Source organism: Polaromonas sp., from assembly GCF_030682935.1.
GTDB lineage: Bacteria > Pseudomonadota > Gammaproteobacteria > Burkholderiales > Burkholderiaceae_C > Polaromonas.
In genome coordinates this window covers 1-53,623 of sequence record NZ_JAUXNA010000198.1, presented here as the reverse complement: position 1 = coordinate 53,623, position 53,623 = coordinate 1, and the positions used below count along the sequence as shown (strand labels likewise).

Genomic DNA, 53,623 nt, shown 5'->3' with positions numbered 1-53,623 from the left:
CTACAAGACCACCGTGATCGCCGAGCCCCGCAGCAACTCGCTGATCGTGCGCGCCGCCAATCCGTCGCGGCTGGCGCTGGTCCGCTCGCTCGCCGAAAAACTCGACCAGCCCGCCATGAACGGCCCGAACGGCGCCGCCGGCAACATCTATGTGGTCTACCTGAAAAACGCCGATGCCGCCAAGCTGGCCGTGGTGCTGCGGGCCGCGCTGACCGGCGGCGGCGCCGCCAGTTCCAGCACGGCGGGCGTCGGCGTCGGCGCGGGCGCTGCGGCAACGCCGGTCAGCCTGACGGGCGCGAGCACCGCCGCCACGTCGCCGGTCACGCCCAGCGGCGCGCCCTCCACCGGCGGCGGCATCCAGGCCGATCCGGCGACTAACTCGCTGATCATCACGGCCTCCGAGCCGCAGTACCGGCAGCTGCGCGCCGTCATCGACAAGCTCGATGCCCGGCGCGCCCAGGTTTATGTCGAAAGCCTGATTGCCGAAGTCAACATGGACAAGGCGGCCGAGTTCGGCATCCAGTGGCAGGGCCCGCTGGGCGGCAAGGGCGACAGCCTGATCGGGCTGCTGGGCACCAACTTTGGCAGCGGCGGCAAGAACATCATCACGCAGGCCATACAGGCCGGCTCGTTGGCGCCGAAGCAGACCGGCTGGGGGGCGCCGCAGAAGGCCCTGGTGGCGCCCGGCAGCGGCCTGAACCTGGGCGTGGCAGCGCGCAGCAACGGCGTTTATTTCCTCGGCTTTCTGGCCAACTTCCTGCAGTCGACCGGTGCTGGCAACATCCTGTCCACGCCCAACCTGCTGACGCTGGACAACGAAGAGGCCAAGATCGTCATCGGCCAGAACGTGCCCTTCGTGACCGGCCAGTTCACCAACACCGGCAGCGGCGGCGGCGGCAGCGTCAACCCGTTCCAGACCATAGAGCGCAAGGACGTCGGCCTGACCTTGCGGGTCAAGCCGCAAATCAGCGAAAACGGCACCGTCAAGATGGCGATCTTCCAGGAAGTCTCCAGCGTGCAGCCGGGCTCGGTCAACTCGGCCACCGGCCTGATCACCAACAAGCGCTCGATCGAGTCGAACGTGCTGGTCGAAGACGGTTCCATCATCGTGCTGGGCGGGCTGCTGCAGGACGAGTACTCCGGCAACGAGGACAAGGTGCCGGGTCTGGGCGATGTGCCCCTGTTTGGCAACCTGTTCAAGTCCGAGAGCCGCAGCCGCAAGAAAACCAACCTGATGGTGTTCTTGCGGCCGGTGGTGGTGCGCGATGCAGCGTCCACCGACGCGCTGTCGCTGGACCGCTATGACCTCATGCGCACCAGCCAGCAGCGGGCCCAGCCCTTGCCCAGCACGCTGGTGCCGATCAACGAAGCGCCGGTGCTGCCGCCTTCCGAAAGATAACCATGCAGCCGGTGCGCTACCCCCTGCCCTACGCGTTTGCACGCAGCCAGCAATTGCTGCTGGAAGACCATGGCGGCGAACTGACGCTGTGGCTGCACCGCCTGGGCGCGGGCGGCGTCAGCGAGGTGATGCGCAAGTTTGACGTGGCGCAGGTACAAAGCGAGGCGCCCGAGCTGCTGCAGCAGCGCATCAGCGCCGCCTACGCCCAGAGCGAGTCCAGCGCCGCCACCGTCATCAGCGAGGTTGAAAGCGACGTGGATTTGTCGCGCATGATGCAGGCGCTGCCCGCGATCGAGGACTTGCTTGAAAACTCGGACGACGCGCCCATCATCCGCATGCTCAACGCGCTGCTCACGCAAGCGGCGCGCGACGGCGCCAGCGACATCCACATCGAGCCCTATGAACGGCACTCCAGCGTACGCTTTCGGGTCGACGGCTCGCTGCGCGACGTGGTGCAGCCCAACCGCGCGCTGCACGCCGCGCTGATCTCGCGCCTGAAGATCATGGCCGAGCTCGACATTGCCGAAAAGCGCCTGCCGCAAGACGGCCGCATCAGCCTGCGCATCGGCACCCGGGCGGTGGACGTGCGCGTCAGCACCTTGCCCAGCGCCCATGGCGAGCGCGCCGTGCTGCGCCTGCTGGACAAGAGCGGCGAGCGCCTCAATTTGGAGGCCGTCGGCATGCAGGGCGAGGCGCTCAAGCGCTTTGAGCAGTTGGTGGCGCAGCCGCACGGCATCATTCTGGTGACCGGGCCCACCGGCTCAGGCAAGAGCACGACGCTGTACGCCGCGCTGGAGCGGCTCGACACCCGCCGCCAGAACATCATGACGGTGGAAGACCCGATCGAGTACGAACTGCCCGGCGTCGGCCAGACCCAGGTCAACGCCAAGATCGACCTGACCTTTGCCAAGGCCCTGCGTGCCATCCTGCGGCAGGACCCGGACGTGATCATGATCGGCGAGATCCGCGACTTCGAGACCGCGCAAATCGCGATTCAGGCCTCGCTCACCGGCCACCTGGTGCTGGCCACGCTGCACACCAACGACGCGGCCAGCGCCGTGACGCGCCTGACCGACATGGGCATAGAGCCGTTTTTGCTGAGCTCGTCGCTGCTGGGCGTGCTGGCGCAGCGGCTGGTGCGCAAAGTCTGCACCCGTTGCCACGGCGCGGGCTGTACGGCCTGCGGACAAACCGGCTACCAGGGCCGCACCGGCGTGTTTGAGCTGCTGGTCACCAACGACGCGATTCGCGCGCAGATCCACACCCAGGCCTCCGAGGCCGAGATTCGCGCCGCCGCCCTGCAAAGCGGCATGACGCTGATGCGCGAGGACGGCGAGCGCCTGGTGCAAGCCGGCATCACGACGCGTGAAGAGCTGGTGCGCGTCACCCGGGACTGAGATGGCCCCCACGCTTGTCACTTCGTGTACTGCGCTGCCCCCCGAGGGGGCTGAACTTCGCTTGGGGCGGCCCGGCGCTTCGTTCGCCTGCACGCTTGGCACAACAGACACCGCTCCGACTGAGCCGAACCGCTAAGCACGATGCCCGCCTATTCATTTGAAGCGCTCACCGCCGAGGGCACCACCCGCAAAGGGGTGATCGAGGCCGACACGGCCCGGGCCGCGCGCGGCCTGCTGCGGGCGCAGGCGCTGGTGCCGCTGGCGGTCGAGCCCGTGGGCGCTGCGGCCGGCGCAAAGCCCTCGGGCTGGTCCACCAATGTGTGGAACGCGCGCGTGTTCAACAGCACGGCGCTGGCGATCTGGACGCGCCAGATCGCCGGGCTGGTGTCGTCGGGCCTGCCGCTGGAGCGGGCGCTGACCGCGCTGGCCGACGAGGCCGACAAGGAAACCCAGCGCAACCTGGTGGCCGCGCTGCGCGCCGAAGTCAACGGCGGGGCGACCTTTGCCACCGCGCTGGCGCAGTACCCGCGCGAATTCCCCAGCACCTACTGCGCCGTGGTGGGCGCGGGCGAGCACAGCGGCAACCTGGGGCTGGTGCTCGAGCGCCTGGCCGACGACCTGGAGCAAAGCCAGGAGCTCAAGGCCCAGCTGGTGGGCGCCGCGCTCTACCCGGCCATCGTGACGCTGGTGGCGGTGGTGATCGTGATGTTTTTGCTCGGCTATGTGGTGCCGCAGGTGGCCGAGGTGTTTGCCGGCAGCAAACGCGCGCTGCCGATGCTGACCATCATCATGCTGGGGCTGGGCAACTTTGTTAAGACCCAGGGCTGGCTGATTCTGCTCATTCTAATTTTGATAGCTACTGGTGCCCGTATCGCTTGGGCCAGCGCCTCTTTTCGTGAAAAATTTGATGCGGCGTGGCTGACGCTTCCGATACTCGGCAAACTCGCGCGGGGCTACAACGCCGCACGTTTTGCCGGCACGCTGGCCATGCTGGCGGCGGCGGGCGTGCCGATTCTCAAGGCGCTGCAGGCCGCAGCCGACACGCTGTCCAACCGGTCCATGCGCACCGATGCGCTCGATGCGCTGGTCTTGGTGCGCGAAGGCGCGCCGCTGGCGTCGGCGCTGGCGCAAAAAAAGCGCTTTCCCGGCCTGCTCAGCATGTTTGCGCGCCTGGGCGAGCAAACCGGCCAGCTGCCCCTGATGCTGGACCGCGCCGCGCGCCAGCTCAGCACTGAGGTGCAGCGCCGCGCACTGCAGCTGGCTACGCTGCTGGAGCCGCTGCTGATCGTGGCGATGGGCGTGGTCGTGATGCTGATCGTGCTGGCCGTGCTGCTGCCCATCATCCAGCTCAACCAGCTCGCCAAATAAACCCCATGCGCCCCAGTTTTTGCCGCCATGACCTCACCCGTCGTTGACTTGCCCGACACCTCGCGCTGCCCGCGCTGCGGCGCCGGTTTGCGCTGCGGCATGCTGGCCGGCGATGCGCAATGCTGGTGCGTGCAGCTGCCCCATGTCATGCCGGTTCCTTCCGGCGCGCCCTCCACACCCGATAGCAGCACGACCTCGTGCTACTGCCCTGCCTGCCTGAAACAAATCACCAATGAACAACTCCGCGCTTCCAACCCCACGCATTCAGTTACCCCTGATTGAACCCACCACCGACCTCCTGCTGGAGGCCCGGCTGGGGCACAAGATTGACCACAAGACCAAGCCGCTGGGCGCGCTCGGCCTGCTGGAGGGCCTGGCACTGCAGCTGGGCCTGATCCAGCGCCAGGAGACGATTTCGCTGCGCGAGCCGCAGATGGTGGTGTTTGCCGCCGACCACGGCATTGCGGCTGAGGGCGTTTCGGCCTTCCCGCAGGCCGTGACGGTGCAGATGGTGGGCAACATGCTGGCGGGAGGGGCTGCCATCAATGTGTTCGCCCGCCAGCACGGCTTTGCGCTGCAGGTGGTGGATGCGGGTGTCGCCGCGGACCTGTTCGCGCACCCCCAACTGCTGCAGCGCAAGATCGCCATGGGCACGAAAAACCTGTGCAACGAGCCCGCCATGTCGCGGGCCGAGGCCGACGCGGCGCTCAAGGCGGGCATGGACATCGTGCAAGCCTTGCCGGGCAATGTGGTGGCCTTTGGCGAAATGGGGATTGCCAACACCTCGGCTGCGGCGCTGCTGCTGGCGCGGCTGACCGGCGCGAGCCTCGAGGACGCCACCGGGCGCGGCACCGGCCTGAACGACGAGCAACTGCTCGGCAAGCAGCGCGTGCTGACGCGCGCCTTGCTACGCCACCCGGCGACCCAGCCACTCGATGTCGTGGCTGAACTGGCCGCCCTGGGCGGCTTTGAAATCGCCATGATGGCGGGTGCCATGCTGCAGGCGGCCAGCGAGCGCCGGGTGGTGCTGGTCGACGGCTTCATCGCGGGCACGGCCGCGCTGGTGGCACAGGCCCTGCTGCCGCAGGTGCAAGACTACATGGTGTTTTGCCACCGCTCCGCCGAGCGCGGTCACCGCCTGCTGCTGGCGCACCTGCGCGCCAAGCCGCTGCTGGAGCTCGATCTGCGCCTGGGCGAAGGCACCGGTGCGCTACTGGCTTGGCCGCTGGTGCAGTCGGCGGCCAACTTCCTCAATGACATGGCGAGCTTTGAGACGGCGGGTGTGAGCGGAAAAGAAACCGCGTGAACAGACGGCCAGGGCACCGATGATCCAGTTCGTCCGCGAATACCTGCTCGCCGTCCAGTTCTTCACCCGCATCCCCATCACGGGGCGCCTGGCCGGCTGGGTGGGCTACAGCCCCGAACTGCTGCGGGCCAGCGCGGCCCACTTTCCGGGCATTGGCGTGGTGGTAGGCGCGGTGGCAGCGGCCGTGTTTGCGCTGCTGCAGGCCCTGCTGCCCGACACCCCCTTCACGCCCCTGGCGGCCGCGGCGCTCTCCACCGTCGCCACGGTCCTGCTGACGGGCGGCTTTCACGAAGACGGCCTGGCCGATGTCACCGATGGCCTGGGCGGCAGCTACGACAGGGACAGGGCGCTGGAGATCATGAAGGACCCGCGCGTGGGCGCGTTCGGCGCCATGGCACTGGTGCTGGTGCTGCTGTGCAAGGTCGCGCTGCTGGCCATTTTGGGTTCGCTGGAGGACCTGCCAAGCGACGGGGAGGAATCGACCTTCCGGGGCTTGTATATTTGCGCCGCGCTGTGGACGGGCCATGTGGTGTCGCGCTTCATGCCGCTGCTGCTGATTTACGGACTGCCGCATGTGGGCGACACCGCGCAGTCCAAGTCCAAGCCGCTGGCCGACCAGATCACGCCGGGCCGCCTGCTGATCGCGGTTTTATGGTGTTTGAGTGCGCTGGCGCTTTCCAGCATTGCGCTGGACGCTACTAATTTAATAGTGGCCTGCGCCGCCGCAGGGCTGGCGCTGCTGTGGATGGCGCGGCTGTTCAGGCGCCGTTTGCAGGGCTTTACCGGCGACTGCCTGGGTGCCACGCAGCAGGTGTGCGAAGTCGCTTTTTATTTGGGGCTGGCAATCAGCCTATGAAGCTCTGGCTGGTCCGCCACGCAGCGCCCCTGGTGGCCAGCGGCATTTGCTATGGCCGGCTCGATGTGGCGGCCGACGCGGCGGGCACCGCGCAATGCGCGCAGGCGCTGGCCGCACAGCTGCCGCCCGGCACCCGCGTGCTCAGCTCGCCGCTACAAAGATGTGAGCAGCTGGCATCCGCACTGTATGGGCTAAGGCCTGATTTGGCTTATAAAACCGAGCCGCGCCTGCAGGAAATGGATTTTGGCCTGTGGGAAGGCCGGGCCTGGCAAGACATTGCCCAGGCCGAACTGGCGGCGTGGACCGATGATTTTGCCGGCTACGCGGTGGGGCGGCGCGGCGAGTGTGTGCGCGGCTTCATGGCACGGGTGGGCGCAGTTTTCGATGGCCTGCAGGGCCAGTCCGACATGCTGTGGGTCACCCACGCGGGCGTGATACGAGCCGTCGACCTGCTGGCCCAGGGCGTGCGCCACCCGGAGCAGGCCGGGCAGTGGCCCCTGGACGCGCCAAACTATGGACAATGGCGCACAGTGGCGCTGCCCATAGGCCAGGCGCAAAGAAACAGTACATAAAACAAGGCATTCCCATGGCGGCAAATCTGGACGGTCAACTCGTGGTGGCAATTTCATCCCGCGCCCTGTTTGACTTTGAAGAAGAAAACCTCGTGTTTGAAGCCGGCCTGGCCCAAGACCCGGCGCAGGGCAACCAAAAAGACGGCGCTTACATGCAACTGCAGCTGGCGCGGCTGGACCTGCCCGCCAGGCCGGGGGTGGCGTTTTCGCTGGTTAAAAAGCTGCTGGCCTTCAACGAAGCGCCCGAGAGTCCGGACGAGCCCGCCAGCCAGCGCGTGGAAGTCGTGATCTTGTCGCGCAACGATCCGGTCTCGGGCATGCGGGTGTTCCGCTCGGCCGACGCCAACAAACTCAAGCTGGAACGCGGCGTGTTCACCAAGGGCCGCGCGCCCTACAACTACCTGCGGCCCTTGAAAGCCAACCTCTTTTTGTCGGCCAACCCTGAAGACGTGCGGGCCGCACTGGACGCCGGCTTTGCGGCAGCCACCGTCGCCATGCACTCGGTGCACGCCAAAAGCACCTACCCGCACGAGGTGCGCATTGCCTTTGACGGCGATGCGGTGCTGTTTTCAGACGAGGCCGAGCGCGTGTTTCAGGCCCAGGGCCTGCCGGCCTTTCAGCAGCACGAGCGCGACAAGGCCGCGCAGCCGCTGCTGGCGGGCCCATTCAAGCCGCTGCTGCAGGCGCTGCACCGGCTGCAGCAGGTCGGCACCTCGCGCATGCGCATACGCACCGCGCTGGTCACCGCGCGCAGCGCCCCGGCGCACGAGCGCGCCATCCGCACGCTGATGGACTGGAACATCGAGGTCGATGAAGCGATGTTTCTGGGCGGTCTCGCCAAGGGCGAGTTTTTGCGCGAATTCGAACCCGACTTTTTCTTTGACGACCAGAGCGGCCATGTCCACTCTGCGGCCCAGCATGTGCCCTCAGGGCATGTCGCCAGCGGCGTTTCCAACCCGCTGCCCTGACAGCGCGAACCCGGTTTTCATCCATGCACCTGCTTGCCCGCCTACGCCTCAAACTCAGCGCCTTCCGGCTGTTCACCGCCCGTGTCTGGGCCTTGTCGGCGCCCTACTTCAGAAGTGAAGAAAAATGGAAAGCGCGCGGCCTGCTGCTGGCCATCGTGCTGCTGAATCTGGGCGCGGTCTACATGCTGGTGCTGCTCAATGAATGGAACCGGGTGTTTTACGACGCGCTGCAGAACAAGGACGAGGCGGTGTTCTGGACGCAGCTGGCGCGCTTTACCTACCTGGCGTTTGCCTTCATCCTGATTGCCGTTTACCGCTTTTACCTGACCCAGCTGCTGGAAGTGCGCTGGCGCGCCTGGATGACGACGCACTACCTGCAGCGCTGGCTGGCCGACCACGCGTTCTACAAGCTGGAGCTGGCGCGCTTTACCGGCGGCGACCTGACCGCCGCCAACACCCTGAACGCCGCCAAAACGCCCGACAACCCGGACCAGCGGATTCAGGAGGACATCAACCTGTTCACCACCTACAGCATTTCACTGAGCATGGGCCTGCTTAACGCCGTGGTCACGCTGCTCAGTTTTGTCGGCATTTTGTGGACGCTCTCGGGCGCATTTGCTTTCACCTTGGGCGGCGCCAGTTACAGCATTCCGGGTTTCATGGTCTGGATGGCGGTGCTGTACTGCGTCGTGGGCAGCATCATCACGCACTACATTGGCCGGCCGCAGATCAGGCTCAACTTCCAGCAGCAGCGCGTCGAGGCCGACTTTCGCCACCACATGGTGCGGGTGCGCGAATACAGCGAATCGATTGCGCTGGACAAAGGCGAAGCGGTGGAACGCAGCCACCTGGACACCCGCTTTGCCGCAGTGCTGGCCAACTACCTCAAGCTGATCAAGAAGCAGAAAAACCTGGTCTGGTTCACCAACTTTTTTGGCCAGGCGGCCGTGGTGTTTCCGTTTATCGTGGCGGCGCCGCGCTTTTTCAGCGGCGCCATCCAGCTCGGGCAACTGATGCAGATTGCGTCGGCCTTTGGACGGGTGCAGGACTCGCTGAGCTGGCTGGTCGACAACTACAGCAGCCTGGCCGCCTGGCGCGCCACGACCGACCGCCTGACCAGTTTTGAAGACAATATTGCGGCCCTGGCCCAGCAGGCACAAGCGCAAGCAGCTACCAATTCAATAGCTAACCAGCAGCACCCCCTGGCCAACGCCGACACGCTGGCCGTCAGCGGTCTGAACCTGGCCCTGCCCACCGGCGCGACCTTGCTGAGCGGCGTGTCACTGCAGGCCGGACCGGGCGAAAGCGTGCTCGTCAAAGGGCCTTCGGGCAGTGGCAAATCAACGCTGTTTCGCGCGCTGGCGGGCATCTGGCCCTATGCCACCGGCCAGACGCAGTTGCCACAAAACGCCATGTTCATTCCGCAGCGCCCCTACTTTCCCGACGGCACGCTGCGCGATGCGCTGGCCTACCCGCTGCCGGCCGCGCAGTACAGCGAGCAGGCGCTCCAGCAGGCCCTGAACGACGCGCTGCTGCCCAAGCTCGTGGGCAGGCTGGATGACCAGGACGCCTGGAGCCAGAAACTGTCGGGCGGCGAGCAGCAGCGCCTGGCGATTGCCCGGGTACTGCTTAAAAAACCGCGCTGGATTTTTGCCGACGAAGCGACCAGTGCGCTGGACGAAGTGGCTGAAAAAATCCTGTATGAAAAATTGGTGGCGCTGGTGGCGGCCGGGCGCGGCAGCCTGGTCTCGATTGCCCATCGACCGGCAATGGCTACTTTCCATGACAGGCAGTGGACCCTGGAAAAACTGCCCGCGGACGCGCCGGCCCTGTACCGAGTGCAGGAGAGCCGCCTTGGCCAGGCAGGCTGACTTGTTCAGAAGTTGATTAACGACGTTTTTCCAGCTCAAACTCGCGCGTAGCCAGCTTGCGGAAGCGGGCCGCCGCCGGGCTCTCTGTCTCGGCCATATAAGCCAGCGCAAGCCCGATGGAGGCAGCTGGCGGCACATCCACCAAAGGTCGGTAGACAATTTTGTCGCTGGCAAAGCGCTGCATCACCGATGGCACGAGCGCCACGCCCAAGCCGCTTTCCACCAGCGCCAGCACGGTCTGGATCTGGATGGCTTGCTGGGTCACCCTGGGAATGAATCCGGCCTGCTGGCACGCGAGCAGGGCTGCACTGTGCAGCCCTGCGGCGCTGGTGGGAACGTACATGACGAACGGCTCGCCGGCCATGTCGGAGAGTTTGAGCGGCCCCTTGCCTGCCAGTGGATTGCCGCGTGGCAGCGCCGCGATGAACTCGTCGCGTTCCAGCTGAACCAGCGTCGCCCTGGACGACTGCAGCAGTGGGACCCGCACCAGGCCAATGTCCAGCGCATGGTCTTCCAGCTGCTGGATGATGCCCACCGAAGTCGCTTCGCGCAGGATCAGTTCGACGCCGGGGTACTCGGCCCGAAACAGCGGCAGCAGCTTTTGCAGCATGCCGTAGGTCGCCGACCCGACAAAGCCGACCTGCAAGATACCACTCGTGCCGTCCAGCGCGCTCCTGGCAGTTTCACTCAACTGGTTTCCATGAAACAGCAACTTCCTGGCCTCCACCAACACGGCACGGCCACTGGGCGTGAGCGAGACACCGCTGGACTCGCGGGCAAACAGCCTGGTGCCGAGCTCGGCCTCGAGTTTCTGGATGGAAACCGACAGCGGTGGCTGCGCCATATGCAGGCGCTCGGCTGCACGGCGGAAATTCAGCGTCTCGGCAAGGACGACAAAGTGGCGAATGCGTCGCAGGTCCATGGGCTTGGCGTGTCCTTCCTGCCAAGCATAACCGGGCGTCATGCGGCGGACAGCGCGGAGGCCTGGATCACGTCAGCCTTTAAAAACAGGCGGGCGCTTGCCCAGGAAGGCTGCAACCGCTTCCTTGTGATCGTCGGTCTGGTGCGACAGCGACTGGAACGCCGCCGCCATTTCGAGCAGGGTGTCCAGGCGCGTGTGCATGGCTTCGCGCAGCAGCCGCTTGGTCAGTCGCACGGCATGCGGCGGATTGGCCGCGATGCGCTGCGCCAGTTCGTTGGCCGTAGCGAGCAACTGATCGGCAGGCACCACGCGCGAGACCAAGCCCCAGCTCGCGGCCAGGTCCGGCCCAATCACTTCGCCGGTGAACGACATCTCGGACGCGCGCGACATGCCGATGATGCGCGGCAGCAGCCAGGCGCCGCCATCGCCCGGGATGATCCCCAGCTTGACAAAACTCTCGGCAAACCTGGCGTGCTCCGACGCGATGCGGATGTCGCACATGCAGGCGACATCGAGCCCGGCACCGATGGCCGCGCCGTTGACGGCGGCGATCACCGGGACTTCGAGGTTGAACAGCGCCAGCGGCAGCTTCTGAATGCCGGTGCGGTATTCCTGACGGATTTGCATGCCCGAGACGTCGCCCGAGGCCTGCCGCTCCATGTCGCGGATGTCGCCGCCTGATGAAAAAGCCGTGCCGGCACCGGTCAGGATGACGGCGCGCACGCTGCGATCGTTGTGAATGCGGTCAATCGCGGCCAGAAAATCCGGCACAGCCGAATTGCCGGTGAGCGGGTTGCGGCGTTCGGGCTCATTCATGGTCAGCGTGACCACATGGCCTTGCTGTTCGTACAAAAGAAAGTTGGGCATTGTGATGGTCCTCTTCAGGCATTTGACAGACCCCAGCGTAGGAGATTCGCCCCTCAAAGTCCAATATCAATATCAATCAATTCGATACTAAAACGGTATCAAAATGGATGAACAGTTTCCACGGGATTGCCCTTGGAAAGCCAACCATCGATACCGAACGAATATCACGTATCGACTATTAAATATTGGACGGTATCAGTCATGCGTCCTATTCTCGGTCCATCGAAATAGACAGGAGAAGCTACCCATGAAGACGGCGCTGGGGCACCTCAAGGTGCTCGACTTGACCCGTATCCTCGCGGGCCCGTGGGCCACGCAGAACCTCGCCGACATGGGTGCTGAAGTCATCAAGATCGAGCGGCCCGGCGTAGGCGACGACACCCGCACCTGGGGCCCTCCTTTCCTGAAGGACGCCGAGGGCCGGGAGACCCGTGACTCCTCCTACTTCCTGAGCGCCAACCGCGGCAAGCAGTCGGTGACCGTCGATCTCGCCAGTACCGAAGGCCAGGAGATCATCCGCCAGCTCGTGCGCGACGCCGACGTGCTGGTCGAAAACTACAAGGTCGGCACGCTGGCACGCTACGGCCTGGCCTATGAGGACCTGCGCGCCATCAACCCGCGCCTGGTGTACTGCTCGGTCACCGGCTTCGGCCAGAGCGGCCCCTACGCGGCACTGCCCGGTTACGACTATGTCTTCCAGGGCATGGGCGGCTTGATGAGCATGACCGGCGTGCCTGACGGCCAGCCCGGTGCGGCGCCCATGAAAAGCGGCATCGCGATCAGCGACCTGCTGACCGGCATGTACGCCACTACCGCCATCCTCGCGGCCATCGAACACCGCCACGTGAGCGGCGAAGGCCAGTACATCGACATGTCGCTGCTGGACTGCATCGTCACCATCAACTCCTACCAGGCGATCAATTATTTCCTGTCGGGCAAGATCCCCCAGCGCATGGGCAATGCGCACTCGAACATGGTCCCCTACCAGGTGTTTCGCTGCAGGGAGGGCGACATCATCATCGCCGTCGGCAACGATGCGCAGTACACGGCTTTCTGCAAGGTCATCGGCCGTCCGCAACTGGCCATCGATCCGCTATACAGCACCGGTCCGCAGCGCAACCGCAACCGTGAAGCATTGATTCCGCTGATTGCCGAGGCCATGCTGGCGCGCTCCATGGAAGAGTGGGTCACGCTGCTGGAAGCCCACAACGTGCCCTGCGGTCCCATCCACAACATGAAACAGGTATTCGAAGACCCACAGGTCAGGCACCGCGACATGCAGCTGTCATTGCCCCACAGCGCCGGCGTGAACGCACCTGGCGTGGCCAACCCGATCCGCCTGTCCGACACGCCGATCCGCTACGAGCGCTCGGCCCCCACCCTGGGCGAGCACAATCAGGCGATCCTGAACGGGCGGCTCGGGCTGTCTGACGAGCGCATCGCCGAACTCAAGCGCAAGGGCGTCGTCTGAGCGACGCGGGAGAACATCTTTGAGCAATCTGCTATCCGCCTTCCGGCTCGCCACACTTCCCGCCGGGACGAACCCGTTTCGCACCGAGGTGAAGGCCTTTCTCAAATCCAGCCTTGAGGCGACGCCGCCCGACATCCGGGCCCGTTCATGGATGGGCTTCAATGCCGCCTTCAGCAAGAAGCTGGCCGCACGCGGCTGGGTCGGCGTGACCCTGCCCGCGCACTACGGCGGCGCCAGCTTGGATGCCTTCTCGCGCTTCGTGCTGGTGGAAGAACTGCTGGCCGCCGGTGCCCCGGTTTCCGCGCACTGGATCGCCGACCGCCAGAGCGGGCCCTTGATCCTCAAGTTCGGCACGGAAGCGCAACGCCAGTTCTACCTGCCGAAAATATGTGCCGCCGAGGCGTTTTTCTGCATCGGCATGAGCGAGCCCAATGCCGGCTCCGACCTCGCCAGTGTCGGCACGCGGGCCACGCGCTGCGAGGGTGGCTGGCGCTTGAACGGCCGCAAGATATGGACCACCAACGCACAGCACTGCCACTACATGATCGCCCTGGTGCGCTCATCGGGCGAGCCGCAGGACCGGCAAAAGGGCTTGTCGCAGTTCATTGTTGACCTGTCATTGCCCGGCGTGACGGTGCGCCCGATTGATGACCTGGCTGGCGACGCCCATTTTTCCGAAGTCTTTTTTGACGATGTGCTACTGGCCGACGACGCGCTGATCGGCCAGGAAGGCAGCGGCTGGGCGCAGGTCAATGCCGAACTGGCCTTCGAGCGCAGCGGCCCGGAGCGGGTGTACTCCAGCATCGTGCTGCTGGAACACTGGATCACCTGCCTGCGCCGCAGTCCGGACGCGTCTGCCCACGCCGCCACCATCGGACGTTTCGCCACGCACCTAGCCACGCTGCGCAACATGTCCATCGCCGTCACCAGCAAGCTGGTCAACGGTGAAAGCCCCATCGTCGAAGCCGCGCTGGTCAAGGACATCGGCACGGAGTTTGAACAAAGCATCCCGGCCGTCATTGAAGCGGCCATCGCCATGAATCCGGACGCGCCGGTGGACGCCGAGCTGTACCGCACGGTGGCCTACGTGAGCCAGATTGCGCCCACCTATTCCCTGCGCGGCGGCACGCGCGAGATCCTGCGCGGCATGATCGCGCGCGGTCTGGGCTTGCGCTAAGAAAGAACATATCCCATGTTTGCAGAAGCCATAGAAGACATTCTCAAGGACCAGTGCGCCCCAGCCGTGGTGCGCACGATTGAAGCGGGCGGCTCACCCGCCGCCTTGTGGGAAGCCGTGGCGGGTGCCGGATTTCTGGAACTCCTGGCCCCCGAGGGCGACGGCGGAGCCGGTCTATCCCTGGCCGAACTGTTTCCCATCCTGAGCCTCTTCGGGCGCTACACGGTACCGGTGCCGGTGGCGCAAACCATCGTGGCCCGCGCACTGGCCGACTCGCAGATGGCGATGCCCACTGGCATGGTCACGCTGGCCGCGGCGTTTCGCCGCGAGGCAGGCGGCGCCATCAGCTGCGCGTTGACGCCGTACGGCATGCTGGCGGACTTTGTGCTCGCCAGCGACGGCGACGCCTTGCTGCTGCTGCCCTGCGCGGCGGCTCAGCGCCAGAGCACCGGCGTGAACCGGAGCCTCACGGCCACGCTCAGCTGGCCCGATGAAAACAGTGCGGCCCGCGCGCGGCGCGGCGGCGCGATGTTGCCCGCCTTCGCTGCAGCACTGCATGCCGCACTGCTCAGCGGCGCCATGAAGCGCGTGTTCGAAATGACGCTGCAGTACTGCAACGACCGCGTCCAGTTCGGAAAATCGCTCGGGAAATTCCAGGCGGTTCAGCATCAGTTGAGCGTGATGGCAGAACACACGGCAGCCGCGTCGATTGCCGCGGAGGCCGCCTTTCAAGGCACTGGAAAAACCCCGTCCCTGCTGGCTGGCGCGATGGCCAAGTCACGCACCAGCGAAGCTGCGGGGCTGGTCGCCTCGATCGCCCACGCGCTGCATGGCGCGATCGGGGTAACTGAAGAATACGACCTGCAGTTATTGACCCGGCGCCTGCACGAGTGGCGCATGGCCCACGGTTCCGAAGCCCACTGGAACACGGTGGTCGGTCAGCATGTGCTCGCGGGCGATCTGCCACTTTCCGATTTCGTTCGTTCGGTGTAAAAACTTTTTTATCTGCTGGAGACAATATGCCCCTCAAAAAATTCAAATCCATTATTTCGCCCCTGCTGGCGCTGGCCGCGCTGTGCAGCGCTGCGTTTCTGCTGCCCGCCAGCCAGGCGTTCGCGCAGGACTTTCCGTCAAAGGCCATCAAGTTCATCGTGCCCTTCCCGCCCGGCAGTGGCACCGACACCTCGGCGCGCTACTTCGGCAGGAAGCTGACAGAACTCACGGGGCAAGCCGTGGTGGTGGAAAACCGCCCCGGCGCCAACGGCTTCATTGCGGTGCGGGCCTTGCTCGCAGCGCCCGCTGACGGCTACACCGTCTTCGTCGGCAGCAATTCGACCCTGGCCGTGAACGTGGCGCTGTTCAAGAAACTGCCCTACGATCCGCAAACCGACCTGGCGCCGTTGACCATGATGATGCGCGCGCCCACCCTGGTCGTGGTGCCGCCGAACTCCCCACACAAAACACTGGCCGAGCTGATCAGCGCGGCCAGGGCACAACCGGGCAAACTCAACTATGCCGCAGGCTCTGCAGGTTATCAGCTGATGGCGGAGGCGCTGAACGACAGCGCGCGCCTGGATATCCGCAATGTTCCGTTCAAGGGCGCATCAGAGGCCCTGACGGCTGTGGCCTCGGGCACGGTTGACATGGCATTTTCCGACATCACGGCCGCTTATGAATTGGTCAAGGGCGGCAAGCTGCGTGCCCTGGCCGTCGCATCCGACCGCCGTACGGCTGTCCTTCCGGCCGTGCCTTACTTCGGCGAGGCCGGCCTGCCGGGCTTTACCGCCTATGTCTGGGTGGGCGCCATGGTCGCGGCCAAAACACCGAAGGCTGAAACCGACAAGCTCGCTGCCTTGCTGTCCCAAATTGAGCGCATGCCCGAAACCAGGGAGTTCTATGAACGCCTGGGCGCTGAAGTCATGAACGGCGGCGCCGACGAGATGCGTAAATTCCAGGCCGCCGAGATCGAGCTGTGGAAGCGTATCGCGGTCAAAGCCAAAGTCGAGCAGGAATAAGCATGCGTCCCCTGAACGGGATTCGCGTACTGGACCTGAGCACGGTGGTGCTGGGCCCCTACGCGAGTCAGGTTCTGGCTGAATACGGCGCCGATGTCATCAAGATCGAGACGCCCGAGGGCGACTCGACCCGGCGCACCGGCCCGAGCACGGAAGCCGGCATGGGGGCCATTTTTCTCGGCGTCAATCGCGGCAAGCGCAGCATCGTGCTGGACCTGAAGACGCCGCAAGGCCGTGAAGCCCTGCTCAAGCTGGTGGATACGGCCGATGTGCTGATGCACAGCATCCGTCCGCAAAAACTGGCGAGTATCGGGCTGGACCCCGAGACACTGCGCGCGCGCAACCCGCGGCTGGTCTACGTCGGCTTGCACGGGTTCTCGCAGGACGGTCCCTACGGCGGCATGCCGGCCTACGACGACATCATCCAGGGCATGTCCGGCTGCGCGGCGCTGATGGAACTGCAGACCGGCACGCCCCAGTACTACCCGACGATCGCCGCCGACAAGACCTCGGGACTGGTCGCCACGCATGCGATCCTCGCAGCGCTGTTCATGCGCGAACGGACCGGACAAGGCTCGTATGTGGAAGTGCCGATGCTCGAGTCGATGGTGGCCTTCAATCTGGTCGAGCATTTCTACGGCCAGCATTTCGAGCCACCGCTGGCCGAGCCCGGCTACCCCCGGCTGCTGAACCCATGGCGCAGGCCCTACCGCACCACCGACGGCTACCTTTGTGCGATGCCTTATACCGACGCGCACTGGCGCCGCTTCTTCATCGAGGCAGGCGCGCCTGAACTGGCGCTTGACGCACGTTTCACCGATATTTCGGCGCGCACGCGCAACATCGAAAAGCTTTACGAACTGGCGGCCCGGTTCATTGCCGGGCGCAGCACCGACGCCTGGCTTGAGATTTTCAGCCGGCTTGAAATACCGGCCTCCAAAATGAACCGGCTCCAGGATTTGCAGCAGGATGAACACCTTCGCGCCACCGGCTTCTTCGAGACGCTGCATGACCCGGCCATGGGGAAGCTCCGGTTTCCCGGCGTGCCGGTAAAGTTCAATCACGTGCGTCCGCCGGTCAGCATGGCGCCACGGCTCGGCCAGCACACGGCCGAACTGCTGGCCGAAATAGGCATGGCGCCTGACACCGGCAACATCCGGGAACCATCATGAACACCCCGCAAGAAATCCGGCAGCTGGGCCAGGGTTTTCACTGGCAGGACCTCGTCATCGGTCAGCGCTTCAAGACCTTTCGCCGCACCGTAACCGAGGCCGACCTGGTCGGCTTCATCGGCGTCACCGGAATGGTCGAGGTGATGTTTATCGACGCGGCCCCGCTGCATGGCGGCATTGCCGGCAGACCGGTCCCCGCTGCGCTGACCTACACGCTGATCGAAGGCTTCATCCTGCAAACCATGATTCAGGGAACCGGGCTGGCGATGCTGGAACTCACGCAGAAAATCCATGCGCCGGTGCGCGTGGGCGACACCATCCACGCCGTCATCGAAGTAACCGGCGTACGCCCCACCTCCACAGGCGGAAGAGCGATCGTCGACTCGACGATCCAGGTTTTCAACCAGCAGGGCGAAGAAGTCATGACCTACACCGCAAAGCGAATGCTGGCCGGCCGCGCCGACGCCTGAACACCCCTTTTCACCACAACCCCGGAGGAGACATCACCATGAAAACAACCCCGACCCGAATTTCGCGCCGCGTTGCCGCTGCGGCACTGGTATCTCTAGTCTGCAGCGCAGCCTTGACCACCCCCAGTGCCCAGGCCCAGGCCGCCTTCCCGTCCAGGCCGATCACAATGATTGTTCCCTTCCCGCCCGGCGGACCCACGGACCTGGTGGCCCGCGTCATCGCACAAAAAATGTCGGAGTCCCTGGGCCAGCCCGTGGTCATCGACAACAAGGGCGGCGCCAACGGCAACCTGGGCGCCATGGTGGCGGTCAGAGCGCCGGCCGACGGCTACACCCTGCTGTACAACACGTCGTCGATCACGCTGAGCCCGGCTCTTTACAAAAACCTGAGCTATGACGTGCAGCGCGACCTGGCGCCGGTGGCACTGGTTGCCGTCGTGCCTTTGGCTCTGGTGGTTGCGCCCAACGTGCCAGCGAACACCGTGAAGGAGTTCATTGCCTATGCCAAAGCCAACCCCGGCAAGTTGTCCTATGGCTCCGCCGGCAACGGCAACGTGACACACCTGGGCGCTTTCCAGTTCGTGCAGGCCAATGGCATTGATGCCGTGCATATCCCGTACAAAGGCAGCGCCCCGGCCGACATTGACCTGGCCGGCGGCCAGATCCAGTTCATGACCGACACGGTCAACTCGGTCATGGCATTCGTGCGCGACAAACGCATGAAAATGCTGGCAGTCACCACCGCCAAACGCATGGCGCTTTTCCCGGATGTGCCGACCCTGGCGGAGTCGGGCATGCCCGGTTTTGAAGTCGGTGCATGGCAGGGCCTGATGGTGCCGGCCAACACACCCAAACCCGTCATCGAGCGCCTGAACGCCGAAGTGATGAAGGCGCTGCAAACACCTGAAGTGCGCCAGAAACTGGCATTGCAAGGTGCTGAACCTTTGGGCTCGACCGCCGAGGCCTACGGCGCCTATGTCCAGAAAGAACTGACCCGCTGGGCGACCGTGGTCAAGCAAACGGGCGTAACGCTTGAATAAAGACCGCGCCAGGTGCGACAGAAAATAAGTTAACCTTTCCGGCCCGGCTTTCCCGGAATGTCTGGCCAGAAGCGGTGAGGGAAAATGCACTGAATGCCCGAAAAAATCATCCAGCCCCCGCCGGCAGAATCCCTCTCGCCCTGGGAGCCGCTCAAGGCGCCGGTGTTCCGGCTGTTGTGGGGCACCTGGCTGGTGGCCAACATCTGCATGTGGATGAACGATGTGGCGGCCGCCTGGCTGATGACGTCCATGACCACCTCGCCGCTCTGGGTGGCGCTGGTGCAGTCGGCGGCCACGCTGCCGGTGTTCCTGCTGGGGCTGCCCAGCGGCGCGCTGGCCGACATCCTGGACCGCAGGCGCTACTTCATCATGACCCAGTTCTGGGTGGCCGCCGTGGCCACGCTGCTGTGCATCGCCGTGCTCGCGGGCGTGATGACGCCGGCGCTGCTGCTGGCGCTGACCTTTGCCAATGGCGTGGGCCTGGCCATGCGCTGGCCGGTGTTTGCCGCCATCATGCCCGAGCTGGTGACGCGCAGCCAGCTGCCGGCGGCGCTGGCCCTGAACGGCATTTCCATGAACGCGTCGCGCATCGTCGGGCCGCTGGTGGCCGGCGCGCTGATTGCCAGCGCGGGCACCGCCTATGTGTTTGTGCTGAACGCCGTGCTGTCGGTGATTTCCGGCTTTGTCATCATGCGCTGGCGGCGCGAGCAAGCGCCCAGCCCGCTGGGCCGCGAACGCCTGGGCAGCGCGATGCGCGTGGGCCTGCAGTATGTGCGCCAGTCGGCCCGCCTGCAGTCGGTGCTGCTGCGCGTGGCGCTGTTTTTTCTGCATTCCACCGCGCTGCTGGCGCTGCTTCCGCTGGTGGCGCGCAGCCTGCACGGCGGCGATGCGGGCACCTTCACGCTGCTGCTGGCCTCGATGGGTGCGGGCGCGATTGTGGCGGCGCTGTTTCTGCCACGTCTGCGCCAGATGATGGCGCGCGACACGCTGGTGCTGCGCGCCACGCTGCTGCAGTCGGTGTCAACGGCCGTGATGGCCTTTGCCCCCAATGCCTGGGTTGCCGTGCCGGCCATGCTGCTCAACGGCGCGGCCTGGATCACCTGCGCCAACTCGCTCAGCGTGTCGGCCCAGTTGTCGCTGCCCGACTGGGTGCGGGCGCGCGGCATGTCGATGTACCAGATGGCCATCATGGGCGCGAGTGCGCTGGGCGCGGCGCTGTGGGGCCAGGTGGCCACGCTCACCAGCGTTCAGACCGGCCTGGCGGTGGCGGCCGTGAGCGGCACCCTCAGCATGCTGCTGGCCCAGCGCTGGGTGACCGACCGCCAGGCAGAAGAAGACCTGACGCCGTCCAGCGAATTCAAGACGCCGGTGGCCGAGGCGCCGCCCGGCGCCGGCCACCTGGTGGTGCGCATTGAATACCTGATTGACCCGGCGCGGGCCGACGACTTCCGGGCGCTGATGCAGGAAAGCCGCCGCAGCCGGCTGCGCCAGGGCGCGCTGGAATGGGCCCTGCTGCGCGACGTCAACCAGCCGGGGCACTTTATCGAGCAGATCGTGGACGAGTCCTGGACCGAACACCTGCGCCGCTTTGACCGCGTCACGGCCAGCGACGTGGCGCTGCGCGAGCGCAAGCTGGCCTTTCACATCGGCGACGCGCCGCCGCAGGTCAGCCGCTGCGTGGTGGAAGGCCCGGGCCGCGCTCAGGACCGTTCCGAATAACGCGCGAACCCGCGCGCCCGCAATTCGCAGGCCGGACATTCGCCGCAGCCGTAGCCCCAGGCGTGCCGGTGCACGCGGTCGCCGAGGTAGCAGCTGTGGGTGTGTTCAATGATCAAATCCACCAGGGGCTGCCCGCCCAGCGCATGCGCGAGCGCCCAGGTGTCGGCCTTGTCAATCCACATCAGCGGGGTTTCGATCAGAAAGCGCTTGTCCATGCCCAGCGACAGCGCCAGCTGCATGGCTTTCATGGTGTCGTCGCGGCAATCCGGGTAGCCCGAAAAATCGGTCTCGCAAACGCCGGTCACCAGCACCTGCAGGTCGCGCCGGTAAGCCAGCGCGGCCGCCAGGGTCAGGAACAGCAGGTTGCGGCCCGGCACAAAGGTGTTGGGCAGGCCAGAGCTTTCCATTTTGAAGGCCGTGTCGCGGGTCAGCGAGCTTTCGCTGACCTGACCGAGTACGGCCAGATCGAGCAGGTGGTCTTCGCCCATTTTGGGCGCCCATTGTGGAAATTGGGTTTTGAGCTCGCGCAGCACATTCAGCCGCGCCTGCAGCTCCACCTTGTGGCGCTGGCCGTAGTCAAAGGCGATGGTTTCGACGCGCTCGTATTTCGAGAGCGCCTGTGCCAGGCAGGTGGTGGAGTCCTGGCCTCCCGAAAACAGAACGAGGGCGGTGGTGTGCATGCTGAAATATCAGGCCGTTTAAAAGGAAGCTATTGTGCCCCGCGCAGATCGATCAGGCGCTGGCCCAGGGCGTCGCTGCAATCGCCGGGCCGCGCTGGCAAAACTGCGCGACGGGCACCCCCTCGATCGTTTTGTCAGCCTGACCCGGCCGTTGCGCCAGCGGCTGCCCGGATTAAAGGGCAAGCACCTGCTACGACCGGTATTGTCCGGCGATTTTGGCGCTGATGAGGGTGTCCCACGAGACCATCCGTTGCGATCAGGTACGCAAAACCGCGTCTTTTTTCTTATTTCACTGTCACCGAAATCTGGATCGATTCGTACCAGGCTGCGAGGTCGTCAATCTCCTGGTCTGACAGGGGCTTGGCCATCACGTGCATCACCTCGTTCTGGCGTTTGCCGCTGCGGTAATTTTTGAGCTGCTCCACGATGTAGATGGCAGGTTGTCCCGCCAAGTGGGGCGCATTGGGCAACTGGCTCAGGCCCTGCGAGCCATGGCAGGTGGCGCACATGCCGGCGCGGGCCTTGCCGGCAATGGGGTCGCGGGCGTGGGCAGACCCGGTCCAGCTGGACAGCAACAGCGCCCCCAGCAGCAGCGCCGCAGCCAGCGGACCTTGCGGTTTAAGGCAAATCATGAGTATCTTTCAAAAAAAAATGCAGCGAACCTGAACAAGTGTTCAGGCCCGCTGCATGTCAAAACGGAGCCGCACCCCGCATGAGCCACGCAAGGTGCGGAACAACGGACTTACTGGCCCGTGTAGCTGATGCGATAGAGCGCACCGGCAAAGTCGTCCGACACCAGGATCGAGCCATCCGGCAGGTTGACCACATCGACCGGACGGCCGCGGTACTGGCGGGTTTCCGGGTCGAGCCAGCCATCGGCAAACACCTCGGTCTTGTCGGCAGAACCATCGGCTTTGAGGCTGGTGAACAGGATGCGCGCGCCGATCGGATCGGTGCGGTTCCATGAACCATGCTGGGCCGAGAAAATGCCGCCCTGGTACTTGGCCGGGAATTTCTTGCCGGTGTAGAAGGTCAGTCCCAGGTCGGCCGCATGCGCGTCCATGTAGACCTCGGGATTGGTCACGTTGGCCGGCAGCGGATCCTTGTCGTAGCCATGCTCGGTGATGCGGGTCTTGCCCTGGATCCAGGGGTAGCCAAAGAACTGCCCCGGCTTGGTGGCGCGGTTGATCTCGCCGGCGGGAATCAGGTCACCCATGCCGTCGGTCTGGTTGTCGGTGAACCACAGGTCGTTGTTCTTGGGGTTGAACTCCAGGCCCACGGAATTGCGGATACCGCGCGCATAGACCTCGCGCTTGCTGCCGTCAAACGGATTCATGCGGACAATGCCGCCTATCCCCAACTGATCGTACAGCTTGAGTTTGTCGCGTGGCTGCACATTGTGCGGCTGCCCCAGCGTGATGTAGAGCATGCCGTCCTTGCCGATGCGGCAGGTGCGCGCGCCGTGGTTGTAGCTCTCCTCCTCGGGCGGAATCAGCTTGCCTTGCGCTGCCACTTCGATCACCGCCACATCCGGGCCTTCATAGAAAAACTCGGCGGCGGGGAAATTGAGCACCCGATTGTGTTCGGCCACGATCAGGAAACCGTCCTTGGTCCAGCAGACCCCATTGGGCACGCTGAATTTGAGCGAAGGCGCGAAGGACTTCACCTCGGTGGCCATTTCACCGCTGTTGCGGTTCGTCACGGCCCAGACGGTGGTCTTGCGCGTGCCGACAAACAGCATGTTGGTCGAAGGCGCCACCGCCATGTGACGTGCATCAGGCACCACGGCATAGAGGGCAATCTTGAAACCCGGCGGCAATTTGACGCGCTTCAGGTTTTCCCTGATAGCGTCTGCATTGGAGCCTGTTTGCGGCACGACCGGAATGTTCAGGTCCGTCGTGGCCACCTTCATCTGCTTGAGCTTGTCGATATTGGCAGGCGGCGCGACCTGTCCCGCCGCCACGCCAGCCATGCCTATCCCCGCGATAGCAAGCAAGAGATGTCTTATTTTTTTATTCACAAAAGTCTCCTCGATAAAAGCAAGCACTGAGTCATCACGGATGAACATTCCCCGCGCAGCACTTGAAGCGCATGCTAGTCCGGCAACTTTTTTTTGACAAGCGGGGATGTGCGGGTGTCGTGCGGGATTTGGCTTCGAACTGGTACAACACCCCGTAAATAGGTTTAATTATCAGGATCGAAGTAAGGAGCCAACAGGGCCACGACCAAGGCAGCGGTCGTTGCGGGATCTCCGGTCCCAGACAAGGGCTCCCAGCGCCCGGTGTGGCTTCGAAAGGCTGAGGAGCAGGTGCTGCGAGCCGTCTCGGTGAGCCGCGCAATGGTGTCCAAGCTGTCGCCCCGGAGCATCTGGATCAGCAGATGCTTTCCATGGGGTTTCACATGGGCCAAGCCGTGGCCAGTCAGCGTTGCGAGCTGGCGCTGCAACTCAGCGGCCTTTATTTGTACGTCTGGCCTCATCGACCATGGCCAGCGCGGCGGCCACTTCACGGTCCTGCCGGTTTTTGGGGTCCCACTGCAAAGGGATCGACACCCCGAAGAAGAGCATGTCAGAGTAAACAGTTCCGCACTGCGGAACTGTCGGTCAGCCTCACTGAGGCGGTCCCCCAGAGAGATCACCGCGGCACGCGCCGCGAACACGTCAGCCTGGCTGGCCGGTGCGAAAGGCGATGGCGGCGACCGGTGAACATGGTCATATTCCAGAGGTGCCCATTGACCTGCCGTCAAGGAATGTGATTTATCCGGCGCAGCAGGAAAGCTGTTTCACATCCTTGAAAAAGGTCTGGGCGCAGAGCTTCAGGCCCTCCACCATCGTCAGGTACGGGAATAACTGGTCGGCCAACTCTTGCACTGTCATTTGAACACGGAGGGCGATGACCGCGGTCTGGATCAGTTCACCCGCCTCCGGCGCTACCGCCTGCACCCCGAGCAGTCGGCCAGAGCCCGCCTCAGCCACCAGTTTGATGAAGCCGCGCGTGTCGAAGTTGGCGAGCGCCCGCGGCACGTTGTCGAGCGTCAAGGTTCGGCTCACGGTCTCGATTCCGGCGAGGCGCGCCTGCGCTTCACTTGAACCCACGGTGGCGACTTGGGGATCGGTGAACACCACCGCCGGCATCACGCTCAGATCGAGGGCGGTTTCGCCGCCTGTCATGTTGATGGCCGCGCGGGTGCCGGCCGCCGCCGCCACATAGACGAATTGCGGCTGGTCGGTGCAGTCGCCGGCGGCGTAGATGTTGGGCGCGCTGGTGCGCATCGCCTGGTCGATGATGATCGCGCCTTGTGCGTTGGCGATGATGCCCGCCGCCTCCAGTTTCAGCTCACCCGTGTTGTGCCTCCGGCCAGTCGCCACCAGCAGCTTGTCAGCGCGCACTTCACCCTGACGGGTGGTCAGCACGAATTCGTTGCCTGCATAGGCCACGTTGCTGGCCTTGGTGTGTTCCAGCACCGCGATACCTTCGCCGCGGAAGACGGCCGTCATGGCCTCGCCAATGGCGGGATCTTCGCGAAAAAACAAGGTGTTGCGCGCCAGAATCGTCACCTGGCTGCCCAGTCGTGCGAACGCCTGAGCCAGTTCCAGGGCCACCACCGACGAGCCGATCACGGCCAGGCGTGCTGGCACCCTGTCGCTGGTCAGCGCCTCGGTGGAGGTCCAGTACGCCGTGTCCTTGAGTCCCGGGATCGGAGGAATCGCCGCGCTGGCGCCGGTAGCAATCAGGCAGCGGTCAAAGGCCACCTCACGTTCATCGCCCTCGGTCATTTGGACGATCAGGTGCTGGCCGTCCTTGAAGCGGGCCGCGCCGCGCAAGACGGTGATGGCCGGGTTGCCCGCCAGGATGCCCTCGTACTTGGCGTGGCGTAGTTCCTCAACGCGCGCCTGCTGTTGCGCCAGCAAGGCCGGGCGGTCGATGACGGGTGCGCCCGGCGTGATGCCGCCATCAAAGGGGCTTCTCTGGCGCAGATGCGCGATATGCGCCGCACGGATGAATATTTTGGACGGCACGCAACCGATGTTGACGCAAGTACCGCCGAGCGTGCCGCGTTCGATCAGCGTGACCCGCGCGCCGAGTTCAACGGCCTTGAGCGCTGCCGCCATTGCAGCGCCGCCGCTGCCGATCACAGCAAGGTGAAGTCCGCTGCCGTCTCCGCCGGGCTGGTTGCCAGCGCCAGGTTTCATCGATGTTTTTTGGGGGGGGTTCATGATCAGTTCTTGACGGTAGACGGATAGCCGGCGTTGCCAGTCGCATCCATCAGTAGCTGGACAGTGGTCTTGGCGTCGTCAAAGGTCACGTCGGCTTCACGCTTCCCGAACTGCACGTCGGTCTTGCGCACACCTTCGACTCTGGAGAGCGCCGCCCTGACCGTGAACGGGCAAGTGACGCAGGTCATGCCGGGGACGGAAAGCGTAACAGTCCTGGTAGCAGCCCAGACTGGCGTAGCAATGAGGGCGCAGAGCCCGAAGAAGGTGAGCAGTTTTTTGGCTTGCGCCGAAACATTCGTTTTCATGTGGAGCGCCCGGTTAATAAAGCAGGGGAAGCAGGTAGGGGTAAACAAGCGCCACAGCCGTCAACACGGCAACGATCCAGAAGATGCGCTTGTAGGTGCTGCGCACTTGCGGGATGGCACAGACCTCGCCCGGTTTGCACGCTTGTGCCGAGCGAAAAATGCGCCGGTAGGCAAAAAACAGCGCCACCAGTGCCACGCCGATGAAAATCGGGCGGTAAGGTTCCAGCACGGTCAGGTTGCTGATCCAGGCGCCAGAAAATCCCAAGGTGACCAAGACCAAAGGTCCCAGGCAGCAGGCCGAAGCGAGGCTGGCGGCCAGCCCCCCGGTCACGAGCGCCCCTCGCCCGCTATTGGGTTCTGACATACGTTGCTCCTTTTAAATCGTTGACCATGGCGTAAGATTACTTCCGTAGTTGAGTACGGAGTCAAGCAGCATGGACAATAAATTTGAAAATCTCACCATTGGGGCCTTTGCCCAGGCGGCCGGGGTCAACGTAGAGACCATCCGTTTTTATCAACGCAAGGGGCTGCTGCTTGAGCCGGACAAGCCTTACGGCAGCATTCGCCGCTATGGCGTGGCGGATGTGAACAGAGTACGGTTCGTGAAATCAGCCCAGCACTTGGGTTTCAGCCTGGACGAGATTGCTGAATTGCTTCGGCTGGACGATGGCACCCACTGCGAAGAAGCCAGCCATCTGGCTGAACACAAGCTCAAGGATGTGCGCGAGAAGCTGTGCGACTTGGCGCGTATGGAGGCCGTGCTATCGCAACTGGTGTGCGCCTGCCATGCAAGCCAGGGGAACGTTTCATGCCCACTGATCGCGTCGTTGCAGAATACATCCCAAATTGCTATTAAATAGATAGCATTTAACGAAGTACCCGCGAGGGTTGATGGCAAATTAAACCGCAAACCTGTTGATGCAGTACAAGGCCTGCTCGTTCTCGCGCAGACCCGACCGGGTGCGCGAACGGGGCCTGGGCCTGCGGCGGGAAAAGTGGTCACACGGGCTCTTACGCCGGGATGCTGCGCTTGCCCCTGCAGCGCGCCGGGTGACATTTGACTGCTACGGGAAACTGGCCCGCCTTGACGTGACCTTCAGCCGCCCGCAGGCCACTACACTGCCCGCATGACCGACCCCTTAACGCTCTACCCCGCCCTGACCAACGTGACGCCCTCGCTGGCTGCACTGGGAGGCTCCGCCGGGCCGCTGAACGTGGCGACCGGGGCCGTGCTGTTTGCCGAACACGCCCCGTGCCAGGGCTTTCCGCTGGTGCTGCAGGGCGAGGTCAAGGTGTCGCGCCACTCGGGTGACGGGCGTTCGCTGGAACTGTACCGCGTGGTGCCCGGCGAGCTGTGCCTGGTGTCCAGTGCCTGCCTGTTTCGCAGCCAGCCGCTGTCGGCCCACGGCGTGACCACCAAACCGACCACGCTGCTGCTGATAACGCCGCCGGTGTTCAGCCAGTGGCTGGAAACCCCGGCGTTTCGCAATGCGGTGCTGGGCCTGTTCGCCGAACGCATGGCCGACCTCACCGGCCTGATTGATGCGGTGGCCTTTCAACGGCTGGACCAGCGGCTGGCGGCCGCGCTGCTGGGCCGTGGGCAAGACCTGGCCCTGACCCACCAGACGCTGGCGGACGAGCTGGGCACCGTGCGTGAAATCGTCTCCCGCCTGCTGCGCCGCTTTGAACGCGAAGGCTGGGTCGAACTCGCACGCGAGCGCATCCACATCAGCAACAGCGCCGCGCTGCGCGCCGTGGCGGCCGCGCTGCGCGCCTGACACCACGACGCAAGCGGGGACGGGGGCGCCGGGAACTGCGGCTGGGTGACTCAAGTCACAGACCCCGGGTGCGGCAAGGCGTCCAATACGGCTTTCAACCACTTCTTTCAAGGGAAACAGCCATGAAGTCCAACGTCGGCGGCATTGACCGCATCCTGCGCATCGTCCTCGGCCTGGTCCTGATCGGTCTGGCCGCCACCAACACCGTCGGCCTGTGGGGCTGGTTCGGCATCGTGCCGCTGGCCACCGGCCTGATTGGCTGGTGCCCGCCCTACGCGCTCTTTGGCTGGAACACCTGTTCCATGAAAAACAAGACCTGAGCGCCATTTACCGGCGGGCGTCCTGCCACAGCCGATAAACGCGCCCGATTTGCGCGCTCAGCTCTTGCAGGCTGAAGCTGCGCACCCGCTCCAGGCACAGTTGCCCGTCAATGAACAGCTGCACCACCGGCAGCGTGAAAACGCCGTGCTGCGCGCAACTGTCGGGCAGTTGCGCACAGTCCACATATGCCAGCGCAATGTCCGGGAAATGCTGCGCCATCAGGCTTTCGAGTTTGGGCTTGATGGCCTGACAGACGCCGCAGTGCGCGCCGCCAAACAAAATCAGCAAGGCGGGCGTCGCCTTCAGTGGTTCAAGTTGCTCAGCCGTGGCAATGTGGTGCATGACGGCAAGCTTATGCCTTTTTATGCGCCTTCCAGACCGCAGGAACGAGGCCTATACTGATTTTTGTCAGCCCCTCTTCAGGAGAAGAACATGCTTGCAAGATCGATTTCCGGCATCCTGCTGGCCTCTTGCGCCAGCCTGGCCCAGACCGAAGCGCCCCGCATGGGGGATGCCGCGCGTGGTGAGTTGCTGTATGCCACGCACTGCATTGCCTGCCATAGCGACAAAGTCCATTGGCGCGACAAGAAACTCGTCACCGACTGGAAGGGCCTGCAGTCAGAAGTAGACCGCTGGCAAGGCCTGTCGGGGCTGCGCTGGAGCGCGGAAGACATTGCGGACGTGGCGCGCTACCTCAACACCGTTTATTACCGCTACCCCGCAGGGCTACGCGAGTCAACCGCAAAAAGCGATGCCCGCCCCCCGGCTCAGGCGGCAGGCACCGGCCGCACCACCGGAAACGGCGGCAAGCCCGCCAAAATGGCGGGTCCATAGCGCATCGTTGCCAGCCGGGTATCGCACACGGTAATCACCGCCCGGTCCGTCACGGTGCGCACGCCGCGCCCGGCCCATTGGGCCAGCTTCATGCCGGCGCGCGGCACCGACAGTTCGGTGAAGGGGTCGCGCCCCTGCGCGTTCAGCCATTCGGCCAGGGCTTCTTCCACCGGCGAGTTGGGCGGCGTGAAGGGCAGCTTGTCGATCACCACATGCTCGCACAGCTGGCCCGGCAGGTCTATGCCTTCGCCAAAGGATTGCAAACCAAAAATGATGCTGCGCTCGCCCGCGATGACGCGCCGGCTGTGCTCCTTGAGCAGTTCGGTGCGCGAGCGCGTGCCCTGCACCTGCACCTGGGCCAGCAAATCCTTGGGCAGCGCGGCGTGGCAGGCCTGCATCTGGCGCCTGGACGTGAACAGCGCCAGTTGCCCATGGCGGTGTTCGCGCAGCAGCCCGGGCAGTTTTTCGCACAACTCGTCTGAAAATCCCGGGCTTTTGGGCGAATGCTTCAGGGGGGCGATGCGCAACTCACCCTGGACGGCATAGTCAAACGGCGAGGCCACGACCAGCGCGCGGCGGTCCGGGAAGCGGTTCATGCCGCTCAGCCTGTCAAAAAAGTCGAAACTGCCGCAGGCGGTCAGCGTGGCCGAGGTGCAGACGGCGGCGCTCACGTTTTTCCACAAGCTTTTGGACAGCACCTGAGCGGCCGTCATGGGGCTGGCGCACAGCCAGGCATCCACCGACGTGCCGCCCGCGTCCTCGACCCATTCCAGCCACTTGGCCCACGGCACCTTGTCGTGGGTGGCCCAGGCGCTGAACAGTTTTTCCAGCGTGTCCAGCCGCGACAGGAACACGCCCAGCTCAACTCCGGCACGGGCTTGTTCGTCGCGCTCGGCCGGCGATCGGGATTCGTCGGGCTCCATCAACGCCGACGCGATGCTCGACACCACCGAGGTAATGGCGCGCAGCAGCGTGGCGAGCTGCTCGCACTCGGGAATCAGGGCCTCTGGGATCTGGCCTTGGGCAAAGCGGTGAACCGCCTTGTCGGCGCTGACCAGGCGGGCCTCAATCCAGTAGTTTTCAATCATCGCCAGCTTGTCGGTGCAGCCGGTAATGAGTTGCGCAAAGGCCACCGGGTCGGGCCGGGTCGAGGCCGGCAGCACGCGGCCATGGCGCAGCGCCACGGTGCGCAGGCTGGCCAGCAGCTTGATGCTGGTGCCCAGGCGCGCGCGGTACGAGAACTGGTCGGCCGCAATACCGGGCAGGTGGTGGGCCTCGTCAAACACAAACAGCGTGTTGCCGGGGTCAATCAGGGTGCTGTCGGTCTGCAGCGTGGCCAGAATCAGCGCATGGTTGGCGACCTGCAGGGTGGCGCTGGCGGCCTGGCGGCGGGCCCTGAAAAAGGCGCAGCTTTTGAAGTGTTCACAGCGGCCGCCGTTGCAGGCATGGGCATTGGCCTGCACCTGGCGCCAGTCTTCAGTCTCGGGCGGCTGCGCCAGGCTATCGATGTCGCCGTCCCAGCTGCCCGTGCGCAGCTTTTTGGCGGCGTTCTTGAACCAGAGCATGGCCTCGGCGCGGTCGCGCGGAATGCCTTTGGCCTGATGGCGGGCATCGGCAAAGGCATCCTGAAATTCGCCGGTCAGCAGGCCGTCCTGCGCCTCGTCGTTGATCACACCGTCCAGCCGGCTTTCGCAAACATAGCGGGCACGGCCCTTGAGGATGTCGTACCGCAATTCGGGAATGATTTCAGCCAGACGCGGCAGGTCTTTCTGGAACAGCTGCTCCTGCAGGGCCACGGTGGCGGTGGACACAATCACGGTCTTTTTCAGCACCTCGGCGGCCACGATCGCCGCGAGGCAGTAGGCCACGGTTTTGCCGGTGCCGGTGCCGGCTTCAAGCTGGGCCAGGTTGTTGCCGGTGCGGTCCTCGTCGTCAGGCGCCTTGGCCGACAAAAACGTCAGCAGCGACGCCTGCATCATCTGGTACTGGCCGGGGCGCGCAATAAAGCCGGGCCAGGAAGCGGCGACCTCGCCGTACAAAAGCTCCAGGCGGATGCGGGCCGTCTCCAGCAGTTCGGGGTCCATGCCACGCTCGGAGGCATAGGCGGGCACGATGGCGGGCGGCGCGTTGGGGGAAATCGCCAGGGGCAGATGTTCAAGCGCGGGCGGTGTTGCAGACAAACTCATCGAACCGATTATTGACGACGCGGGGCTGGCGGCGGCAAGATCGCGCAGATGACACTGCCCGCTACGAAGATAAAACAAACGGCGCCATGGGCTGACCGCAAGCGCAGTGCCTTCAGGGGCGTAGCGCTTTCGCCTGAAAGGTGAACGCGATCGAAGACGAAAAGGTTGGATTTCACGCGGGCTCACGAAGGTAACCAAGCGGTCAACTGCCGTTTCTAGTGTGGTGTTGCAGGCTTGACGGCGTGCGGCAAACCATGCGCCCGTGACAAATATCAAGCAGGCCGCGGCTCCTCGCCCGAACATTCGATTGGTAAATTTTGACGTTGCACCCCCTTCGAGGATGGACCATGACACGAAAAAAACTGCTCCTGTCACTGATCGCTGCGGGCTTGGTCGTGACGGCAACTTCTGTCGCTTTCACCATGTAGGGCTCGTTCAGCAATAACTTGCACATTTGTCCTGCCAGCTTCGGGCGCGCTGGGCTGGTGCCGTGCGAGGTCCTGCTGGCCATCAACGGCGTGACCGTCAAATCGGTCGAACAGGTGGCGAACGTGATGAACAGGAACATGGCATCTGCGTCCAGAAAATTAAGCCCCCCCTTTAAGAGTTCCCCCACCGGGCACCGGAAAACGCATCAATGAACCGCTCTAGTTGATCCGCCGGCAGATGATCTATGCCCGCTGCACCCGCCCGTCCATCGCCGCCAAAACGACGGCAAAACGCCGCCGCCCCGGTAGGGGAATGTAGCGGTGCACGCACGCTGACCGCGAAGTCGCCAGCGGCCGTGTGCGTCAGCACGGCGTGGGCGCGCAGCGGTTCGGCGGACGCCAGGGTATTGCCCAAGCTGCCAGACACGCGCCGGCTCCATGGCGCATCGGGCAAAAAATAAACGCCAACCCGCTCATTCTGAAGATGGGGTGGCCAGGCTTGGGCCCGTCTCAAATCCTCTTGCCGCAGCACGTCAAGTTCCCGGCCAAGCACCTCACATTCCAGAAAACGCAGTGGGTCAGGATAGCGAACCAGTTTTTGGTACAGCTGCGCGGGGCTGATGTGTACATCCTGCGCACTGTCACCATAGGCGTTGTAGTTGATTGACTCCCCCAGGGACTGCAAACGCCTACGATCCTGAAAAGTCAAACCCATATCCACCGCCAAGCCCTCGGCCACGCCGGTCAGGTTGTCGCCAAAAGCACCGACCACCGCCCAGGCCCGAAACTTGCCACCAAGATGGCGGTCCACCAGCAGGCTGGTACAAGTGTCGCTGGCCGCATCGATATGCGCATCCAGCAGCGGATGAGAAGGAATCTCGTCCACCTCGTGATGGTCGAAGTAGCGCACAGACACGCCAGCGGCAAGCAGGCGCATCAGCGGCAGGCGGTTACGCCGCATCGACACATCGCACACCAGCAGCTTGTCACCGCGGACGGCCTGAACACGCTCAAGCAGTTCAATGTCGCGTTTTAGTCCCGTGACCAAACGAGCTGCCTGCGGATCATGCAAGCGCCACTGCACGACGGCGCACAGGCCGTCGGCGTCCCCATTGCATACGTCGATGTTCATGACCATTCAGATTACGCCCGCAGAACGCATTTTTGGTAACGCCCGATCAGACGCCCCCCGGGGCGTACCGCGTGGTGCAGAATCACGGCTGAACCTGAAGCTCGTTCACCACGCGGGAAATGCCGGGAGCAGACCATGCCGCCGCTTGCACGGCAGAATGCTCGGCCACTGTGCCCACTGTGCCGCGCAGGATCGCGGTGCCCCCTTCCACGACGACCTTGATATTTTTGGCTTCCTCTTCTGCGTAGCGCGTCAAGGCGTCGTGGATGCGATTAGCCACGAACTCGGATGCCTCGCGCTCCCTCACGCTGAGGTTGTTGCTGAGCCCAACCACACCGGTTATGGGCCGCACCACGGTCTCGGCGTTGTGGCGCTGGTAGTGCCAGTCCACTTCGCCTGTGAGCGTCACCCAGCCTTTTTCCACCTTGACCCGAATGCGGTCTTCAGGGATGGCGGCGTGCCATCTGAAGGCCGTTTCAATGGCGGCCGCAATTTCGGCGTCGCTTCGGTGATGGCGCGGCTCCAACTTTACATCCAGTTCCACCGCGATGGCCTTGACGCCGGCAACGCGTTGCACCGCCTTTTCCGTCGCCTGTTTCTCGGCAAAAGTATCGAGGTGTCCAGTGAGCAGCACCACGCCTTCGTTGACCGCCACCCCGATGTGGTTGGCATTGAGCGCAGGATCCCACTCCAACTCGGCCAGAACTTCCTTTTTCAGTTGTGAGTCTGTTTTCATCATGTTCCCTTCAGATATCAAAGATCAAATGTGTTTGCCATGGACGCACGGTTTTTTTCCAAGCCCCGGAAGTGACTCCCTGCGTGACCCGTCAACAAGTCTAGTCAGGCGCAGCGCACGCTACTTGAGAAAGCGCAACTAACGCAAGAGCGGGGCCACCGGAATGAATCGCCCCGGGCCGAGCCCGATCGACGTTTCATCGGGTTCTCGGAGAATCTCGTGCACCCGACCACGCTCTTTGACAAACCTCAAGGCCGCTTGATCGATTCTTTCTAAACTGAATTTGCTTGTTGATCCAGTGCATTGGGCACCAGCGGGATCGCAGCCAGGCATGCCTGGCGAAATTCGGGTTGGCGTCACCGACGGCGATAGGGTGTATCTGCGATTGGACCCCCGCAATTTTTCCGCTGGATTTCGTACGACTGGCGGCAAGTAAAGGAGACTGATATGGCTACGATCGAAGACGGTAAAAAATGGGCAGCGATACAAGCCGACTGGCAAGCTGTCAATAAGGAGTCGCACACAGCACGGTTTAGAGTGATGCAAGCTTTTACTAAATCTGCTGCGGGTGAAGGTTCTGGCCCGACGACAGGTCAGCTTGATCTGGCGGAAAAGCTCGAACAAGCGGCCGATGAAAAGCGACTGGAGATGGACGAGTTCGTGAAGAAGGTCTTCGGTGTTGAAGCCCTCTCGTAAATCCCGGCTTCATGCATGAAATTGGCGCGGACCAGTGCTTCGGACAATGGCGACCAAACAGAATTTTCGCGCATGCGCATTTGATCGCTTTTGGTCACTATGTGTGTTGCCGCCACCATCACTGGAAGACCTACCTGAGGACCTGAACCATGTTTCGTGATCGCAATGAAGCCGCCAGCCGGCTGGCCGAAAAACTCAAGGACTATCAGGGGAAAAATCCGCTTATTCTTGCCATCCCGCGTGGTGCTGTGCCGATGGCGCAAATCATTGCGAAAAAACTGGGCGGCGAATTCGATGTGGTGCTGGTGCGCAAGCTGCGCGCGCCACACCAGCCGGAACTCGCGATTGGCTCGGTCGATGAGAGCGGCTGGACCTATATCGCCGACTACGCCGCATCGACTGGCGCCAGCAAGGACTACATTGAATCCGAGAAACAGGAGCAACTCAGGACCATCCACAAGCGCCGTGCCCAATACACGCCGATCCGCCCCCCGATCAATCCGGCCGGACGCATCGTCATCGTGGTCGATGATGGTCTGGCCACGGGCGCGACCATGATTTCCGCGCTGCACGGTCTGCGCGCCAGGAAGCCGGCCCAGCTGATCTGCGCGGTGCCAGTGTCGCCGCCCGATACGCTGGTCAAGGTGGAAGATTTGGCGGATGAGGTGGTTTGCCTCGAAACACCCGAGTTCTTCCAGGCGGTGGGGCAGTTCTACGGGCATTTCCCGCAGGTTGAAGATGACGAGGTCATCGAGATTTTGAAGCAGTAGAAAAACAGGCCTGGCGGGCGATCATGACATGCCGTTCCTTCAAAACATGTTGATCGCAATCGGGATGCGCCTTCTGCCGAAATGCCCTGCTTCTTGCCCAAACCTGCCCGCCACGGCAGCGCCACAGTCCGGACAATGCCCGTCCGGGCTCAATCGATACTGCTTGATTTCATACCAGTCGCGCACGATCAACGGCGCATGGCAGCCCGGGCAGAAGGTGGTGTCGCCGTCCCGATGGTGCACGTTGCAGGTATAGACATGGTGCAAGCCGGCCTTCAGCGCGATGTCGCGTGCGCGCACCAGCGTGGCTGGCGGCGTGGCCGGCACGTCCGGCATCTTGTAGTCGGGATGGAATGCCGAGAAGTGGAGCGGCACGTCGGGCCCCAACACCTTCATGATCCACTGGCTCATTGCGGTCATTTCTTCATCCGAGTCGTTTTTGCCCGGGATCAGCAAGGTCGTGATCTCGAACCACACCTTGGTTTCGTGCCTGAGGTAGACCAGCGTATCGAGTACCGGCTGCAGGTGCGAGCCGGTCAGCTTGAAATAGAAGTCGTCGGTGAACGCCTTCAAATCGACATTGGCGCCATCTATCTTGGCGAAGAAATCGCGGCGCGCCTGACCGTGCATGTAGCCCGCCGTCACCGCCACGGTCTTGATGCCGCGCGCATGGCAGGCATCGGCCACATCCATCGCGTATTCGGTGAAGATCACCGGATCGTTGTAGGTGAAGGCCACGCTGCGGCAACCCGACTGCTCGGCCGCGACCGCGATGGCTTCGGGCGAGGCCTGGTCCATCAGCCGGTCCATATCCTTGGACTTGCTGATATCCCAGTTCTGGCAGAACTTGCACGCCAGATTGCAGCCGGCGGTACCGAAGGACAGCACGCTGCTGCCGGGATAAAAGTGGTTCAGCGGCTTTTTCTCGATGGGGTCGATGCAAAAGCCCGAGGATCGCCCGTAGGTGGTGAGAATCATTTGATCGCCCTGGCGCATGCGCACAAAACAGGCGCCACGCTGCCCCTCGTGCAACCTGCAATCGCGCGGGCAGACATCGCATTGAATGCGGCCGTCCTCGACAAAGTGCCAGTAGCGGGCTGGGTAGCTGGAATTTTCCATCATGTCTCCACGCATTCATGTGCTGCTATTTTGACGCCCGGGTCAAGGTCAATAATGACGCAGATCAAGGCGGCAACAAGCTGTGCGAAGCGGAAAATGGGGCCGCCTGAAGTACAACGCACAACGCTTCATGGCGCCGATGCGCTGGACCGCGTGCTTGACGCCGTAGCGGTGGCGGTGGGGCGGAAAAGGCGGCCTATTTCATTTTCGAAGGCAACTGGATCGTCTCGCCGGCGACCATGAACACGCCCTTGCCCTGATGATGCAGGGTCCGAGGCTGTTTCTGTGCCGGGTCAATCCACGCTTTGAGCACCTCAAGGACGAAGAAGTTGTATTTTGCCACCATCGTGGCATCGAGCACCCTGCATTCAAGATTCGCGTAGCATTCGTCGATGAGGGGCGCCTTGACGCATTCCGCAGTCACGGGCGAGAGGCCAAAAGCCTCGAACTTGTCCACCTTGCAGCCCGAACTGTTCCCGCAAGCCACCACCTTTTCCGCCAACTCGACCGTCGGAATGTTGATCACACACTCCTTGGTCGCCTTCAGGATGTCGAAGGTGTAGTTCCGGTTGCTGATCACGCAGCCCACCAGCGGCGGCTCAAATTCGAGCATGGTGTGCCACGACAGGGTCATGATGTTCGCCCGCCCCTTGCTGACGGTCGTGACCATCACCACCGGCCCGGGCTCCAGCAGGCGATAGACCCTGGACAAGGGAAGAGTTCTCTTTGCCATCGTGCTGCACCTCCTTGCAACGGTTTTCCTGGATCAGGCTCGTAGAACACATTTTTCGTAAAGCCCGAGCATGCGCCCGGCCGGGTCGTACCTGGCCTTCAGGACCTGGTAGCGTTCCATGGCGTAGGTCTGCGCAAACTCGTCGGGGGTAAAAAAGCTGTCCGAGTAAAGCGACTTGATGCCGCCCAGGCGCATCACTTCGCGCTCGACCAGCCGGTTGAAATGGCCAGTCTCGTAGGCAACGGCGCTCTCGACGACGTCCCAGAAACCGAAGTTCACATACAGGCTGTCGGGCACCAAGGGGTACAGCGCGAACTGCGCGCCCGGCGCAGGCCCGCGCACCGGGCAGATCCAGATCGGCAGGATACCGATTTCGCGCAGCAGAAAGGCCAGGAATTCGGACGCGCTGGCGATCGGGATGTCAATGTCCTGGATCACCGATTCGGTAAAGCGGCCGCGCCAGCGGGCCAGGCGGCGCGTCAGGCCCCAGCGGGCGTTCCAGCGCATGACGCGGGTGTAGGTGCGCGAATTGAGCCTGTTTTTTCCGAGCAGGCGGCGCACCAGTGGATGCTGCGCATACAGGTTTTTCGAGCACCAGAACCAGTCGGTGTCCCAGCGCCAGATATAGTCCTGCACCGTCAGGTAGTCGACCGGCTTGTCCAGCAGGGAGCGGTAGTAAATGTGCTTGAAGCTGTAGTCACTGAGCCAGGGTGCGGCATCCACGAAACTGGCCCGGTTGATGACCTGCTGCTGCGGCCCGAATACCACGCCATCGACAAAGTCGGCGCTGCCCTGGCTATGCGTGACAAGGTCACCAAAAAATCGACCGGGCAATTCGTGCCGCACATGCTCCACCCTGACGTAGGGCTTGACCGGCAAGGTGCGCAAGCGCAGGCGCAGCGCATAGCCCAGCGTACCGTAGGAGTTGGCAAACCCGAAAAACAGGTCGCGGTGGGCGTTGTCGGGCGTGCAGTGCACCACCTCGCCGCCCGGCAGCAACACGTCGAGTTCCAGCAGGGTGTCATGCACCAGGCCGCACCGGAACGAGGTGGCCTCGATGCCGACGCCAGCCGCCGCGCCGCCCACGGTGATGGTTTTGAGCTGCGGCACCACCGCCGGCATGACGCCCTGCGGCAGCGTTTGCGCCACCAGCGCTTCGTAGGTCGTCAGCCCTTCCACATCGACCCAGCCACCAGCGGTGTCGATGTCCAGCACATGGCAAAAGCCGCTCAGGTCCAGCCGCTGCTTGGCGCCCTCGTGGCGGTCGCGAAACAGGTTGGAGTTGCGCTTGCCCAGACCGAGCGGCGCCGCGCTGCCGGCCGCGCCAGCGCGCACGGCGGCGGCCAGTTCGGCCCGGCGCCGGTCGTGGGCCAAGCGGTCAGGCGTCATACAAGTGCGCCCGGCTCATCGGGTAACTGGTGCGGGTCACGTTGCCCTTGCTAAAGACGATCTGGAACAAGTGGGTGTAGCCCGCAGGGGAGCGGAACATCTCGGCGCAGCCCACCAGGTAGGTGCGCCAGACCCGGTGAAAGCGCTCGTCAAAGCGCTGCGGGTCCAGGGCCTGGATCGCCGACCATTGCTGCTCAAAGCGCCGCGCCCATTCGTCCAGCGTCAAGGCGTAATGGCGGCGCAGGTTCTCGATGTCAAGCACCTCCAGACCGCAGCGCTCCATCTCGACGATCACCTCGGACAAGCCGGGAATCCAGCCGCCAGGAAAGACATGCTTGCGGATGAACAGGTCGGTCTCGCGCGGCCCGACATGGCCAATGAAATGCAGCATGCCCAGCCCACCGGGCTTGAGCAGGTCGGCATGCGCCTGGACCACGGCGGCCAGCTGGTCACGCCCGGCATGTTCAAGCACGCCGATCGACACCACCTTGTCATAGGGATCATCCGCCTCGCGAAAGTCGGCCTCCCGGACGCTGAGTTTCCCGTCCAGTCCCCGGCGCGTGATTTCACCGCGCAACCAGTCCACCTGCTCGGTCGTGGTGTTGATGCCGGTACCGATCGCGCCCCGCGTCTCCCAGGCCCGGAACAAAAAACCGCCAAAGCCGCAGCCAATGTCGACAAAGCGCTCGCCGCGCGAGAGCTGGATCTTGCGGCAGACATGGTCGATCTTGCGCTGCTGCGCCTGCTCCAGCGTCTGCGTGCCTTCGGGCCAGTAGCCGCAGGTGTACATCATCAGCGGATCGTCGAGCCACAGGCGATAAAACGCGTCCCCCAGCCCGTAGTGCGCACGGGCATTGGCTTTGGCTTGCGCCATGCTGTCGTTTGAATAACGCAGTTCGTGAATGCCGTTCTCGACATTGTTCAGGGTCTTGCCGCGCGTATCGAGGCCACTGAGCATTCCGGCGGCCAGTGCAGCGCCAAAATCGCCCTCGACGTCAACGCTCTGGTCGAAGTACGACTCCAGCAGACCGATGTGCCCGCGCGTGAAGACCTGCAGCAGCGCGGCGTCGGTGCGGAACATGAGCGTAAACGCCGGCTCGCCCAAGCCGGCGCGGTAGTAGCTGCCATCGGGCAGCCCGATGGCAAACGGCACGCCGGTACGGGCCTGCAGCGTGTCGACTATATTCTTCATGGGGAAAAGCATGCGGCATCCTTCCATGGGGGGGTGCATGCGCTTCACGCCTATCCATCTGGTGCACACGTAGGGCGCTGCGCTTCCCTGTATGGATTGAACCTGTTCGCCCGCGACCAGGCTTGCGCAAGATCAACCCACTAAAGGTTGGATCAGGGGAAACCAGCTTCAGCAGGGCGTGCGGGCGCTCCTCATGCGGCCAAAGCCACATCACTCGTCTTGAGAAACATCAAGGTGCCAGAGAGGCCAAATCGGCATATTGAAATACTGGGTTTTCCATGGCTATCGGCTCACCAGCAAATCAAACCGAACAGGGCACCAATGACCACGGCGAGACCGCTCGCCTGTTCATCGCCCTGTGGCCGGGGGCCGCTTTCGCCAGCGCGCTGCACGCGCAGTGCGGCGTCTGCACCACCGGCCCGCGCGCCCGTGTAGTGACGCCGCAAAGGGTGCACCTGACACTGCACTTTTTGGGCAATCTGCCGCGGCAGCAGGTGCCCGCGCTGGTGTCGGCGCTGCGCGTGCCGTTTCAACCGTTTGAGCTCAGCTTTAACCACTGCGAGCAATGGCCGCATGGTTTGCGCGTGGCGGTGCCCGACACGATTGCGCCGCAATTGACCCAGTTGCACGAGGCGCTGGGCGAGGCGCTGCAAGGCCTGGAACTGCCCGTGGATGAACGCCCGTTTCAGCCGCACCTCACCCTGGCGCGGCGAACCACGGCGCCCTTGCCTGCGCCGAATGGTCCGCCGCTGCGCTGGCCCGTCAACGGCTACGTACTGGTGGAATCACAGGCGACACCGTCCGGGGCGTACCGGGTGGTGCAGGCTTACGGCTGAACCTGAAGCGCGTTCACTGCGCGGCACCGGCTTGCAGCATGAGGCTCAGAGCCCCAGGGCGTAAGGGTGCGCGCCCCGGCCCAAGCCGGGAAGCTTGCGCGCGGCGTCAAGCATGACACGCGCCGAGAAGGCGGTGGTATCAAAGCGGGCTTCAAGCAACAGACTCTGGTGCGGGCCGTGGGCGGCATGGCCGCGTCGCTCCAGCACCACGCCGAGCCCGTCCTCGCCCTCCAGTTCGGACAGATGGGCCACCTGAAACACCTGGGTGACTTCACCGGCAAACAGCGGATCGGCCGCGATGGCCGCCTGCACCTGCGCCAGTTCGGCGCCGGTCTCAAGTTCGACATACACGTAGTGTTGCGACGCACCGTTGTCGCCCCGGTATTCACCGGTCAGCGCGCCCTTGACGCCACGGAGTCCCGCCACGACCGCGCTGTGGTGCAGGTGCAGGCCGGGGTGGCGGTGAAGCGCGGTGCTCCCGCGGGGAATCAGCATCTCGAAGGCGCTGCGCAGCAGGGGCAGGACGCCCGGATCCCAGCCGGCACCCACCACTGCCGCCACATGATGATTGTCGGCAGCTTCGCCCAGCGCGGCATGGTGTGCCTCCAGGGCCTGGCCTTCGAAACAGGCGCACTCCACGACGGGAATGCGGGCCTGCAGGAGTTCGCGTGCCACACCCAGCACGGCGTAAGCCGGCACGCACACCAGTGCGGCACGAACCCCCTCGAGTTCCCTCACATGCGAAGCGACAGGATACAGCCGCAGGCGGCCAGGCAAGGCAGCGGGCGCACCGGGCTGGCGTACCACACCCGCCAGCGCAAGTTCACTCTCGTCGATCAGAGCCTCGGCACATGCCAAACCCAAACGGCCCAGACCGATTACCGCCACCTGTAATTTCCCCATCGTCTCTCCACTTCTTTTTATTTTTGCAAGCGCTGCGGCGAACGCGCGCGCACGTTCTCATGCAGCCGACGTTCCCGGTTGATGTGCCCTTCCTTCAGGCGGCTAGCGTCTGCGCTGGTACAGGCCCACCAACTCGGCATGCGCAAGAATATGGCCCTGCATGACCTTCTCAAGCGCGGCTTTGCCTGGATGGCTCAACTCGGGAAGCCGGGTATCCAGGGCGAAAAGCTTGTGAAAATAGCGATGCCTGCCCACCGGCGGGCACGGCCCGCCGTAGCCGGTGCGCCCCCAGTCGTTCACCCCCTGCAGCGTTCCCGCCGGAAGTTCCCTGGCGGCGACGCCCTCAGTCAGACCAAGGGAATGCGGTGGCAGGTTGTACAGCATCCAGTGCACCCAGGTCATTTTTGGCGCTTCGGGGTCCGGCGCGTCCGGGTCATCGACGATCAGGACCAGGCTTTGCGCGCCGGCAGGCATGCCAGCCCACGACAGCGGTGGCGAAACATCATCACCATCACAGGTATGCCTGACAGGGATCAGGCCATGGTGCTCAAACGCTGCGGAGGTGAGGATCAGCGACATGGCCTGGCTCAGGACACCTGAATGGCTTTTGCCTTGGCCTTGCCGCTGCCCTCCTTGGGCAAGCGCACCGTCAGCACACCATTTTTGTAGTGCGCTTCGGCCTTGTCGATGTTCACATTGCGCGGCAAGGGAATGGCGCGCTGAAAGGCGCCGTAGGCGCGCTCCATGACATGGTAGGTGCTCTCGTGCGTTTCGCGTTCAAAATGCTTTTCACCGCTCAGATGAAGCACATTGCCCTCAATGGTGATGCTGCAATCTTCCTTGTTCATGCCAGGAACTTCGACGCGCACCACGATGTCAGCCGGGGTTTCTTCCACTTCCCCGGCCAACAGGCTCCAGCGCGGCAAAGTGGCCAAGGCCTCGCTGTCTTCCTCGCTTGCATCCTTGCGACGGACAAAATGCGTGAGGGACTCGCTGCCGCGGCTGAGCAGTTCGCGCCACCCTTCCGACAGGTTTTCCCATGCGCGATTGATCTCGCGGCCGATGTCTTTTCCCGCCTGTTTCAAGGAGTTCAGCATGGTCAGCTTTCTGAAAATAAGTTTTTACGCCCTACGCCGCCGCGAACCGGAAACACACATGGCGTTGCGATCGGACAGACGGCAGCGTTGGCAGAAGCCCAATGTAGGACGCCCGGCAAATAGCGGCTTGATATTTCTCAAGCACTACAACCACAACTACAGCTGATCGGTGGCGATCAAGTCTGCCGGAACACCCTCCTGGCCATGTTGTTCTGCGCGTGCCTTGCCCAACAAAAACTCGATGCAGGTGCGCACGGCGCGTGTCTGGTGCCGGTTGGGCATGTACAGCAGGTACATGCGCGTGCCGAAAATGCTCAGGCGGTAGTCGTCCAAGGTGGTCAGCACCTCGCCGGATTCAATCGCGTCCATCACCACATAGTCGGGCACCAGGCCCAGGCCCAGGCCAGCCAGAATCCCCTGGCGCAGGAACGGAAAGTGCTCGGAAATCAGCGTGGGTTCGAGCGTGACCTCGTGGCGTTCGTCGCCCCGGTAGGCGCGCAGCCGCAGCTGCTGGCCCACCACGCCCGAGGTGATCAGCGGCGTGCTGCGCAGCTGATCCAACGCGGTGGGCAGGCCATGCTGCTGCGCAAACGCGCGTGACGCGCAGGCCAGGTAACGCACGCTGCCCAGTTCACGCGCAACCAGGGCGGGCGGCGGCTCGGGCATCACGCGGATGGAGATGTCCACCTCGTCCCGCAGGTTGTCGGCCCGGTTTTCAAACAATACGTCGAGCACGATGCCGGGGTACTGGCGCTTGAACTCGATCAGCCAGTCGGACATCACCATCTGCCCATAGCCGCTGGGCACGCTCAAGCCCACGCGGCCCTGCAGGCCCTGGCCCAGCGTGGTGATGGTTTCGCGGGCGGCCTGCATTTCATTCTGGATGCTGCGGCCATGCGCGTACAGGCGCAGGCCGACCTCGGTCGGTTCGACGCGTCGCGTGGTGCGACGCACCAGCTGCACGCCTACGGACTTTTCAAGCTGCTTGAGGTGGTAGCTGACGTTAGCGCGCGTCATCTTGAGCTTGCGTGCGGCCTGGCTCAGGTTGCCGGCGTCAATGATGTCGACCAACAGGGTTAGCGAGGCGAGATCCATGGTATTTGTAAAAAAATATTTGACAGTCTGTCAATTGTTTATGTAATTGTCAATATAGTTTTACACAGTGACAATGCGTTGAATCAATTTCCATCCAACGAAACTGGAGACACGCGCATGCGCACTGAAGCTGCCACTTCCGTCGTCAACACCACACGCCACGGGAGCGTGCTGCTGGTGACCATCGACCACCCCCCTGTCAACGCGCTCAGCGTGGACGTGCGCCGTGGCCTGCTGGCCGCCGCGCAAGAGGCCGATGCCGATGCAGGCGTGGCCGCGGTGCTGATCGTGGGTGCGGGCCGGGCCTTCATCGCCGGGGCGGACATCCGTGAATTCGGCAAGCCGCCGATGGCGCCCTCGCTGCCCGAGGTGTGCAGCCGCATCGAAGCCTGCAGCAAGCCCGTGGTGGTGGCGATCCACGGCCCGGCGCTGGGCGGCGGCTTGGAAGTGGCCCTGTCGGCCCACTACCGCCTGGCCATGCCGGATGCCATGCTGGGCCTGCCCGAAGTGCTGCTGGGCCTGCTGCCCGGCGCCGGCGGAACACAGCGCGCACCGCGCCTGATGGGTGTGAAGCCTGCGCTGGAAATGATGCTCAGCGGCCGCCACCTGGGCGCCAGGGAAGCCCTGGCCCTCGGGCTGGTCGACCGGCTGGGCGAAGGCACCGACGTGCTGGCTGCGGGCCTGGCCTATGCCGACGAGCTTATCGCCAGCGGCGCCGGTGTGCGCCCCACCCGTGCGGCAGACGCGGCCCTGGCCGACAAGGCCGCCAGCCAGGCCGCGCTGGAGGCGCTGAAGGCCGACACGGCCCAAAAGACGCCCGGCCTGTTCTCGCCGCTCAAGATCATCGAGGCCGTGCAGGGCGCCCTGAACCTGCCTTTTGACGAGGCCGTGGCGCTGGAGCGCCAGCTGTTCCTAGCGTGCCTTGGCAGCCCGCAGCGTGCCGGCCTGATCCATGCTTTCTTTGCCGAACGCGAGGTGGCCAAGTCGCCCGAGACGCGCAACGCCAAACCGCGCGCCATCGCCAGCGTGGGCGTGATTGGCGGCGGCACCATGGGCGCCGGCATTGCGGTGGCCGTACTCAACGCCGGGCTGCCCGTGACCATGGTCGAGCGCGACGACGCCTCCATCGCCCGCGGCCGTGCCAACGTCGAGAAGGTGTATGACGGTCTCGTGGCCAAGGGCCGCATGACGCCCGACGCCAAGGCCGCCGTGATGGCCCGCTTCAGCGGCAGCACCTCGTATGACGCGCTGGCCCAGGCGGACTTGGTGATCGAGGCCGTCTTTGAGGAAATGGGCGTCAAGAAGGCGGTGTTCGTTGAACTGGACCGGGTGTGCAAGCCCGGCGCCGTGCTGGCCACCAACACCTCGTACCTGGACATCGATGAAATTGCGGCCAGCGTGTCGCGCCCGCAAGACGTGGTGGGCCTGCACTTCTTTTCGCCGGCCAACATCATGAAGCTGCTGGAGATCGTGGTGCCCGCCCAGGTCAGCGCCGATGTGGTGGCCACTGCGTTTGACCTGGCCAAAAAGCTCAAGAAAGTGCCCGTGCGCGCCGGCGTGTGCGACGGCTTCATCGGCAACCGCATGCTGGCCGTGTACCGCGCCACCGCCGACCACCTGCTGGAAGACGGCGCCTCGCCCTACCAGATCGACGCCGCCGCGCGGGAATTCGGCTATCCCATGGGGCCGTTCCAGGTTGCGGACCTTGCCGGCGGCGATATTGGCTGGGCCACGCGCAAGCGCAAGGCCGCCACGCGCAACCCCGAGGCGCGCTACGTGCAGATTGCCGACCGCCTCTGCGAGCGCGGCTGGTTTGGCCAGAAGACCGGCCAGGGCTATTACCGTTACCCAGAGGGCTCGCGTACCGGCATGCCGGACGACGAGGTGCTGGCCATCATCGACGCCGAGCGCCAGCGCACCGGCACCACGCCGCGCACCTTCAGCAACGAGGAGATCATGCGCCGCTACCTGGCCGCCATGGTCAACGAGGGCGCCAAGGTCGTGGCCGAAGGCATTGCGCTGCGTCCGCTGGATGTGGACGTGACGCTGGTGCATGGCTACGGCTTCCCGCGCTTTCGCGGTGGCCCCATGAAGCACGCCGACATGGTCGGCCTGCCCAAAATTTTGGCCGACATCCAGGAGTTCGCCCGGGAAGACCCGCTGTTTTGGCAACCCGCCGCGCTGCTACTCAGGCTGATTGAAGAAGGCCGGAACTTCGACAGCCTCAACCAGCCGTAATCAAGCCGTCATCAAGCCGCAATGTTCATCATCAGGAGACCCCACCATGCGTGAAGCCGTCATCGTATCCACCGCCCGCACCCCCCTGACCAAGTCCCACCGGGGCGAGTTCAACGCGGTCAGTGGCGCCACCCTGGCCTCGTTCGCCGTCAAGGCCGCCGTCGAGCGCGCCGGCATAGACCCCGGCCTGATCGAGGACGCCATCCTCGGCTGCGGCTACCCGGAAGGGCGCACTGGCCGCAACACTGGACGCGCCAGCGTGATCCGCGCCGGCCTGCCCCTGAGCATCGCGGGCGCCACGGTCAGCCGCTTCTGCGCCTCGGGCCTTCAGGCGGTGGCCATGGCCGCGGGCCGCATCATCGTGGACGGCGCCCCGGCCATGATCGCCGGCGGCGTGGAAAGCATCTCCGGCATTCGCCGCAGTGAAGGCGGCGGCGTCGACACCGGCATCGACCCCTGGATCAACGAACACAAACCCGCTCTGTACATGGCGATGATCGAGACCGCCGACATCGTGGCCAGTCGCTATGGCATCAGCCGCGAGGCGCAAGACCGCTTCTCGGTCGAGAGCCAGCGCAAAACCGCCGAAGCGCAGGCTGCCGGCCGCTACAAGGACGAGATCATCTCCGTGACCACCACCATGGCGGTCACGAACAAGGAAACCCAGGAAGTCACGCACCAGGACGTGACGATTGACCACGACACCTGCAACCGCGCCGGCACCACCTACGAGTCCCTGGCCAAGCTGGCGCCCGTGCGCGGCGCCGGCCAGTTCATCACCGCCGGCAACGCCTCGCAACTGTCCGACGGCGCCTCGGCCTGCGTGCTGATGGAAGCCAGGGAAGCAGCGCGCCTGGGCCTGCAAGCCCTGGGCGCCTTTCGCGGCATGGCCGTGGCCGGCTGCGAGCCCGATGAAATGGGCATTGGCCCGGTGTTCGCCGTGCCCAAGCTGTTGGCCCGCCATGGCTTGACGGTGGACGACATCGACCTGTGGGAGCTCAACGAAGCCTTTGCCTCGCAGGCGATCTACTGCCAGCAAACGCTGGGCATCCCCGACGAGCGCCTGAACGTCAACGGCGGCGCCGTGTCGATAGGCCACCCGTTTGGCATGACCGGCGCGCGCCTGGTCGGCCATGTGCTGCTGGAAGGCCGTCGCCGCAAGGCCAGGTACGCGGTCGTGACCATGTGCATTGCTGGCGGCATGGGTGCCGCCGGCCTGTTTGAAATTTTCTGAAAGAGACTGAGACATCGCCATGGACCTGAGTTTTACCCCCGAAGAACAGGCGTTCCGCGCCGAAGTGCAGCGTTTCCTGACCGACCAGGTGCCGGCCCCACTGACCGCCAAGGTGCGCGAAGGCAAGCACCTGGGCAAGGTCGATCTGCAAGCCTGGCATGCGCTGCTCAACGCCCAGGGCTGGCTGGCCAGCCACTGGCCCGAGCAGTACGGCGGACCGGGCTGGAACACCGTGCAGAAGTTCATCTTCGAACACGAGTGCGCCCTGGCCTATGCCCCCCGCACCATTCCCTTCGGGGTCAACATGCTGGGCCCGGTGCTGATCAAGTACGGCAACGACGCCCAGAAGCAGCACTGGCTGCCGCGCATCCTCAGCGGTGCCGACTGGTGGTGCCAGGGCTACTCGGAGCCGGGCGCCGGCTCCGACCTGGCGTCGGTCAAGACCAGCGCGGTGCGCAGCGGCGACCACTACATCGTCAACGGCCAAAAGACCTGGACGACGCTGGGTCAGCACGCCAACATGATCTTTTGCCTGGTGCGCACAGACCGCGACGTCAAGCCGCAAGAAGGCATCAGCTTCCTGCTCATCGACATGACCACCCCAGGCGTGGACGTGCGCCCCATCATCACGCTGGATGGCGAGCACGAGGTCAACGAGGTCTTCTTTACCGACGTGAAGGTGCCGGCCGGCAACCTGGTGGGCCAGGAGAACAAGGGTTGGACCTGTGCCAAGTACCTGCTGACCTACGAGCGCACCAACATCGCCGGCGTGGGATTTTCCGATGCCGCGCTGGCACGCCTCAAGGTGATCGCGGCCAGGACCCTGAAGAACGGCCAGCCCCTGGCGCGGGACCCGCTGTTCGCGGCGCGCCTGGCCCGGGTCGAGATCGACCTGGAAAACATGAAGACCACCAACATGCGCGTGATCACGGCCGTGGCAGGGGGCGGCGCACCGGGCGCTGAAAGCTCCATGCTCAAGATCCGCGGCACCGAGATCCGCCAGGAACTGACCGCCCTGACCCGCCGCGCCATGGGCCCCTACGCCCTGCCCTTTATCGAGGAAGCACTGCAGGAAGGCTACGACCAGGCCAGCGTGGGCCCGCAAGAGGCGGCCTTTGCCGCGGCCCAGTACTTCAACAACCGCAAGCTGTCGATTTTCGGCGGCTCCAATGAAATCCAGAAGAACATCATCTCCAAGATGATCCTGGGCCTGTAAAGCACCGGCCTGACGAGGACCCCACCATGAACTTCACCCACACCGAAGACCGCCGGATGCTGGCGGACTCGCTCGACCGCTACGTGGCCGAGCAGTACAACATCGAGACCCGTCACAAGATCAGCAAATCCAAGCTCGGGTACAGCCCCGTGCAATGGGCCAAGTTTGCCGAGCTGGGCGTGATCGGCGCCCTGTTTACCGAAGCGCAAGGCGGCTTTGGCGGCGATGGCTTTGACATCGCCGTGGTGTTCGAATCCCTGGGCCGTGGCTTGGTGGTGGAACCCTTCCTGGCCAGCGCCGTGCTGGCGGGCAGCGCCCTGGCCCACGCCGGCAACGACGCCCAGCAAGCGCTGCTGGCCAGCCTCATCGATGGCAACCACATTGCCACGCTGGCCCATGAAGAAGCCGACGCGCATTACGCGCTCCACCGCGTCAGCACCCGCGCCACCCGCAGCGGCGACCACTATGTGATCGACGGTGCCAAGGCGGTGGTGGCCCTGGGCGACCAGGCGCAGACCGTGATCGTGTCCGCCCGCAGCAGCGGCGACGTGGCCAGCGAGGACGGCATCTCGCTGTTTGTGCTGCCCGCCGACACGGCCGGGGTGAGCCTGCGCGCCTACCCCAACATCGACGGCACCCGTGCCGCTGAAATCACCTTCACGCAAGTGCGCGTGCCCGCCTCGGCCCTGCTAGGCACCGAAGGCCAGGGCCTGACCACGCTGGAGCATGCCGTGGGCCGTGGCATCCTGGCGCTGTGCGCCGAGTCCCTGGGCGCGATGGAAGTGGCCAAGAAGCAGACCATCGAGTACCTGCAAACGCGCAAGCAGTTCGGCAAGGCCATCGGCAGCTTCCAGGCCCTGCAGCACCGCATGGCCGATGTGCTGCTGGAGATCGAGCAGGCCCGCTCGGCCGTGATCAATGCCGCCGCCGCACTGCAGGCCGACCGAAGCACGCGCGAGCGCGCCTTGTCGGCCGCCAAATACAGCATCGGCCGCATAGGCACGCTGGTGGCCGAAGAATGCATCCAGCTGCACGGCGGCATCGGCATGACTTGGGAGCTGCCCATGCCCCACTACGCCAAGCGCCTGGTCATGATCGACCACCAGCTCGGCGACGAGGACCACCACTTGGCGCGCTTCATCGCGCTGGGCCAGGCCTGAGGCCATGAACGGGCCGCTGCTGTCGCGCCGCGAAGGCGCCGTGCCAGGACGCCTGGCGCTCCCGACTATTTTGAAAATGAACCCGTCATGTCAGACATAAACCCCTCGCTGCCGCTGGCAGGCATCCGCGTCCTCGATCTTTCCCGCGTGCTGGCCGGCCCCATGTGCGGCATGGTGCTGGGCGACTTTGGCGCCGAGGTCATCAAGGTCGAGCACCCGGGACGCGGCGACGACACGCGCGACTGGGGCTTGCGCGTGGGCAAAACCGAAACCGCCTACTTCAACAGCATGAACCGCAACAAGCGCTCCATCACGCTGGACCTGCAAAAGCCCGAGGCGGTGCAGATCGTGCTGGACCTGGCGCGGCAGTGCGACGTGGTGATCCAGAACTTCAAGTTCGGCGGCGCCGAGAAAATGGGCCTGGGTTACGAGCAGATCAAGGCCGTGCGGCCCGACATCGTTTACTGCTCGATCACGGGCTATGACCGCAGCGGACCCGAGGCCGCGCGTCCCGGCTACGACCTGGTGGTGCAAGGCGAAGCCGGCCTGATGGCGATCAACGGCGAGGCCGATCAGCCGCCGCTGAAGTTCGGCGTGGCAGCGGTGGACATGTTCACCGGCATGTATTCGGCCCAGGCCATCCTGGCGGCCTTGTTCCAGCGCCAAAAGACCGGGCGCGGGCGCCATGTCGAGATGGCGCTGTTCGACTGCGGCCTCATGATCACAGCCTACTACGGGCTGGAAGCCATGCTGATGCAGAAAGACCCGCCGCGCTACGGCAATGCGCATCCGTCCATCGTGCCCTATGGCGTGTTCAATGCCGAAGACGGCCCGCTGGTCATCACCGTGGGCAACAACGCCCAGTTTGAGCGCTTTTGCCGCGAGGTGATCGACCGCCCCGACCTGGCCGATGACGAGCGCTTCAAGACCAACCTGGGGCGCGGCGCCAACCGCCAGGCCCTGATGTCGGAGATCCTGCGCGAGCTGGGCAGCCGCTCGCGCCAGCTGCTGCTGCAACGCCTCAAGGCGGCCGGCATTCCGTGCGGCGAAGTGCTGGGCCTGTACGAAGCCCTGACCTCCGAGCGCGCCGTGCGCGGCGGGCTGGTGACCGAGCAGCCCCATCCGGTGGCCGGCAGCACGCATGTGATGGCGCCCCCCTACCGGCTCGATGGCGAGCGCCTGCCGGTGCGCCGCGCACCGCCCGAACTGGGCGAAGGCACCCGCGAAGTTCTATCGAGCCTGCTGGGCCTGGGCGACGAGCGCCTGGCCGAGCTCAAGGCGCTTGGCGTGCTCTGAAAGCGCCGCCGCATTTCCATTTTTTTCGTTCAAGCTACCCAGGAGAACCCATGTCCAACCCTATTTCTTTCAAGCTGTCCGGCCTGACCCGCCGCGTCCTGCTGGCCCTGGCCCTGCCCGTGCTGGCAGGCAGCGCCTTCGCGCAAGCCTGGCCCAGCAAGACCATCAAGCTGATCGTGCCGTTCCCGGCCGGCGGCCCGACCGACACCGCCTCGCGCATCATTGGCCAGAAACTGGCCTTGCGCCTCAAGCAGCCTGTCATCGTGGAGAACAAGGCCGGCGCATCGGGGGCGATTGCGGCAGCGCAGGTGGCCAAGTCACCGGCTGACGGCTACACCCTCATGATGCTGGCCACGCCGACCCTGCTGGCACCGCACCTGTACAAGACCACGGGCTACGACAGCGTGAAGGACTTCACCTCGATTGCCACGGTGTACGACCTGCCCATCGTGGTGGTGGTCAACCCGTCGCTGATGCCCACCGTGACCGACCTGCAAAAGCTCGTGACCCATGCCAAGGCGCAGCCCGGCCGCCTCAACTACACCAGCTCAGGCGTCGGCAGCTTCGGCCACCTGAGCATGGAGCTGCTCAAGCAGATGGGCCAGTTCGACATGCAGCATGTGCCTTACCGGGGCGGTGTGCCGGCCATTACCGACACCCTGGGCGGCCAGGTGCCCATGATGTACGCCGACCTGGTGGCCGCCTTGCCGCACATCCAGTCAGGCGGTCTGCGCGCCATTGCAGTGGGTTCGCCCCAGCGCGTGGGCGTGATCCCCGATGTCAAAACCATTGCCGAGCAAGGCTTCAAGGGCTTTGATGCCGTGTCTTGGGGCGGCCTGATGGCCCCTGCGGGCACGCCCAAGGACGTGGTCGACCGCATCAGCGCCGAGGTCAAGGCCATCCTGGCCGAAAAAGACACGCAGGACAAGCTGCTCAACGCCGGCGCCATCGCCAACTACCAGACCGCCGACCAGATGGCCACCCGCGTGCAGCAGGACTACACCAAGTGGGGCAAGGTGATCCGCGACAAGGGCATCACGAACCAATAACGGATCCACGCCGCCAGGCGACCGCAAGTGCAAGTGCAAGTGCAAGTGCAAGTGCAGGTGCAGGTGCAGGCCGGCAAACGGGATGCTCATCCTTCAGTAAAAAATGCAACTACTCAGCCTCCCCGATTTTCTCCTTCCCGTCTTTGGGGGAAGGTCGGGATGGGGGCTTTCGCAAGGAGCATTCATACATGGTGTTCAGACGGTCTTGCCAGAGCCAGCCACGAATCGAATTTCGGCTGCCCGGCCACTTCCGCCAGCCCCCATCCCAGCCTTCCCCCAGCGGGGGAAGGAGCCGTGCGGACTCGGGAACAGGTGGCACCCTGAGTCGTTACAAAAAAGTAATGAAAAATGCTTCTAGCGCTCATTCTGCCTACGTATACAGCTATCATTTTTGATAACCTGACAATCAACCGCATTCACTCAATCGCAACTGAAACTGCCCGGACGCGCCCATGAACCCCATCACGTCATCACCCGAAGCGGGTTTTCGCACCGTCGCGGCGCTGATTCGCGAGCATGCGCAGCGACAGCCGCAACGACCTGCCCTGCGCGACGACCAGCGTGAACTGAGCTATGCCCAGCTGGATGCCCTCATGGACCGCATCGCGGCAGCCCTGCAGCGCGACGGTGTGCAGCCCGGCGACAGCATTGCGATTTGCGCTCATTCATCGGTGCAGTACGCCGCGCTGTTCCTCGGGGCGCTGCGGGCCGGGGTGGTGGTGGCGCCGCTGGCCCCCTCGTCCAACCGGGAAAGCCTGGCGTCCATGCTGCACGACGCCGGGGCGCAGTGGCTGTTCCTGGACAGCGCGGCGCAGGACCTGGTGCCACAGGACATGGCGGCGCCCCGCTGCGTCTGGCTTGACGGCGCTTCGGCCGGCATTCGCTTTGAAGACTGGCTGGCCGCCGAAGGCGCGCAACCGCAACCGGTCGATTTGTCGCCAGAGGCCCCGTTCAACATCATCTATTCGTCGGGCACCACGGGTACGCCCAAGGGCATCGTGCAGTCGCACGGCATGCGCTGGGCGCATGTTCAGCGGGGCAGCGCCTACGGCTACAGCCCTGAAGGCAGGACGCTGCTGGCCACGCCGCTCTATTCGAACACCACGCTGGTGGTGTTCTTTCCCACGCTGGGCTTTGGCGGCTGCGTGCAGCTGATGCCCAGGTTCGATGCGGCGCGCTATCTTCAGCTGGCCGAGCAGCGCCGTGCGACGCACACCATGCTGGTGCCGGTCCAATACCAGCGCATCATGGCGCTGCCGCAGTTCGGCGCGCACGACCTGTCGGCGTTCCGGTTCAAGTTCTGCACCAGTGCACCGTTCAGCGCAGCGCTCAAGGCCGATGTGCTCGCGCGCTGGCCGGGCGGCCTGGTCGAGTTCTACGGCATGACCGAAGGCGGCGGCACCTGCATCCTGGTCGCGCACGAGCACCCCGACAAGCTCCACACCGTGGGCCAGCCCGCCGCCACCAGCGACATGCGGCTGATCGACGAGGAAGGCCGCGAACTGCCCCTGGGCGCCACCGGCGAGGTGGTCGGGCATTCGCCCAGCATGATGACGGGCTACCACCGCCAGCCCGGCCTGACGCGCGAGGCCGAATGGTTTGACGCCGGGGGCAAGCGCTTCATCCGCACCGGCGACGTGGGGCGCTTTGATGCCGAAGGATTCCTGACGCTGCTGGACCGCCGCAAGGACATGATCATCAGCGGCGGCTTCAACATCTACCCGTCCGACCTGGAGGCCGAGCTGCGCCAGCACCCGGCCGTCGAGGACGTGGCGGTGGCGGGCGTGCCCTCCGAACGATGGGGCGAAACCCCGGTCGCCTTTGTGCGGCCCCGGCCTGGCGCCATCGACGAGGCCGCGCAGATCTTGGCCTGGTACAACGCCAGCGCCGGAAAGACGCAGCGTCTGGCGGCGCTGCATTTCATCGACGAGTTGCCCCGCAGCGCGATTGGCAAAGTGCTCAAGCGCGAACTGCGCGCGCTGCATCTAAGCATTTCAACCTGATCATGAAAAGGAAGCCATGAAAATCATTGTCCCCGTCAAGCGCGTCGTCGACTACAACGTGAAAGTCCGCGTCAAATCAGACGGCACCGGTGTCGACATCGCCAACGTCAAGATGAGCATGAATCCGTTCGACGAGATCGCCATCGAGGAAGCCGTGCGCCTGAAGGAAAAGGGCGTGGCGCTTGAGGTCATCGCCGTGTCCTGCGGCGTGCTGCAGTGCCAGGAGACCCTGCGCACCGCCATGGCGATTGGCGCCGATCGCCATGGCGGTGCGCAGGGTCTCCTGGCACTGCGTGACGCCGCAAGAGACGGCGATCACCTCGGTGACCACGCCCTTCTCTTTCAGACGAACCGCTTCTTCCACCGCGATTTCGTCAAACGGGTTCATGCT

52 protein-coding genes and 3 pseudogenes are annotated in these 53,623 nt (G+C 64.2%); 33 read left to right on the top strand and 22 right to left on the bottom strand.

The features are described from left to right. The 9 genes from gspD to Q8K05_RS09120 all read left to right on the top strand — a co-directional run. On the top strand, positions 1–1,399 hold a 1,399-nt coding region (gspD, locus tag Q8K05_RS09160), incomplete at its 5' end, for a type II secretion system secretin GspD (protein ID WP_305246321.1). Positions 1,400–1,410: 11 nt separating this feature from the next. After that, positions 1,411–2,796: a GspE/PulE family protein gene (locus Q8K05_RS09155; RefSeq protein WP_305246322.1), complete on the top strand. Its 1,386-nt coding sequence runs from the start codon at positions 1,411–1,413 to the stop codon at positions 2,794–2,796. Positions 2,797–2,937: 141 nt separating this feature from the next. Beyond that, a complete protein-coding gene (gspF, locus tag Q8K05_RS09150; RefSeq protein WP_305246320.1) occupies positions 2,938–4,164 on the top strand; it encodes a type II secretion system inner membrane protein GspF in 1,227 nt (408 codons plus the stop codon). A gap of 27 nt (positions 4,165–4,191) precedes the next feature. Continuing rightward, positions 4,192–4,446, top strand: a complete 255-nt coding sequence (locus tag Q8K05_RS09145) for a cysteine-rich CWC family protein (RefSeq protein WP_305246319.1) — start codon at positions 4,192–4,194, stop codon at positions 4,444–4,446. Beyond that, positions 4,397–5,470 (top strand): nicotinate-nucleotide--dimethylbenzimidazole phosphoribosyltransferase, encoded by a 1,074-nt coding sequence (gene cobT / locus Q8K05_RS09140; RefSeq protein WP_305246318.1) that lies wholly within the window; start codon positions 4,397–4,399, stop codon positions 5,468–5,470. Before Q8K05_RS09145 ends, cobT begins: the two co-directional genes overlap by 50 nt. 19 nt (positions 5,471–5,489) lie before the next feature. After that, positions 5,490–6,326 (top strand): adenosylcobinamide-GDP ribazoletransferase, encoded by an 837-nt coding sequence (cobS, locus tag Q8K05_RS09135; RefSeq protein ID WP_305246317.1) that lies wholly within the window; start codon positions 5,490–5,492, stop codon positions 6,324–6,326. Further along, positions 6,323–6,898 (top strand): histidine phosphatase family protein, encoded by a 576-nt coding sequence (locus Q8K05_RS09130; protein WP_305246316.1) that lies wholly within the window; start codon positions 6,323–6,325, stop codon positions 6,896–6,898. Before cobS ends, Q8K05_RS09130 begins: the two co-directional genes overlap by 4 nt. 14 nt (positions 6,899–6,912) lie before the next feature. Then, positions 6,913–7,866, top strand: a complete 954-nt coding sequence (locus tag Q8K05_RS09125) for a 5'-nucleotidase (protein ID WP_305246315.1) — start codon at positions 6,913–6,915, stop codon at positions 7,864–7,866. Between the two features lie 23 nt (positions 7,867–7,889). Beyond that, a complete protein-coding gene (locus Q8K05_RS09120) occupies positions 7,890–9,737 on the top strand; it encodes an ABC transporter ATP-binding protein/permease (protein ID WP_305246314.1) in 1,848 nt (615 codons plus the stop codon). A 16-nt stretch (positions 9,738–9,753) separates the two neighbouring features. Here Q8K05_RS09120 and Q8K05_RS09115 read toward each other — a convergent pair whose 3' ends face one another. Together Q8K05_RS09115 and Q8K05_RS09110 are read right to left on the bottom strand one after the other, a co-directional pair. Further along, positions 9,754–10,659 carry a LysR substrate-binding domain-containing protein gene (locus Q8K05_RS09115; protein WP_305246313.1) on the bottom strand — a complete coding sequence of 302 codons (906 nt, stop codon included), beginning with the start codon at positions 10,657–10,659 and terminating at the stop codon, positions 9,754–9,756. A 72-nt stretch (positions 10,660–10,731) separates the two neighbouring features. Next, positions 10,732–11,526, bottom strand: a complete 795-nt coding sequence (locus Q8K05_RS09110) for a crotonase/enoyl-CoA hydratase family protein (protein ID WP_305246312.1) — start codon at positions 11,524–11,526, stop codon at positions 10,732–10,734. Between the two features lie 247 nt (positions 11,527–11,773). Here Q8K05_RS09110 and Q8K05_RS09105 point away from each other — a divergent pair, with 247 nt between their 5' ends. The 8 genes from Q8K05_RS09105 (at position 11,774) to Q8K05_RS09070 (ending at position 20,590) form a co-directional block, all read left to right on the top strand. Then, a complete protein-coding gene (locus Q8K05_RS09105) occupies positions 11,774–12,997 on the top strand; it encodes a CaiB/BaiF CoA-transferase family protein (protein WP_305246311.1) in 1,224 nt (407 codons plus the stop codon). Positions 12,998–13,016: 19 nt separating this feature from the next. Further along, on the top strand, positions 13,017–14,174 hold the full coding sequence (locus tag Q8K05_RS09100; RefSeq protein ID WP_305246310.1) for an acyl-CoA dehydrogenase family protein: 1,158 nt from the start codon (positions 13,017–13,019) through the stop codon (positions 14,172–14,174). A gap of 15 nt (positions 14,175–14,189) precedes the next feature. Further along, positions 14,190–15,167, top strand: coding sequence for an acyl-CoA dehydrogenase family protein (locus Q8K05_RS09095; RefSeq protein WP_305246309.1), 978 nt, complete (start codon positions 14,190–14,192; stop codon positions 15,165–15,167). A gap of 26 nt (positions 15,168–15,193) precedes the next feature. Next, entirely contained in the window at positions 15,194–16,189 is a 996-nt protein-coding gene (locus Q8K05_RS09090; RefSeq protein ID WP_305246308.1) for a tripartite tricarboxylate transporter substrate binding protein, read from the top strand. Between the two features lie 2 nt (positions 16,190–16,191). Next, positions 16,192–17,361, top strand: coding sequence for a CaiB/BaiF CoA-transferase family protein (locus Q8K05_RS09085; RefSeq protein WP_305246307.1), 1,170 nt, complete (start codon positions 16,192–16,194; stop codon positions 17,359–17,361). Beyond that, positions 17,358–17,831: a MaoC family dehydratase gene (locus Q8K05_RS09080; protein WP_305246306.1), complete on the top strand. Its 474-nt coding sequence runs from the start codon at positions 17,358–17,360 to the stop codon at positions 17,829–17,831. Before Q8K05_RS09085 ends, Q8K05_RS09080 begins: the two co-directional genes overlap by 4 nt. 38 nt (positions 17,832–17,869) lie before the next feature. After that, positions 17,870–18,871 (top strand): tripartite tricarboxylate transporter substrate binding protein, encoded by a 1,002-nt coding sequence (locus tag Q8K05_RS09075; RefSeq protein ID WP_305246305.1) that lies wholly within the window; start codon positions 17,870–17,872, stop codon positions 18,869–18,871. A 93-nt stretch (positions 18,872–18,964) separates the two neighbouring features. Beyond that, entirely contained in the window at positions 18,965–20,590 is a 1,626-nt protein-coding gene (locus Q8K05_RS09070) for an MFS transporter (protein WP_305246304.1), read from the top strand. On the opposite strand, the gene queC is transcribed toward Q8K05_RS09070, so the two are convergent. The 6 genes and pseudogenes from queC to merT all read right to left on the bottom strand — a co-directional run bounded on the left by queC (position 20,572) and on the right by merT (position 26,155). Then, entirely contained in the window at positions 20,572–21,270 is a 699-nt protein-coding gene (gene queC, locus Q8K05_RS09065; RefSeq protein WP_305246303.1) for a 7-cyano-7-deazaguanine synthase QueC, read from the bottom strand. The two genes, Q8K05_RS09070 and queC, sit on opposite strands and share 19 nt — an antisense overlap. A 284-nt stretch (positions 21,271–21,554) precedes the next feature. Continuing rightward, positions 21,555–21,902, bottom strand: coding sequence for a cytochrome c (locus Q8K05_RS09060; RefSeq protein WP_305246302.1), 348 nt, complete (start codon positions 21,900–21,902; stop codon positions 21,555–21,557). Positions 21,903–22,012: 110 nt separating this feature from the next. Next, positions 22,013–23,242, bottom strand: a complete 1,230-nt coding sequence (locus Q8K05_RS09055; RefSeq protein WP_370868810.1) for a sorbosone dehydrogenase family protein — start codon at positions 23,240–23,242, stop codon at positions 22,013–22,015. 783 nt (positions 23,243–24,025) lie between these two features. After that, positions 24,026–25,447: pseudogene (merA, locus tag Q8K05_RS09050) on the bottom strand (mercury(II) reductase); the annotation flags it as partial. A 41-nt stretch (positions 25,448–25,488) separates the two neighbouring features. Beyond that, complete coding sequence (gene merP, locus Q8K05_RS09045; protein WP_305246300.1) at positions 25,489–25,791, bottom strand: mercury resistance system periplasmic binding protein MerP; 303 nt, start codon at positions 25,789–25,791, stop codon at positions 25,489–25,491. A gap of 13 nt (positions 25,792–25,804) precedes the next feature. Then, entirely contained in the window at positions 25,805–26,155 is a 351-nt protein-coding gene (merT, locus tag Q8K05_RS09040; protein WP_305246299.1) for a mercuric ion transporter MerT, read from the bottom strand. 70 nt (positions 26,156–26,225) lie between these two features. Between merT and merR the strand changes: the two genes are divergently transcribed. From merR to Q8K05_RS09025, 3 genes are all read left to right on the top strand, one after another. Then, a complete protein-coding gene (merR, locus tag Q8K05_RS09035; protein WP_305246298.1) occupies positions 26,226–26,651 on the top strand; it encodes an Hg(II)-responsive transcriptional regulator in 426 nt (141 codons plus the stop codon). A gap of 267 nt (positions 26,652–26,918) precedes the next feature. Continuing rightward, positions 26,919–27,569, top strand: a complete 651-nt coding sequence (locus Q8K05_RS09030; protein WP_305246297.1) for a Crp/Fnr family transcriptional regulator — start codon at positions 26,919–26,921, stop codon at positions 27,567–27,569. 122 nt (positions 27,570–27,691) lie between these two features. Beyond that, positions 27,692–27,889 carry a DUF2892 domain-containing protein gene (locus Q8K05_RS09025; RefSeq protein WP_305246296.1) on the top strand — a complete coding sequence of 66 codons (198 nt, stop codon included), beginning with the start codon at positions 27,692–27,694 and terminating at the stop codon, positions 27,887–27,889. A gap of 7 nt (positions 27,890–27,896) precedes the next feature. On the opposite strand, the gene Q8K05_RS09020 is transcribed toward Q8K05_RS09025, so the two are convergent. Then, positions 27,897–28,232, bottom strand: coding sequence for a co-chaperone YbbN (locus Q8K05_RS09020; RefSeq protein WP_305246295.1), 336 nt, complete (start codon positions 28,230–28,232; stop codon positions 27,897–27,899). Positions 28,233–28,322: 90 nt separating this feature from the next. Here Q8K05_RS09020 and Q8K05_RS09015 point away from each other — a divergent pair, with 90 nt between their 5' ends. After that, positions 28,323–28,724 carry a cytochrome C gene (locus Q8K05_RS09015; protein ID WP_305246294.1) on the top strand — a complete coding sequence of 134 codons (402 nt, stop codon included), beginning with the start codon at positions 28,323–28,325 and terminating at the stop codon, positions 28,722–28,724. Here the strand turns inward: Q8K05_RS09015 and dinG are convergent. From dinG to Q8K05_RS08995, 4 genes are all read right to left on the bottom strand, one after another. After that, the gene (gene dinG / locus Q8K05_RS09010; RefSeq protein ID WP_305246293.1) at positions 28,658–30,910 is read right to left on the bottom strand and encodes an ATP-dependent DNA helicase DinG; all 2,253 of its coding nucleotides are present in this window, start codon (positions 30,908–30,910) and stop codon (positions 28,658–28,660) included. The two genes, Q8K05_RS09015 and dinG, sit on opposite strands and share 67 nt — an antisense overlap. 202 nt (positions 30,911–31,112) lie before the next feature. Then, positions 31,113–31,478 (bottom strand): hypothetical protein, encoded by a 366-nt coding sequence (locus tag Q8K05_RS09005; protein ID WP_305246292.1) that lies wholly within the window; start codon positions 31,476–31,478, stop codon positions 31,113–31,115. A gap of 32 nt (positions 31,479–31,510) precedes the next feature. Then, entirely contained in the window at positions 31,511–32,470 is a 960-nt protein-coding gene (locus Q8K05_RS09000) for a hypothetical protein (protein WP_305246291.1), read from the bottom strand. Between the two features lie 82 nt (positions 32,471–32,552). Beyond that, positions 32,553–33,206 carry a BON domain-containing protein gene (locus Q8K05_RS08995; RefSeq protein ID WP_305246290.1) on the bottom strand — a complete coding sequence of 218 codons (654 nt, stop codon included), beginning with the start codon at positions 33,204–33,206 and terminating at the stop codon, positions 32,553–32,555. A gap of 447 nt (positions 33,207–33,653) precedes the next feature. Between Q8K05_RS08995 and Q8K05_RS08990 the strand changes: the two genes are divergently transcribed. Then, a complete protein-coding gene (locus tag Q8K05_RS08990; protein WP_305246289.1) occupies positions 33,654–33,902 on the top strand; it encodes a hypothetical protein in 249 nt (82 codons plus the stop codon). A gap of 149 nt (positions 33,903–34,051) precedes the next feature. Then, positions 34,052–34,672: a phosphoribosyltransferase gene (locus Q8K05_RS08985; protein ID WP_305246288.1), complete on the top strand. Its 621-nt coding sequence runs from the start codon at positions 34,052–34,054 to the stop codon at positions 34,670–34,672. Positions 34,673–34,711: 39 nt separating this feature from the next. Here Q8K05_RS08985 and amrS read toward each other — a convergent pair whose 3' ends face one another. The 4 genes from amrS to Q8K05_RS08965 form a co-directional block, all read right to left on the bottom strand. After that, positions 34,712–35,791: an AmmeMemoRadiSam system radical SAM enzyme gene (gene amrS, locus Q8K05_RS08980; RefSeq protein ID WP_305246287.1), complete on the bottom strand. Its 1,080-nt coding sequence runs from the start codon at positions 35,789–35,791 to the stop codon at positions 34,712–34,714. 196 nt (positions 35,792–35,987) lie between these two features. Beyond that, positions 35,988–36,524, bottom strand: a complete 537-nt coding sequence (locus Q8K05_RS08975; protein ID WP_305246286.1) for a flavin reductase family protein — start codon at positions 36,522–36,524, stop codon at positions 35,988–35,990. 33 nt (positions 36,525–36,557) lie between these two features. Beyond that, the gene (locus Q8K05_RS08970) at positions 36,558–37,913 is read right to left on the bottom strand and encodes an FAD-binding oxidoreductase (RefSeq protein WP_305246285.1); all 1,356 of its coding nucleotides are present in this window, start codon (positions 37,911–37,913) and stop codon (positions 36,558–36,560) included. Next, the gene (locus Q8K05_RS08965) at positions 37,903–39,105 is read right to left on the bottom strand and encodes a cyclopropane-fatty-acyl-phospholipid synthase family protein (protein ID WP_305246284.1); all 1,203 of its coding nucleotides are present in this window, start codon (positions 39,103–39,105) and stop codon (positions 37,903–37,905) included. Before Q8K05_RS08965 ends, Q8K05_RS08970 begins: the two co-directional genes overlap by 11 nt. Before the next feature lie 278 nt (positions 39,106–39,383). Between Q8K05_RS08965 and thpR the strand changes: the two genes are divergently transcribed. Further along, positions 39,384–39,941 carry an RNA 2',3'-cyclic phosphodiesterase gene (gene thpR, locus Q8K05_RS08960; RefSeq protein ID WP_305246283.1) on the top strand — a complete coding sequence of 186 codons (558 nt, stop codon included), beginning with the start codon at positions 39,384–39,386 and terminating at the stop codon, positions 39,939–39,941. A gap of 45 nt (positions 39,942–39,986) precedes the next feature. Here thpR and Q8K05_RS08955 read toward each other — a convergent pair whose 3' ends face one another. The 3 genes from Q8K05_RS08955 to Q8K05_RS08945 form a co-directional block, all read right to left on the bottom strand. Continuing rightward, positions 39,987–40,844, bottom strand: coding sequence for a hypothetical protein (locus Q8K05_RS08955; RefSeq protein ID WP_305246282.1), 858 nt, complete (start codon positions 40,842–40,844; stop codon positions 39,987–39,989). A 102-nt stretch (positions 40,845–40,946) separates the two neighbouring features. Continuing rightward, positions 40,947–41,423 carry a YbhB/YbcL family Raf kinase inhibitor-like protein gene (locus Q8K05_RS08950; RefSeq protein ID WP_305246281.1) on the bottom strand — a complete coding sequence of 159 codons (477 nt, stop codon included), beginning with the start codon at positions 41,421–41,423 and terminating at the stop codon, positions 40,947–40,949. Positions 41,424–41,431: 8 nt separating this feature from the next. Continuing rightward, positions 41,432–41,941 (bottom strand): Hsp20/alpha crystallin family protein, encoded by a 510-nt coding sequence (locus Q8K05_RS08945; protein WP_305246280.1) that lies wholly within the window; start codon positions 41,939–41,941, stop codon positions 41,432–41,434. Here Q8K05_RS08945 and Q8K05_RS08940 point away from each other — a divergent pair. After that, the gene (locus Q8K05_RS08940; RefSeq protein WP_305246279.1) at positions 41,940–42,107 is read left to right on the top strand and encodes a hypothetical protein; all 168 of its coding nucleotides are present in this window, start codon (positions 41,940–41,942) and stop codon (positions 42,105–42,107) included. The genes Q8K05_RS08945 and Q8K05_RS08940 overlap by 2 nt on opposite strands. On the opposite strand, the gene Q8K05_RS08935 is transcribed toward Q8K05_RS08940, so the two are convergent. Then, positions 42,098–43,036: a LysR family transcriptional regulator gene (locus tag Q8K05_RS08935; protein WP_305246278.1), complete on the bottom strand. Its 939-nt coding sequence runs from the start codon at positions 43,034–43,036 to the stop codon at positions 42,098–42,100. The two genes, Q8K05_RS08940 and Q8K05_RS08935, sit on opposite strands and share 10 nt — an antisense overlap. 117 nt (positions 43,037–43,153) lie before the next feature. Between Q8K05_RS08935 and Q8K05_RS08930 the strand changes: the two genes are divergently transcribed. The 8 genes and pseudogenes from Q8K05_RS08930 to Q8K05_RS08895 form a co-directional block, all read left to right on the top strand. Beyond that, positions 43,154–45,274: a 3-hydroxyacyl-CoA dehydrogenase NAD-binding domain-containing protein gene (locus tag Q8K05_RS08930; RefSeq protein WP_305246277.1), complete on the top strand. Its 2,121-nt coding sequence runs from the start codon at positions 43,154–43,156 to the stop codon at positions 45,272–45,274. Between the two features lie 46 nt (positions 45,275–45,320). Next, a complete protein-coding gene (locus tag Q8K05_RS08925) occupies positions 45,321–46,508 on the top strand; it encodes an acetyl-CoA C-acyltransferase (protein ID WP_305246276.1) in 1,188 nt (395 codons plus the stop codon). Positions 46,509–46,527: 19 nt separating this feature from the next. Beyond that, a complete protein-coding gene (locus tag Q8K05_RS08920) occupies positions 46,528–47,724 on the top strand; it encodes an acyl-CoA dehydrogenase family protein (protein ID WP_305246275.1) in 1,197 nt (398 codons plus the stop codon). A 26-nt stretch (positions 47,725–47,750) separates the two neighbouring features. Continuing rightward, on the top strand, positions 47,751–48,884 hold the full coding sequence (locus Q8K05_RS08915; RefSeq protein WP_305246274.1) for an acyl-CoA dehydrogenase family protein: 1,134 nt from the start codon (positions 47,751–47,753) through the stop codon (positions 48,882–48,884). Between the two features lie 87 nt (positions 48,885–48,971). Beyond that, positions 48,972–50,180 (top strand): CaiB/BaiF CoA-transferase family protein, encoded by a 1,209-nt coding sequence (locus Q8K05_RS08910; RefSeq protein ID WP_305246273.1) that lies wholly within the window; start codon positions 48,972–48,974, stop codon positions 50,178–50,180. A gap of 50 nt (positions 50,181–50,230) precedes the next feature. Further along, a complete protein-coding gene (locus Q8K05_RS08905; protein ID WP_305246272.1) occupies positions 50,231–51,229 on the top strand; it encodes a tripartite tricarboxylate transporter substrate binding protein in 999 nt (332 codons plus the stop codon). Between the two features lie 452 nt (positions 51,230–51,681). After that, on the top strand, positions 51,682–53,232 hold the full coding sequence (locus tag Q8K05_RS08900; RefSeq protein ID WP_305246271.1) for a class I adenylate-forming enzyme family protein: 1,551 nt from the start codon (positions 51,682–51,684) through the stop codon (positions 53,230–53,232). Positions 53,233–53,248: 16 nt separating this feature from the next. Continuing rightward, a pseudogene (locus Q8K05_RS08895) lies at positions 53,249–53,494 on the top strand (electron transfer flavoprotein subunit beta/FixA family protein); the annotation flags it as partial. A 42-nt stretch (positions 53,495–53,536) separates the two neighbouring features. Here Q8K05_RS08895 and Q8K05_RS08890 read toward each other — a convergent pair. Continuing rightward, a pseudogene (locus tag Q8K05_RS08890) lies at positions 53,537–53,620 on the bottom strand (electron transfer flavoprotein subunit beta/FixA family protein); the annotation flags it as partial. Positions 53,621–53,623 lie beyond the last annotated feature (3 nt).

Excerpts from the sequence above, each read along its gene's own strand:
- Q8K05_RS09000 (WP_305246291.1), bottom strand. The coding sequence starts at position 32,470 with ATGAACATCGACGTATGCAATGGGGACGCCGACGGCCTGTGCGCCGTC.
- queC (WP_305246303.1), bottom strand. The coding sequence starts at position 21,270 with ATGCACACCACCGCCCTCGTTCTGTTTTCGGGAGGCCAGGACTCCACC.
- Q8K05_RS09095 (WP_305246309.1), top strand. The coding sequence starts at position 14,190 with ATGTTTGCAGAAGCCATAGAAGACATTCTCAAGGACCAGTGCGCCCCA.
- Q8K05_RS09070 (WP_305246304.1), top strand. The coding sequence starts at position 18,965 with ATGCCCGAAAAAATCATCCAGCCCCCGCCGGCAGAATCCCTCTCGCCC.
- Q8K05_RS09080 (WP_305246306.1), top strand. The coding sequence starts at position 17,358 with ATGAACACCCCGCAAGAAATCCGGCAGCTGGGCCAGGGTTTTCACTGG.
- Q8K05_RS08900 (WP_305246271.1), top strand. The coding sequence starts at position 51,682 with ATGAACCCCATCACGTCATCACCCGAAGCGGGTTTTCGCACCGTCGCG.
- merR (WP_305246298.1), top strand. The coding sequence starts at position 26,226 with ATGGACAATAAATTTGAAAATCTCACCATTGGGGCCTTTGCCCAGGCG.
- Q8K05_RS09125 (WP_305246315.1), top strand. The coding sequence starts at position 6,913 with ATGGCGGCAAATCTGGACGGTCAACTCGTGGTGGCAATTTCATCCCGC.
- Q8K05_RS08920 (WP_305246275.1), top strand. The coding sequence starts at position 46,528 with ATGGACCTGAGTTTTACCCCCGAAGAACAGGCGTTCCGCGCCGAAGTG.
- Q8K05_RS08970 (WP_305246285.1), bottom strand. The coding sequence starts at position 37,913 with ATGACGCCTGACCGCTTGGCCCACGACCGGCGCCGGGCCGAACTGGCC.
- gspF (WP_305246320.1), top strand. The coding sequence starts at position 2,938 with ATGCCCGCCTATTCATTTGAAGCGCTCACCGCCGAGGGCACCACCCGC.
- Q8K05_RS08925 (WP_305246276.1), top strand. The coding sequence starts at position 45,321 with ATGCGTGAAGCCGTCATCGTATCCACCGCCCGCACCCCCCTGACCAAG.
- Q8K05_RS08975 (WP_305246286.1), bottom strand. The coding sequence starts at position 36,524 with ATGGCAAAGAGAACTCTTCCCTTGTCCAGGGTCTATCGCCTGCTGGAG.
- Q8K05_RS09120 (WP_305246314.1), top strand. The coding sequence starts at position 7,890 with ATGCACCTGCTTGCCCGCCTACGCCTCAAACTCAGCGCCTTCCGGCTG.
- Q8K05_RS08935 (WP_305246278.1), bottom strand. The coding sequence starts at position 43,036 with ATGGATCTCGCCTCGCTAACCCTGTTGGTCGACATCATTGACGCCGGC.
- Q8K05_RS09085 (WP_305246307.1), top strand. The coding sequence starts at position 16,192 with ATGCGTCCCCTGAACGGGATTCGCGTACTGGACCTGAGCACGGTGGTG.
- Q8K05_RS08955 (WP_305246282.1), bottom strand. The coding sequence starts at position 40,844 with ATGGGGAAATTACAGGTGGCGGTAATCGGTCTGGGCCGTTTGGGTTTG.
- merT (WP_305246299.1), bottom strand. The coding sequence starts at position 26,155 with ATGTCAGAACCCAATAGCGGGCGAGGGGCGCTCGTGACCGGGGGGCTG.
- Q8K05_RS08995 (WP_305246290.1), bottom strand. The coding sequence starts at position 33,206 with ATGAAAACAGACTCACAACTGAAAAAGGAAGTTCTGGCCGAGTTGGAG.
- Q8K05_RS09060 (WP_305246302.1), bottom strand. The coding sequence starts at position 21,902 with ATGATTTGCCTTAAACCGCAAGGTCCGCTGGCTGCGGCGCTGCTGCTG.
- Q8K05_RS09105 (WP_305246311.1), top strand. The coding sequence starts at position 11,774 with ATGAAGACGGCGCTGGGGCACCTCAAGGTGCTCGACTTGACCCGTATC.
- Q8K05_RS09030 (WP_305246297.1), top strand. The coding sequence starts at position 26,919 with ATGACCGACCCCTTAACGCTCTACCCCGCCCTGACCAACGTGACGCCC.
- Q8K05_RS08940 (WP_305246279.1), top strand. The coding sequence starts at position 41,940 with ATGGTCAGCTTTCTGAAAATAAGTTTTTACGCCCTACGCCGCCGCGAA.
- Q8K05_RS09110 (WP_305246312.1), bottom strand. The coding sequence starts at position 11,526 with ATGCCCAACTTTCTTTTGTACGAACAGCAAGGCCATGTGGTCACGCTG.
- cobS (WP_305246317.1), top strand. The coding sequence starts at position 5,490 with ATGATCCAGTTCGTCCGCGAATACCTGCTCGCCGTCCAGTTCTTCACC.
- Q8K05_RS09005 (WP_305246292.1), bottom strand. The coding sequence starts at position 31,478 with ATGTTCCTGTTCATCACGTTCGCCACCTGTTCGACCGATTTGACGGTC.
- Q8K05_RS08965 (WP_305246284.1), bottom strand. The coding sequence starts at position 39,105 with ATGAAGAATATAGTCGACACGCTGCAGGCCCGTACCGGCGTGCCGTTT.
- Q8K05_RS08915 (WP_305246274.1), top strand. The coding sequence starts at position 47,751 with ATGAACTTCACCCACACCGAAGACCGCCGGATGCTGGCGGACTCGCTC.
- merP (WP_305246300.1), bottom strand. The coding sequence starts at position 25,791 with ATGAAAACGAATGTTTCGGCGCAAGCCAAAAAACTGCTCACCTTCTTC.
- Q8K05_RS09025 (WP_305246296.1), top strand. The coding sequence starts at position 27,692 with ATGAAGTCCAACGTCGGCGGCATTGACCGCATCCTGCGCATCGTCCTC.
- dinG (WP_305246293.1), bottom strand. The coding sequence starts at position 30,910 with ATGAGTTTGTCTGCAACACCGCCCGCGCTTGAACATCTGCCCCTGGCG.
- Q8K05_RS08985 (WP_305246288.1), top strand. The coding sequence starts at position 34,052 with ATGTTTCGTGATCGCAATGAAGCCGCCAGCCGGCTGGCCGAAAAACTC.
- Q8K05_RS08945 (WP_305246280.1), bottom strand. The coding sequence starts at position 41,941 with ATGCTGAACTCCTTGAAACAGGCGGGAAAAGACATCGGCCGCGAGATC.
- Q8K05_RS09020 (WP_305246295.1), bottom strand. The coding sequence starts at position 28,232 with ATGCACCACATTGCCACGGCTGAGCAACTTGAACCACTGAAGGCGACG.
- Q8K05_RS08990 (WP_305246289.1), top strand. The coding sequence starts at position 33,654 with ATGGCTACGATCGAAGACGGTAAAAAATGGGCAGCGATACAAGCCGAC.
- Q8K05_RS08930 (WP_305246277.1), top strand. The coding sequence starts at position 43,154 with ATGCGCACTGAAGCTGCCACTTCCGTCGTCAACACCACACGCCACGGG.
- thpR (WP_305246283.1), top strand. The coding sequence starts at position 39,384 with ATGGCTATCGGCTCACCAGCAAATCAAACCGAACAGGGCACCAATGAC.
- Q8K05_RS09075 (WP_305246305.1), top strand. The coding sequence starts at position 17,870 with ATGAAAACAACCCCGACCCGAATTTCGCGCCGCGTTGCCGCTGCGGCA.
- cobT (WP_305246318.1), top strand. The coding sequence starts at position 4,397 with ATGAACAACTCCGCGCTTCCAACCCCACGCATTCAGTTACCCCTGATT.
- Q8K05_RS08910 (WP_305246273.1), top strand. The coding sequence starts at position 48,972 with ATGTCAGACATAAACCCCTCGCTGCCGCTGGCAGGCATCCGCGTCCTC.
- Q8K05_RS09090 (WP_305246308.1), top strand. The coding sequence starts at position 15,194 with ATGCCCCTCAAAAAATTCAAATCCATTATTTCGCCCCTGCTGGCGCTG.
- Q8K05_RS09055 (WP_370868810.1), bottom strand. The coding sequence starts at position 23,242 with ATGGCTGGCGTGGCGGCGGGACAGGTCGCGCCGCCTGCCAATATCGAC.
- Q8K05_RS08905 (WP_305246272.1), top strand. The coding sequence starts at position 50,231 with ATGTCCAACCCTATTTCTTTCAAGCTGTCCGGCCTGACCCGCCGCGTC.
- Q8K05_RS09145 (WP_305246319.1), top strand. The coding sequence starts at position 4,192 with ATGACCTCACCCGTCGTTGACTTGCCCGACACCTCGCGCTGCCCGCGC.
- Q8K05_RS09130 (WP_305246316.1), top strand. The coding sequence starts at position 6,323 with ATGAAGCTCTGGCTGGTCCGCCACGCAGCGCCCCTGGTGGCCAGCGGC.
- Q8K05_RS08950 (WP_305246281.1), bottom strand. The coding sequence starts at position 41,423 with ATGTCGCTGATCCTCACCTCCGCAGCGTTTGAGCACCATGGCCTGATC.
- amrS (WP_305246287.1), bottom strand. The coding sequence starts at position 35,791 with ATGGAAAATTCCAGCTACCCAGCCCGCTACTGGCACTTTGTCGAGGAC.
- Q8K05_RS09015 (WP_305246294.1), top strand. The coding sequence starts at position 28,323 with ATGCTTGCAAGATCGATTTCCGGCATCCTGCTGGCCTCTTGCGCCAGC.
- Q8K05_RS09115 (WP_305246313.1), bottom strand. The coding sequence starts at position 10,659 with ATGGACCTGCGACGCATTCGCCACTTTGTCGTCCTTGCCGAGACGCTG.